The sequence below is a fragment of the Vibrio sp. 1F263 genome, assembly GCF_041439035.1.
Classification (GTDB): Bacteria; Pseudomonadota; Gammaproteobacteria; order Enterobacterales; family Vibrionaceae; genus Vibrio; species Vibrio tasmaniensis_A.
Window position 1 is genome coordinate 57,672 of the sequence record NZ_JBGONI010000001.1, and the last position, 57,671, is coordinate 115,342.

A 57,671-nucleotide genomic window follows, 5' to 3' on the forward strand; every position below is an offset into this window, starting at 1 on the left:
GAAAATACATCATTATTACTGCCCGATCTGGCTCAGTTTCCGGCTCAAAAAGGCAATCACCAAATCTCGATGTTTTAACCTCTCACTTATAAGTAACTTCGAACCTTGAGCTAAATCTCAGTTTTCGTGACAGTGGCGCTTTTTTTACGTAAAATACGTCCCCTTTTATTTGGTACGAATTTTGTGCCAATTACGCTGACTGTCGAGAGAAAATGCCATGAGCAACACAGACAATATCTTTTCCGCTCCTATTGATAAAATTGGAGACTTCACCTTTGATGCAAGGGTTGCTGAAGTATTTCCGGATATGATTCAACGTTCGGTGCCTGGCTATAGCAATATCATCTCTGCAATCGGCATGCTGGCTGAGCGCTTTGTAAAGCCACATTCAAATATTTATGACCTTGGATGCTCGCTTGGTGCGGCAACACTTTCTATGCGTCGTCACATTCAGCAAGAAGGCTGCACGATTTTCGCGATCGATAATTCAGAAGCCATGGTTGAGCGCTGCAAATTGCACGTTAATGCTTACCGCAGTGACACGCCGGTAGAAGTGATTGAAGCCGACATCCGTGAAGTCGAAATCAAAGACGCTTCAGTTGTAGTACTTAACTTTACGCTGCAATTTCTTTCTCCGGACGATCGATACGCTCTGCTTGAGAAAATTCACGCTGGCTTGCGCCCAGGCGGGATCTTAATCCTGTCAGAAAAATACGTATTCGAAGATGAAAGCTCAAATGAACTGCTTATCGACCTGCACCATGATTTCAAACGTGCTAACGGGTACAGCGAGCTGGAAGTAAGCCAGAAGCGCAGCGCAATTGAAAACGTGATGCGCCCAGATTCGATCCCTGTTCACAGAGAGCGATTTGATAAGATTGGCTTCTCAAGCAGCGAAGTCTGGTTCCAATGTTTTAACTTTGGTTCAATGTTCGCGATTAAATAGCGCACATACCCAGTCAGCTAGTACTAAAACGTCATCCTCAAGAGCGAGGAACGAGCGAGTTGGGGATCTCTATCAAGTACGATAAACCGAGACTCCCTATCATGTTCGTCCCTCACTGTAGGGAATGACAAATTTAATTTCTATTTTAGGGTTTATTGACCCTATTAACTCAGTGAAAAACTATGTTTAATTTTGCCAATTTTTATCAACTCATTGCCCAAGACACTCGCCTTCAGCCGTGGCTTAATGTTCTTCCTCAACAGCTGACGGATTGGCAAAATGCAGAACACGGCGACTTCGACCGTTGGTTACGTGCACTGAATAAAATCCCGCAAGGTGTACCTGATCAAGTTGATCTGAAAAACTCAGTGACGATTGGCAGCTCTACACCGTTCCACACGGGTGAACTTAAAAAGTTAGAAAGCTTACTGAAGACTTTCCACCCTTGGAGAAAAGGCCCTTACACAGTTCACGACATTCACATCGATACAGAATGGCGCAGTGACTGGAAATGGGATCGTGTGCTTCCACATATCTCTCCATTGAAAAACCGTTCGGTTCTCGATGTAGGTTGTGGCAACGGCTACCACATGTGGCGCATGCTAGGTGAAGGTGCTCGCTTAACGGTGGGTATCGACCCTTCTCACTTATTCTTGGTTCAGTTTGAAGCCATTCGTAAATTGATGGGCGACGACCAACGTGCTCACCTATTACCTCTAGGTATTGAGCAACTGCCAAAACTGGAAGCTTACGACACTGTATTCAGCATGGGCGTGCTTTACCACCGCCGTTCACCACTTGATCATTTGATTCAACTAAAAGACCAATTGGTATCTGGTGGCGAACTGGTACTTGAAACGTTAGTGATTGAAGGTGACGAAAACGCTGTTCTTGTGCCTGTAGATCGCTACGCGCAAATGAGAAACGTTTACTTCTTCCCATCTGCACGCGCACTGAAACGCTGGCTTGAACAGGTAGGCTTTGAAGACGTGCGTATCGTTGATGAAAATGTTACAACGATTGGCGAACAACGCACAACGGAGTGGATGACACACAACTCTCTACCGGATTACTTAGACCCTAATGATCCAAGTAAAACCGTAGAAGGTCACCCAGCACCAAGGCGTGCGATTCTAGTAGCGACAAAACCTTAAGCTCTGTTACACAAAACCATAAGCTCTGTCGTCATACAGCCACCGTTATTTATATGTGGGAATTTTGATAAAAAAGAGAACTAATTGTACAAAAGTTGCGCTCATGTTTAATAAGTGAGCGCCCTTAAGTGACAATAATTTTCGTAGCGCTCACATTGCGATTCAATATGACCAGACTCTTACAATAGGATGCTTCACGCATCCTTTTTTGTGGGATAAACTTCTAAATAGTCTGAACTATTCTCTAATTTCCAAAGGTTTTTATATGTTTAAGCGATTATCGCCTATCGTGGCGGTTGGTTTGCTCTCTGGTTGCACCCTCACGAGCGGTGCTACCTACCATCAAGAAACTCTCGACGCTATTTCCCGCTCAGAGACAAACATCGCAAACAAGGTTCAAAATCTTGAACTGCAGCTAAGTAATCAAAGTGATTATATTGAAAGCTTGGAAGACGAAATTACCACTCTTTCTAGTCAATTAGATGTTCACCTGACCAGTATGGAACACAGGGTCATTGAAGAGCTAAAAGAAGCCGAGCCTGTTGCCGTTGCAGCTGCACCTACCGCTCCTACATCACAGCCGACTATTCTAGGCGGTATTGAAAAAGTATCGATCGACTCTATCAAACAAAGCTTCGATGCTCGTGTTGATACTGGCGCAACCACCTCTTCTTTAAATGCCGTCGACATCAAAGAATTCGAACGCAACGGTAAAGATTGGGTTAAGTTCCATTTGGCAGATAAAGCACAAGCAAAAGAAGACCAAAAATGGATCGAAGCGCCCGTTGTACGTTATGTGAAAATCCGTCAATCGACGAATGATCAAACAGAACGTCGAGCTGTGATCGAATTATGGGTAAAAGTCGGAAAAATCCATGAAAAAGCGCAATTTACATTGGCGGATCGCTCTCAAATGAGTCACCCTGTATTACTAGGGCGCGAATTTATCAAAGACATAGCGCTAGTAGATGTAAGTAAAAAGTACGTACAAACGGAAGTTAAATAACAATAGTAGGGTAAGCTATGACGTCAAGAATTCCATTTTATATTTCTATATTCCTGCTCATCGTGGCAGGTATAACTCTGAGTATGTTCAGACATACAACCTACGGTGTACCCTGGACTCCAGGCGAAACTAATCAGGTTTGGGACATTGAAGCTCGTATCGAATTCAATGCAGTGGGCAAAGAAGCAAAAGTTTCACTAGCCGCACCTCACACACAGTCTAACTTTACACTTATCGGCGAGTCAGCTTCATCACCAGGCTACGGCATTTCATACTTGAATACAGATTCAGGTCGCCGTGCTGAGTGGTCAATTCGTCACGCAGATGGTCCGCAGACTATCTACTACAAGACACAGTTCTTAGTCGATAGCCAAGCGAACGTTACCTCAACACCTCCAGAAGGTGATGTGGCTCAACCAAGCTTTGATGGTCCTGAAGAAGCCGCGGCCCTTGCTTTGATTGACAGAGCAACCAAGCGCTCAGCAGACAACATCACCTTTACTCGTGAGTTAATCAAAACGCTTAACGATCCAGACAGCCAAAACTCAGCGCTGATTCTGAATAACATGACCAAAGTGGAAGCGACACACAAGCTACTTTCTGCCGCTAAAATCCACAACAAAGTCGTCGGTGTTATTGAACTGGAAGACGGACGTCGTCGCCAATCAATCCAACACATGAACCAAATTTGGGATAATAACCAGTGGGTTCTATTCTCTCCTGAATCTAGCGAGCAGCAAGTTCAACCAAACCTGCTAATTTGGGATGAATCAAATGTATCTCTATTAGATGTTGTGGGTGGCCAGAACAGTAAAGTTCACTTCTCTATGATTGCTCAGGAAGTTACTCCAACTGAAGCAACGAACAGTAAAGTATCAGCGGATCAACTGTTAAACCTTTCCATTCATAGTCTGCCGCTAGAAGAGCAAGCGATGTTTAAAACCATCATGCTGATTCCTATCGGTGCTCTGATTGTTGTGTTCCTACGTGTCATCATAGGTCTTAAGACTTCTGGTACGTTCATGCCCGTTCTGATTGCCGTGGCATTCGTTCAAACACAGTTGGTTACCGGTATTGTTGGCTTCCTACTGATTGTCGGTACTGGTCTTGTAATTCGAAGTTACTTATCCAAACTCAACCTATTGCTCGTGGCCAGGATATCCGCTGTAATTATTACGGTAATTATGATTATTTCGATATTTACTGTCGTCGCATTTAAAATCGGACTTACAGAAGGCCTATCAATTACGTTCTTCCCAATGATTATCTTGTCTTGGACTATCGAACGTATGTCTATCCTTTGGGAAGAAGAAGGCGCGAAAGAAGTTGTACTTCAAGGTGGCGGCTCTCTATTTACCGCGGTGCTTGTTTACTTAGGTATGACTAACCCGTTCATTCAGCACTTAACGTTTAACTTTATTGGTTTACAGCTTGTTATTCTAGCGACCATCTTGTTACTAGGTAACTACACAGGCTACCGTCTAACCGAGCTTCGTCGCTTTAAACCGCTAGCGGAGGACTAAGTTATGTTTGATCAATTTACTTCACCGTTTAAGTTGAAAGACAAAGGCATAATGGGAATGAACAAGCGTAACCATAGTTATATTGGCCGCTACAATGATCGTTCCAAGTACCCACTCGTTGATGACAAGCTTAAGACTAAAATCATTGCTGAACAGGCTGGCGCCACCGTGCCAAAGCTTATTGGCGTTATTAGCCACCAAGCTGAAGTAAAAACAATCCACAAGATGGTTAAAGAGTGGCCGGGTTTTGTAATCAAGCCCGCTCAAGGCAGTGGTGGTAAAGGCATCCTTGTTGTGATCTCTCATAAAGATGGCGTTTACACCAAACCATCGGGTTCTACTATCAATGAAGAAGATGTAGAGCGCCATATCAGTAACGCGCTCGCGGGCCTTTTCTCACTGGGTGGCAAGAACGATGTGGCCGTAGTTGAAAACCTCATCAAGTTTGATGAGTGTTTTGAAGGCTTCAGCTACGAAGGTGTGCCAGACGTACGAATCATCGTATTCAAAGGCTACCCTGTGATGGCGATGATGCGTCTGTCCACTTCAGATTCAGATGGTAAAGCTAACTTGCACCAAGGTGCTGTTGGTGTGGGTATAGACATTGCGACAGGTAAAGCGGTTCGAGCGGTTCAGTTCGACCAGCCTGTTACACACCATCCAGATACGGGTAAAGAACTCGCGTTATTACAAGTTCCTCACTGGGAAAAGCTGTTAACTCTAGCATCAAGTGCTTGGGAAATGACGGGCTTAGGCTATATGGGTACTGACATGGTATTAGACCAAGAAGAAGGTCCTATGGTACTAGAACTTAATGCTCGACCTGGTTTAGCTATCCAAATCGCGAACGGCGCGGGGCTACTTCCTAGGCTGCACCATATTGAAAACCTTGGCACGCCTGCAGAATATCCAAAACCAGCGGAGCGTGTTGCTTACGCTGCAAAACAGTTCGGTCACAACTAGTCAAAATTTTGTCACTCAAATTTTAGGCCAAAATTTGGGGTGTTTGGGGTTATCTCCCCTTACATCCCAACCCTTTCTATACGCTTACTTCAGCAACACATTCACACCAAAAATGGATTAAAAGGTACTTATTTGTGCTAATTTCGCCTAGGAAGTAGAAAAATACGCACCATCAAAATCAATTAAAACCCATCGAATTTGTCTAGAAACTCTATTCCCTGTAAATCCTACGCATAAGTATTCACACGGCCAATTTGTAACTGCTTTTCCTTACAAAACGTTCAACAAATAAATTGTAACTCTATGTTAGCATATAGATAATTTAGTCAATAAAATAAGTACCAACTGTTAAGGAAATACACCAATGACCGTCAAAAATAAGATTATGCTGACCATTAGCGGCTTAATCTGTTTAACGATTTTAGTTATATCTACGATTGGATATTTTGAATTTAAGTCTGCCACCACGGATGATTACCGTCATAATTTGTCAACAAAGTCGTTTCTTGTAGCTAAAGCTGTAGAAGGAAGAATGGAAACGTATTTCGGCGCTTTAGAAAGTATTTCATCCAGTATTCATACCGATAGCTCTGGCAATATCACAATCAACCCAATGCTGTTGAAAATGATGACGAACAGTAAGGAATCTCTTGGTGTTCTTAATATTTACATTGGTCTTCCTGATGGCAAAACTTACGACGTTAAAAACCAAGGCATCATTCCCAATTTTAACGCTAAGCAAAAACAGCGCGAATGGTTCAACCTTGGGTTTTCAGGTGCAAAACGCTCTGTAACCAACCCTTATCTTGCAACAACAGGGCATTTAACCATGTCGGTTGTTATTCCTTTTAAAGCCCGAGGCGAAACGAAAGCAATCATCGGCCTTAGTCTTAAAATGAGCGATATTACGGACTACATAAATGAACTGTCTGAAGAGCCAAATTTATTTGTCTCTCGCCAAGATGGTTTCCTTGTTGCCGCTAGCTATGAAGATTTTATCGGTAAAAATATCTACGATCTTCGACCATCATACCGTGAACACGGTAGTAAGATGACCAGTGAGCACTCTTACAATGTTCCAGATAAAGGCGACTTTTATGTCGTTTCGTCTCAAATTGAGTCATTAGGTTGGAATACCTGGGCTTGGGCAAGTTGGGACGACATTGAAGCGCCTTCAAATGCGATGGTGAAAATAAATACTGTAGTTGGTCTAATTTTCGCGGTTATGGCAACCGGAATAACATTCTTATTAGTCACCCGATTAATGTATCGTCCTATTGGCGGAGAGCCACAATACATCGAAGCTCTTGTGAGTCGAATCTCGGCAGGAGACCTGACCAACATCCCTAAATTAAATGGTGACGAAACAGGGATCTATCGTTCAACTCTTGAAATGGCAGGTAACCTCCAAGGCATTATTGGCAATATTGAGCAGTCTTCAAACTCTCTCTCATCACAATCTTCATCTCTTGAGACCTCGTCAAATCAGTTAAGTACCTCATCAGAAGAGCAAATGATGCAGCTAGAGCAAGTTGCAACCGCGATGAATCAGATGACCGCGACTGTTGCGGAAGTGGCTCAAAATGCGATGCAGGCATCATCATCATCCAATGAGGCAAGCCTTTCATCTCAGTCAGGTCTTGAGACTGTGGGCGACATGAACCAGCAAATCAGCTTACTTGTAACGAATATTGAGCAGGTTCAAGATTCGATTCTTGGTGTTGAAAAAGAAACTCAAAATGTAGGTAGCATACTTGATGTTATCCGAGGTATTGCTGAGCAAACAAACTTGCTGGCATTAAACGCAGCAATTGAAGCAGCTCGAGCGGGTGAGCAAGGTCGCGGCTTCGCCGTCGTGGCTGACGAGGTGCGTAACCTCGCTAACAAGACACAAGAAAGCACGAACGAAATACAAACCATGATTTCATCACTTCAAACTCAAGCAAAACAATCTGTTGAGCTTATGGTTGAAAATGCGGAAACAGCTAAAGTAACTCGTGAAAAGTCAGATCAAGCGAGTCAAATGCTGAATACTATTCAGCATGAGATTGGGACAATTCAAGACATGAACAACCAGATTGCAGCGGCAGCGGAAGAACAATCGCAAGTAGCCGTTGAAATCAACGAAAATGTAGTGAATGTAAATGATTTGGCGCGAGCGACTGTCGATGACGTCCAGCAAAATGTTCAAACAGCGCAAAATGTTAATAATGTTTCGGACGAACTGCATCAAACGATAAAGATGTTTAAGATCTAATCTTAGATAAGCTAAACGTACCGACAACCTATACGTTAAAGCCTAAGTATCAAAATCTTCGGCTTAAAAAAAGATAACGTAAGTAAAACCGCCTTCTCTTCTGAGAAGGCGGTTTTTTATATGGTAATAAGTTCAGGCTGAGTCATGCCAATCACAGTCAGTAATTATAAATAGCTCAGGAATACCACCCTCACCCTCACCCTCACCCTCACCCTCACCCTCACCCTCACCCTCACCAAAAGAATACGAGACCCGTGAAGCTGCCAAACAATAAAAGCCCCGAAGTGTATACTTCGAGGCCATTAATTTACGGTAGATAGATTACGCTTCTAAGGGGTTTCGATAAGCTCTTGAACAGGAGATACCAGTTTGTTTTGAGCAAAACCACGCAGACCAACAACGTGTACGTGTTCGTGGTCTTTGAATACCTTACGTACCAGTTTGTAGGTTGTACCTTTCTCTGGACTAATGTTCTCTGGCGCAGCAATCAGAAGTTGCATACCTAAACGGTCACACAGTTCAAACAGCGTAGAGATCGACTTAGAATCCAGACGAGCGGCTTCATCAAGGAACAACAAACGACATGGAACAATGTCTTTACTACGAAGTCGACGAGACTCCTCTTCCCAGCTCTGGATAACCATCAATAGGATTGATTGACCAGTACCGATCGCCTCACCCGTAGACAATGCGCCCGATTCCGCTTGTAACCAACCGTCTGAACCACGGTTAACTTCAACACTTAACTCTAGATAGTTACGGTAATCTAGCAACTCTTCACCAAGAACTTGTGGAGAACGTTGACCCATATCGATATGCGGATTGACACGTTGGAACAACTTCGCCATTGCTTCTGAGAAGGTAAAGCGCGTTGATTCAAACAAGTCTTTGTGTTGCTCTTGTTGAGTCGCTAAGCCTGATAGCAAAATCTCGTGGCTTTCACGGATCTTAACGTTCAGACGCACGCCCTTAACCTGACCAAAGTAGATATTCGACAGACCTTGGTTGAGCATACGAATACGGTTCTGCTCGCGCTGAATCGTTTTCTTGATGATACTTGCTACCGACTCAGAGCTGATCGCTAAGCGGTTTTCACGCTGCGTCAGTTCTTCTGTTAGTCGAGCTAGCTCTACTTCCATCTCTTCGATTGCTTCAACCGGATCATCCGTATGAATGATGTCTTGGCGAATGCGCTCTCGAAGGTGTTGGTAAACCGCAATGTAAAACAGAACCTTACGCTCTGGATGTGCGTTGTCTTCAGAGAGACGCAGCGAATCACGCAGGTCGTCATTGTCGGCTACAGCCAGACGTAGCGCACCCAGTGATTTATCCGACATAGAGCGAAGTTCGCCCGCCGTTAAATAAGCCAGTTCACGTTTGTGCAGACGACGTTCAACATCATTCTCACGAGCTAAACGCAGTACTGAACACCAACCGGCTTTTGCTGCAACAACGAAGGTACGAAGTTCTGTGTACTCTTTCTGAACTTTCTTAAGACGCTTAGCTAGGGCTTTCATCTCAAGTTCTGTTGAGGTAATCGTACGCTCGTATTCACTCTTACGGCTGCGAGATGTGTGTAGACGCTCTTGAAGCTCGTCACGACGACGTACAGCACGCTCTTCAGCGCCTTCATCAGCGTTTACGCCGAACTCTTGCAGCTCTTGTTTGAACTCTTGAACCGTTTCTTGCTTCGCTTGATGTGAGCTCTTCAGTGCCGCCAATACTTGGTTGTATTGATTGATCTGTTCGCGAGCTTGCTTCAAGCCATCACGACCTTTGGTTCTTGCTTGTTCTGCTTGAACCAGTTTCGCTTTTAATTGCTCGCTCAGTTCACTGCTCTTGTTAAGCAAATCAACAGAATCCGCGTAAGCAAAATAGTGACGACGTTCGATTAAGTCAGAAAGAGCAAACACTTTACCTTTTAGAGTTTGTAACGCGCTGTCCGCCTGACGATACTCGGCTTCCAAAGCTTCGAATTGCTCTGGGTCAGCATCGAGTGCAGAAACGATTTGCTCTAATGAAGTAAGCGCTTTGCCATGAGTGTTCAAGTAAGACTTAGCTTCACTTAAACGCTCTAGTTGCGCTTCTAATTCAGCTAAGCGCTCAGCCAATGTTTCGTCTTCTAAAATACGAACCATTGGTGCTAATTTGTCTAGCGCACCCAACGCTTGTTTACTCTGTTGTAGCTGACTACGTTGCTGTTGCTCTTTAGAGTTTAATTCAGCCAAAGAACGTACAATCTGGTTACGCTTGTCACGAATAGACACTAGTGCCTGTTCAGGGTCGGCGTTAAATGCAACGTGTAAGTGCTTAGCAACAAAGCTATTGAATGCTTGGTATAGGCGATTCAGCTTTTGTGCATCAAACGCCGCTTTCGCGTGGTTTTCCACAACAACATCACGCTCTTCACGCAATTTCTCTAAACGTTGTTCACGAGCCGCACGGCCAAACAATGGGATCTCAGGGAAACGAGAATAACGCATTTGGCGATCGTTCAGCTGAACACACACCGCGCCCTCTAACTCATCAGCATTGAATGAGCTGTCATCAAATGCATCGACATCGCCTTCAAGGATGTAAAGGTCATCTGGACAATCATCAAGATCCATCAGCTTCTCTTTAATACCATCAAGATCAGAGACCACAATCGCATGACGAGCAGGACCGTACATCGCACTGAAATACGGTGCATCACCAATGGTAATGTCGTCATATATTTCAGAAAGCAGAACGCCACCAAGCGTATCTGCTAAACCTTTCAAACGAGGATCGTTAGAGCCACCCGGAGAAGCTAAGCGTTCAATCTCTTGCTCAAGTTCAGAACGGCGCGTCGCCAATTGATCTTTCGCTACCGCTTGAGACTTTTCGTCTTCAAGCACTTGCTGCATTTGAGTCATTACTGCTTGGCTATCTTCTAGCTCAGCATCTGTTTGATCTCTTAGGGCTTCAAGTGCGTCGTTCGCCGTGATCCACGCTGGAGCAAGAGACTCAAGTTTTTGAATCTCTTGGTCGTGGTTTTGTTGCACACGACGTTGCTCACTCTTCGCTTCACGCAGCTCTTCTTGAGCGTACTCAAGAGACTCGATCTGCATAGCATGACGTTCGCGTTCTTCATCAAAGATCGCTTCATCCGTGAGTAACACGTTGTGTTGCTTTTGGTATTCAGTCGCAAGCTCTTTTGCTTGACGCTGCTGCGCCACATCACGAGCCATGTCACGGTGCTGAGCACGCCACTGTTGTTCGTTTTCAACAACGTGTTTTGCGTTACGGCCTTTTTCTAACGCTTGCTTAGCACTGTTAGACGCTTCTTTACGCTCAACGTCACCAACGATGTTTTTAACAAGAGCGAGCGCTTTGTCGAACTGCGCAGACGCAGCAGAAGACATGTCTAGTTTGTGCTTAGTCGACAGTAACGTTTGAGTGCTTGATTCTTCTTGTGCTTTTAGCTCAGAAACCAAAGTTAATGCGCTTTCTGCAGTAATAGACTCATCACCAAGTAGCTGCTTAGTTTTCTCTAATGCTTGAACCGCTTGTTGGTATTGAAGCGCACGAGTCTGCTGAACATCCAACGCTTGTTGGTAATCAGCAAGCTGAGTTTTCAGGCTATCCACTTCTTCTTCAGTAATGGTTGCCTGCTCTTCAGCAAGAAGTACTCGCTCTTGAGCTTCTTCAACTACCATCATCTGTTCTTCTAGACGCTCATTCAGCTCTTCTAGATCTTCACTGTAGCGAGCAATTTTCTCTTGCTGACGAAGTGCAGTTTGAACCAATTGAAGATGATCCGAAGCCGCTTGATAATCTTGCTCTAGTGCCGATTCTTGATCGACCAACAGCTCAAGCTCTTCTTGAACGCGGTTCAACAAGTTGTTTTGATCAAGCAAGGTTTCGCGAGAACCAAACAGTTCACCACGGAATTTCATAGTTTGATCAAGCTTGTTGCGACGATCGTTGGCATGGCGCATGTAATCTGCTGCCACGTAGTTCGTAGATTCAGTGATCAAGTGCTTGAACAAATCACGGTCCGACTGAGTCGTTTTGATCGCTTCTAGCGTCATGCGGTTTTCACGCAGTGCTGATTCCATATCTTGGAATGCTTTCTTCACACCGCCATTTTGCGGCAGAAGGTAATCACGCAGAGAACGTGTAATCGCACTTGAGATACCGCCGTAAAGTGATGCTTCAATCAAACGGTAGAACTTAGAACGGTCACTGCTGTTACGCAGTTTCTTAGGAACAACACCGTACTCAAACATCTGTGAGTGGTAATCAACAATAGAAGAGAAAGCTTTAAAGTGCGCCCCTTCATATTGCGCTACCGCTGCTTTCACGTCGTTCAGTTGACACACACGAGCGTGGCTGTCTGAAACGTTCTGAATCAATACATCCGTTGGTTTCACATGGCTTGGAAGGCCTTGGATTACAAACGGTTTGATGTCGACCTTCTTATCACGACCCGCAACTTGCTGCAGTTTTACTGCAAACAATAGGCGTTGATTACGAGAGTTCACAACATCTAGCGCGGCATAACATGCACCCGGCTGAAGCTTACCGTAAAGGCCTTTATCGCGTGATGACTGTGAGCTACCCGCTTCCGTTGTGTTACGGAAATGCAAAAGGCTTTGGTCAGGAATAAGTGCAGTGATGAATGCCGCCATTGTGGTCGACTTACCTGCACCGTTACCGCCAGAAAGCGTTGTAACCAATCCATCAATATCAAAAGTACGCGCAAAGAAGCCGTTCCAGTTGATCATGGTTAATGATTGATACTTACCTCTTTCAATCATGCTTCACCTTCTACTTTTGTTTGTTCGCCATCGTTTGACTCAAGGTCAAAGCCGGCTTGATCGTTAAAAATGTCTTGTTGACCGTTTTCATCTACGTCTAGTTCTGATGCGGCTTCTGCCTGCTCTTCATTTAGCAAGCTGCCTTGGTTTGGCTCTTGTGTATGAACCACGGCTTCACCATCACGGATAAGACGTAACTGAGCTTCTTTCATGTCGTCGCCAACACGAACGTCAGCGCCAAAGCGGAATACCGCTTCGCTGATACGGAACTTGCCGGTTTCACCAATCGTAATCAGCATGCCGATACGGCGTAAACGACGCAAAGAAGTACGTACTTTTTCAAACAGCTTTTCTTTGTCTAAGTCAGAACCAGATGCGCGGTTCGTTGCTAGCTTCATGAGCTTTTTCTCATCCGCTAACGACATCAATTCATCAAACAATTCTTGATTGGTGAAGATACCTTCATGAGCAAGACGTTCTGGGCTTAGGTATAAGAAACACAACACCTTACCAACCAGCATGTCTAGCTCAGACAACACACTACGGCCAATCAGAGACGTAGAACGCGGACGCAGGTAGAAGAAACCCTCCGGCGCTTTTACCAGTTCCGTATTGTAGCGTTGGTAAAAATGCTGAAGTTCCACTTCGAAATCAGAAAGCAACGCGTGGTTGTCTAGATCTTCTGTTGAAACATGCTTACCTGAACGCAGCATGCTATCTAGCGCAGGGAACAACGGGTTCGCTATCGCTTTTACCAGTTTCTCTGGCATGTAATCATCAGTACTTGTTAATGACATTTGCTTGTACCTTTGCACCGAAATCGTTGATTGCCTGCCAATCCGGCTGAATAGCCTGATAGTCAGACGCTGAGTAACCTAAGCGAACGGCTTGGTCGACAACAATTCTGGCTAAATCAAAATGGTGTGTGCGAGGGTGCGCTGCGAGGTAATCACGCAGCACAAGGCCAAGATCAATTGGCGCACCTTGCTGTTTGTGAGCTTTCAACATATCTGCGATTCGTTCTGAAAGTAGATCGTTCACTTGCTCAAATTCTTCGTATTCTACGTCGATTGGGGCTTGCCCCATCACTTCGTCATCACGGAGCACAAGTGCTTCATCGCGAAGATCCGTGAGTTTTTCTGCGTCTGCGTAGGTCAATAACCAAGGCGCATCAAAGTAGTCAGTGACTGACTGACGCAAGCGTTGGCTAAAGGCTCGGTTTTTATCCATATCGATCGCGGTACGGATAAATTTATGCACGTGGCGATCGTAGCCGATCCACAAATCAATCGCTTGTTGGCCCCAACTGGTGATTCGGTCTAGCTTCATTTGCAAACCAAATAGGGTTTCACCTACAAACTCGAGCTCATCGTCACCATAAACAATTTCTTGAATATCAAGAATCTGGGTTTGCAGTTCATCACCCGCCGCTTGCAAGGTGTCTTGCAACTCTTTTAGCGTGGCTGAGGTTTCCGATAGCAAAGACTCACAGTTGTTGATTGCTTCTCGCCAATCTTTATTTAAAAGATCCGCAATTTGCTGCTTGACGGTTTGTTGCTGTTCATCCATAACCCGCTGGTTGAGATCGATCTGATCAAAAATTTCGCCAACAGAATACTTGAGCACGCCGTACACATTCCTTCTCCAATGTCCCGGAGTTCCACCTTTCTGGGCAGCTTCAATGGCTTTTGCCATCTCATCGGCAACCATAGAAAGCTGGATAGACAGTTTTAATTTAGAAAACTGGCGGTGACGTAAGTAATAATCTGAGATACCAATCGCCAATGGCGATAAGCGATAAATGCTTGCACCATCTGTGATTTCGCTGGTAAAGCGGCTGATCAGCTTCTGTTTAACCAACTCATTGATAGCGTTGTTGGCACGAAACGCGGACGCTTCGCCAGTATCTTCAAACAGTCGAGTGACAATAGTGAATGCATCGTGCAGTTCACCCTCGCCCAACTCTTCATCGAACCTTTCATTGCTTAGTACGGCGATAGCAATCAAAAATGCTAAGCGCTCTGGTGGCAAGTTTAATGAAAAATCATGCTGCTTGACCCAGCCCACCAACTCATCAATTGGCTGCTCTTCGGCAGTTTGAGTCATTTCACTCATTGTGGTTCCTGTTACTGTTGTTCGTCATATCGAACGTATTAGATATGACGCCTATTTCTTTATGACGCGGCTTCTTACGATGGCATAGCGCATGTTGTGGCTTCTTTTACCACATTCACCGCTGTTATTGCGCAGGTTTTTGAGCCCAAACGTGAATATAACGGCCTAGCGACAGATATGGCTCTTGGCGACATAGCTGTTTCTCTAGTTCCAACACATCTTCAAATTGGTAATCGCCCATGTACTCCATATTACCTATGTAGTCACTGAAAGAGCGAATGCCTGATTTACCACAGATATCTAGACCAGCGTCTTCTATCCATTGATAAACCTCTTCAGGCTTCAAGCCTTTTTGTGGTTGCAGCTTAAACCTTTTTCGATGTGGCATCCCATTCAATACATGAGGAATGTTGCCACAAATCACATTTTTCAGGACTAAACCATGGTGGTTGTAAAACATTATCGAGGCAATACCACCGGGTTTTACTTGTTCCAACAATAAATCAAGTGCCTGTTTAAGGTCTGCTAACCATTCCATTACGGCATGAAACATCACAAAATCGACTTTCTCTTCGAGATGCTCTGCCACTTTTTGTACCGGAGAATGAATAAATCGATATTGCTCGAGCAAACCCGCTTCGCTGATACTTTCTTCTGCGAGCTTCAACATTTCAGAAGAGAGGTCGCACAAAGAAACGTTGTGGCCTAGTGTCGCAATTTTTTGTGACATCTGTGCAAGCCCACCACCGGCATCAAGCACATGCAACGGCGAAGCTGATTGCTCAAACTTGCTCAAAGCTTGTTCTAAATCTTCCCATACGATGCACTGACGGATCTCTCCTTTGTCAGAGCCGTATATATTTTTTGCAAATTTGTGGGCAATATCGTCGAAATTACGGTCTTCAGTCACGGCTACTTGAGTTATTATGTCCTATCGTGCCTGCTATTCTGTCACAGGAATTTCAGGAATAAAGAGGCGATGTCTCTTTTTACTACTAAGTGATGTTTTTTCGGACTATTCGGATATGTTTGAGCTGAAAAAAGTAGTGTCTTCGTTACTGATGCCACTGCCAGCAATGTTAATTCTCGCTTTTCTGGGTTTAGCCCTAGTGATGTTTACTGCAAAAAGGAAGACAGGTTGCCTAATTACCCTTTCAGCCCTCTGTGGTATTTTCCTAATCGCTTTCCAGCCTGTTTCTAGTCAACTTTTAATGCCAATGGAAAGGCAACACACCGCTTTTTTACCTATCGATGATACCGTCGATTACATTATGGTTCTTGGAAGTGGTCACGTTGTTGATGACCAAATCCCACCAACCTCAGAGCTTAGCCGCACCGGTCTGATGCGCTTAAGTGAAGGGATTCGTATCTTACGTCTTTACCCTGGAGCTAAACTCATTTTGTCTGGTTATGGTGCAGGCACTGAGGTGAGCAACGCAAAAATGATGGCTAAAGTAGCGCTAGCACTCGGCGTCGCGAAACCCGATATCATTCTGCTTGAAACTGCGAAAGATACGTGGGAAGAAGCTCGCCAAGCCGCTGCATTCGTTAAGAATAAGAAAATGGTGCTCGTGACATCAGCTAGCCATATGACTCGCGCCCTTAATGAATTCAATGCCGCGGGCATGAAACCATTACCAGCACCAACCAACTACCTTGCACAAGAAGGGATTGTTGAACCATGGAATAAGTATATGCCTAAGGCTATCTATCTCGAGCAGACTGAGCGCTATTGGCATGAGACGATGGGATTAGTTTGGCAAAGCTTGCGAGATTGGCTAGACACAAGTAATGACCCTGTCGAGAGCACTACTCCGACGGTAAACAATTAAAAAGTTCAGTAACAAAAAAAACCGAGGCATCATCGATGTCTCGGTTTTTTTACGTTCAAGTATCGTTACTGAAACCAGCTTTCCACGGAAAATTAGTCACCAGCAAACATGTAACCTTCACCGTGAACCGTCACAAAAATTTGTGGGTTCTTAGGGTCAAACTCCATTTTTGCACGCATACGACGGATTAACACGTCGATAGTGCGGTCATTCGGCGCGTCTACTCGATGGCTGATCATATTCAAAATACGTTCACGGCTTAATACTTGGTTAGGGTAAGAAGAGAGTGCAACCAATAGTTCATATTCAGCTTTGGTCAATTTCACCGGCTCGCTGTTCTTGCTTAGCGCACGGCGAGGTATATCAAACGTCCATTCACCAAAACGAACCACAGATTCGTCTTCTGTTTGTTCTACCGCAACCGCTGCCGTTTTACGAGCAGCCGAAATACGCCACAAGAGGTTTTTAACTCGAACCAACAACTCGCGAAGTTCGAAGGGTTTAGTAACGTAATCGTCTGCGCCCATTTCAAGGCCAACGATCTTGTCAATGCTATCCGTGCGTCCAGTAACTAAAATTATTCCAATGTCTGATTGACTGCGTAATTCGCGAGTTAGCATCAATCCATCTTCGCCTGGCAAGTTGATGTCTAACATAATGAGGTCAACGTTATTTTCTTCTAACATTTTTCTCATTTGAGCCCCGCTTTCAGCTTCGCTCACTGTGTAACCTTCATTCTGGAAATATCCAACCAGTTTACTTCGGGTTACCACATCATCTTCTACGACTAATACGTGATAGCTCATCTACACCACTTTTCTTATTTAATAGTTTCAGTGACCATTCTATTCATAACTCGTAACAATTCTAGTACTACAGAAGATAAAAGCCAGAAACATGATTTTTTTTTGATACAAGACAATCTTAAACCTTGCTATTTGTCGCCCATCGCAATTCAATATAGGCATTACTACTAACGAGTAACTTTGCGTTTCGCAAATAACCTTGTTATTCAGCCTTGGTGTGCCTATACATAAATCACTCGACGATGCTAGGTATACACACACCACAAGACTAAATCAGGATCTAAGAAATGAAAGATACGAAAGCATTCAACGAACAACGAGCAGAAATATACTGGTGGCTATCAAGCTTGTTCGCTAAAGAGCTCACTCAAGAAGAACTCGATCACTACCACTCTGTTGAAATTCGTTCTTTCCTAACTGGTTTAGGTGAAAATGAAACACTAAAGCCGGCGATTGATAGCTTAGTGGATGCGCTAAACCGTCTACAAACACGTGAAGATGCTCAATTAGAATTGTCTGCTGACTTCTGTGACTTATTCTTAAAGACTGATAAACATGGCGCACTTCCTTACGCTTCTATGTATATCGGCCAAACTGGCCTATTGAACGATAAGCCAGCAAAAGATATGGAAGAGATCATGGCTAAACACAACTTAGTGGTTAACCAAGACCTAAAAGAGCCAGCTGACCACATTGCTATCGAACTCGATTTCCTAGGTAATCTAATCATTCGTTCGAACGAAACTGAACTAGAAGAAGAACTAGAGAAATCCTTTGCTGTTCAACAGCAATTTATCGAACAGCAACTGCTTACTTGGGTACCAAAGTTCAACGTTAAATGTCATGACATTGACACATTCGGTTTCTACGCATCAGTCTCATCCCTGCTATTGGCATTCTGTAAATTAGACACTCAATACCTAGCTGGCGAATAAGCTTTTTTTGACGACTCGATAAATAAATTCAATAGAATTGTGACCATTCACCCGGATTTCTGGGTGAATTTTATTGCGAGTAATTTCTAGTCAGTCTAAAATTGTGACCGCAAACGATAAAATATGAAACATTCACGAAATGCTACACTTATTGAAGTTCAGAGCATTTCGGTGTTAAGACAAGCCGCTCAATAGCGGTTTTTTGTTTTTTAGCACTTTAGTACCCAAAGAGCCCTACAAATTTAAGCTCTTAGTTAGGTAGCTTAACGGCTACTTCATTCCGTACTTTGGGAAAGTAGCTTCTAATAGGATAAAAACATGGCCACTATAAAAGATGTCGCACGCTTAGCCGGCGTATCAACAACAACCGTTTCTCACGTAATCAACAAAACTCGCTTTGTTGCTGAAGCGACTCAAGAAAAAGTAAACAAAGCCGTAGACGAACTGAACTATGCGCCAAGTGCCGTTGCTCGTAGTTTGAAGTGCAATACAACCCGCACCATCGGTATGCTAGTGACTCAATCAACTAACCTATTTTTCTCTGAAGTTATCGATGGTGTTGAGAGCTACTGCTACCGTCAAGGTTACACTTTGATCTTGTGCAATACGGGCGGTATCTACGAAAAGCAACGTGACTACATTCGAATGCTTGCAGAGAAACGTGTAGATGGCATCTTAGTTATGTGTTCTGACCTGACTGAAGAACTAAGAGAGATGTTAGACCGTCACGCAGACATCCCTAAAGTTATCATGGACTGGGGCCCTGAAAGCTCTCAGGCTGATAAGATCATCGATAACTCTGAAGAAGGTGGCTACCTAGCAACCAAATACCTCATTGAGCGCGGTCACTCCAAGATTGCATGTTTAAGTGGCCACTTAGACAAAGCAGCGTGTGTTGAACGCATCTCAGGTTACAAGCGCGCACTCAATGAAGCGAAGATTACTGCCGATGAAAATATGATCATCGAAGGCAACTTTGAATGTGACACAGCTGTGATTGCTGCTGACCAAATCATTGAGATGAAAGATCGCCCTACCGCAGTATTCTGTTTTAACGACACGATGGCATTAGGACTGATGAGTCGATTACAAGAAAAAGGCATTCGTATTCCTGAAGATATCTCAGTGATCGGTTACGACAACATAGAATTGGCTGAATACTTCTCTCCACCGTTAACGACGGTTCACCAACCTAAGCGCCGTGTTGGTAAAAATGCATTCGAAATACTACTAGAGCGTATAAAAGACAAAGACCACGAGAAACGCGTCTTCGAAATGCACCCTGAAATTGTTGAGCGAAGTACAGTTAAAACGTTAAATTAATTGATGTAATGAGTTTAGTTTAATCAAGCGCACCTTTAGGTGCGTTTTTTTCCTCAACAAACAAAGTGCACTTGCATGCATAATTCAAAGGTCATTAATTGAAGCAACATCACATTTTGAAATAAGAAGTGTGAGCCTAATTCAACAAAAACTTTATTCTAATAACCCAGTCACGCACAGGGCAAACCACTTGAAAAAGTGGGACGCAAAGCTTCCGGCCTAAACCACTCGTTGGTATGGTAGCGGGGTTACCGATGGCAAAATGCAGTAACTACTAATACTTTAGTAATTTACAGCCTATTGACAATTTAATTGCAACATTTTGCTAATCTCTCGGACCTGCTTATTTGGTGGCGTAGTTCAAATACACCGAGATAAATAACATGGATAAACCGATACTAAAGGACTCAATGAAATTATTTGAGCCCCTAGGAAAAATTAAGTCACGCTCAATGTTTGGTGGATTCGGGCTTTTTGCTGATGACACTATGTTTGCCCTGGTTGTGAATGACCAGTTGCATATACGAGCTGACAAATGCACAACGCAACAATTCGAACAACAAGGATTTCAACCGTACGTCTACAAAAAACGTGGTTTTCCTGTCGTTACTAAATATTTCGCTTTACCTGAAGGCTTATGGCAAGACCAAGAGAAAATCTTGCAGCTTGCGACTACGTCTCTAGGTTTTGCTAAAGAAGAGAAAGCTGAACAATCTTCTGCTAAACCAACTCGACTCAAAGATCTGCCTAACCTTCGACTCGCCACCGAGCGGATGTTGAAAAAGGCAGGGATCGATTCTGTAGAACGTTTATATGAATCTGGCTCTGTAAACGCATTTAACGCCATCAAAGAATCGCACGCGTCTTCTGTCAGTATTGAACTGTTATGGGCCCTAGAAGGCGCGATCAATGGTACACATTGGTCTGTTATACCGCAGCAACGTCGTGAAGAGCTTATCAATCACGTCAATTAACATTGTCAGTGCAAACTATCTAGATAACTAAGCCGCATTTTTGCGGCTTTTTTTATATCTGGTGAAAGTTATTCTATGCTTTGCCTGTCTATCTATACTAATGGTTTACATTGAAAAACTAATGGTATGCATTGAAAATTTAGAGGAAGTATCAATGAGTAAAAAAATGATATTGGGTATTGTGTTGGTCATAACCATCGTCTTGTTAGGCGTCAATTTCGGCCAGTACTTAACGCTTGAAAATGCAAAAGCCCAGCAAGCTGTGTTGAATGACTACATCGAGAGCAATTTCATTGCCGCTGCCGCTATCTACTTTGTCGCGTATGTCATGATTACGGCTTTCTCAATTCCTGGCGCCGCCGTTGTTACACTGTTAGGCGCTGCGCTGTTTGGGTTTTGGAACAGTTTACTACTGGTGTCTTTCGCGAGCGCTATTGGTGCAACCCTCGCCTTCTTAAGTAGCCGTTACTTGTTACGTGACTGGATCCAAACCAAGTTTGGCGACAAGTTAGCTACCATAAATAAGGGCGTTGAAAAAGACGGTGCATTTTACTTATTCTCGCTACGTCTAATTCCTGTTTTCCCGTTTTTCCTTATCAATCTATTGATGGGTCTAACACCGATGTCGGTGAGTCGTTACTATATTACTAGCCAAATCGGTATGTTGCCGGGTACCGCCGTTTTCTTGAATGCCGGAACTCAACTCGCAGAAATTGATTCACTTTCGGGCATCGTGTCTCCCTCAGTACTGTTGTCATTTGCCTTACTGGGTGTATTCCCAATTATTGCTAAATGGTTAATGAACAAATTTCGCTCAGCACCTGTCGCTGAGTAACGTATATAGCTAAATAACTAAGTAACTAAGTAACTAAGTAGCTAAATAGCTAAATAGCTAAATAACGCATGCAGCCAAATAAGGTTCTATTTCAATGAAAATCTTCAGTGCATCGAATCCGACAGAAGCTCATATCATCTGTGGATTGTTAGAAAGTGAGAATATTGCGTGTGAAGTCCGTGGTGAGGGTTTGTTTGGTTTAAAAGGTGAAATCCCATTTACCGAAGATACAGACCCTTACGTATGGTTATATGAGCCAGAACTCGCTAGTAAAGCCCGCACGATCGTCAATGACTACCAAAAACAGCAAGATTCGATCATCTATGAAGAGTGGCGTTGTGGTGAGTGTCATGAAATCAATGAAGCACAATTCGGGTCTTGTTGGCAGTGCGGCGCTGCTTCGCCTGAATAGCAAAGTTTCAGTTATTACAGACACGATTCGGTCAAATACCTCCTCCAAATAAAAACGGGAAGCTAAATTAGCTTCCCGTTTTTATTTTAATTCTATTGGATCATCGAGCCTGATAACCAACCCAGAGAATCACTGAATTTGCTTTTGGATAAAAGCGATAGATTGTTGATTGAATTCTTCAGGATTTTCTACATTACATACATGCCCACAGTTGGCAATTTCTACCAACTCGCTCGACTCGTGCGCTTCGACCATTTCTTTAACGGGTTTGATGAACATGTAATCGCGCTCGCCCATCAAATACAAAGTCGGAATCGGCAACTCCCTGTCTTTAAAGTATTTCATCAATGGGTTCACATCAGCCGTGAGGATAAACCAGCGCTTGAACTCTTTTTGGCACAGCTTTTTCGCTTCGCGGATAAACAGGTGACGTGATTCTTTCTGACTTTTTTGCGGCATCACAACATAAGCAAAAAGGCTGTATAGCCACATATAAGGAATGATGTGCTTACTCAGGTTTCCTAATTTGATTAAGACTTGAGATCGAGTGTTGAGTTTAGTGACAGCACCACCAAGCACCATCGAACGTACTCTGCTTGCCGCCAGTTCGGCCACGTTACGAACGATAATTGTACCCAAAGACATACCAACAAAGTGTGCGGATCGGATTTTTAGATGATCTAACACTTTAAGAATATCGAGCGTTACTGATTTGAACGTATAACGGTTCGAAATCAGATCTTTAAGTATGTTGTCTGATTTACCGTGCCCTCTCAAGTCAATGAGAAGCAAGTTGAAATGCTGTTTATACGCTTTGATCTGCTTAAACCAAATGGAGGAACTGCCCCCTGCGCCATGCACAAACACAACCCACTCATCACTCGTAGGGTGAGTAAATGTTTTATGAAATAATAAACTCTCAGACATACCTATCGCTTAATTTATTTATTTATTTATGGAGCTAAGCCTCATCACAAGGCGATGACTAAGGGTATCACGCAATTAAGAATTTTAAGTGATAATAGTGTCAAACCCAACACTAGTCATGTGAATACCTGACCACCTTTTCTACCTGACTAAAATGAGTTTGCAAGCTTTGTCTTTGAAAACGTGATGTGATCTGACCAGAAAAAAAAAGGCACTCTTTCAGCAGAGCGCCTTCTTTTATTATGAACAGTTGTTATTCAACAACTGTATTTTAAAGCTAAGTCAACAAGTTAAAATGCAGAATGGTACATCGCAAGATATTCTTCTGCCGCATCTTCCCAACTAAAATCTTGTTGCATCGCGTAAAGTTGAACGCGCTTAATTTCAGATGGATTTTGAGCATAAAGTAGTAATGAGCGATGTAATACCGCTAGTAATGCTTGCGGTGTTGGTTCTTCAAAAGCAAAGCCTGTTGCTATCTCGGGATCCTGATCGTAATCATTCACACTGTCCTTTAAACCACCAACAGAGCGCACAATAGGCAAAGTGCCGTAAGCCATGCTGTAGATTTGGTTCAAGCCACAAGGCTCAAATTCAGAAGGCATCAAGAAAAAATCAGAGCCCGCTTCAACCAAATGCGCTAGTTCATTATTGTAGGCTTCTACGAATGAGAACTTGTCTGAATGAAGTGCTGATAACTCTTTCAATTGACTCGCCAAAACCGGATCACCAGTACCGACAATCACGATCTGCAATTCGTTTTTCAAGAACTGCTCGATGACAGGCAGTAAGTAATGAACGCCTTTTTGGTTGGTCAAACGACAAACCATGCCATAAACCGCACAATCGGTAACGGGTAAACCAACATCTTGTTGCAGTTTTTGCTTACAAGCAGATTTTCCACGAGTCATGCTGTGTTTCGTTGCTTTGAATTTACGAGGAAGGGAAGCGTCTGTTTCCGGGTTCCAAGCTCCATAATCACAACCGTTGAGAATACCAAATAAGTCGGCCGAACGATGTTGGAACTCTGCTGCCATGCCATGGCTACCTAACTCCGTTTTCAGCTCTTCCGCATACGTTGGGCTTACTGCATTGACCTTATCGGCACACATCACCCCTGCTTTTAGCATGGTGACATGCGTGTCACTTACAGATGCTTCAGGCACATTGTAACTGTGCATCTCTGGCAGACATTGCAGTTCATCGTATGCGAACACCCCTTTGAAAACTGCATTGTGAATCGAGATAACACTGCGCGTATTTTCAAAGAATTCGTGTTGTTGATAACGTGATTTAAGCAAGAAAGGCACAAAGCCTGTGTGCCAGTCATTTGCATGAATGATATCAGGTTGGAACGCGAGCTTAGGAAGCATATCCAAACAAGCCGTACTGAAGAACGAAAAGCGCTCTCCGTTATCAGCATACGCTTGATTGTTCTCTGCGTACATTTCAGGACGGTCAAAATACTTGTCACATTCAATAGCGAAGATTTGAACACCTTCGACACTCAACTTTTTGACTTGATAAGCAGTATGAGGCCAATAATCGAGCTCGGTCGACAAAATCACTTCAGCTGAATCAATGTTTGGAATGTTTCTATAAGCAGGGATGGTCACTCGAACATCTTGTTCGAGTGTTTGTAACGCTTTTGGCAGTGCCTTGGCTACATCAGCCAAGCCACCACTTTTAATCAAGCCTTCAACTTCAGACGCTACAAAAAGTACCGAGAGAGTCTTAGTAACCAACTCGAGCTCCTTTGGAAATAACTACTACACCATCGTCAGAGACATGGTAATGCTTTTTATCTTCTTTCAGATTTACGCCAATCTGTGTTCCAGGTGCGATATCTGCATCTTTATCGACGATGACACGACGAAGTACGCAACCTTCACCCACTTTCACATCACCGAGTAAGATACTCTCACTAATATCACACGCTGATGCGATATTACTGCGGAAACCCAATACACACTTCTCAATGCGAGAGCCACGTACATAGCTGCCGTTACACACTAAGCTATCGATGATCTGAACACGGCCGTTTGCCGAATCAGTAAACGTAGCCGGCGGTAGTGGCGGATAGTATGTATGTAGTGGCCACTTGCGGTTGTATAGCGAGAATGGCGCATCTTTCTCAAGAAGATCCATATGAGCTTGCCAGTACGCGTCAATCGTACCTACATCGCGCCAATAAACTTCTTCTTTCTCACCAGTAATACGGTTAGTACTGAAGTCATAAACAAACACATCACCACGCGGAACCATGTTTGGAATGATGTCTTTTCCGAAATCATGTGTCGAGTCTTCTTTATCTGCATCTTCAACAAGTTCTGCGAACAACTCGTTAGCTTCAAATACGTAGTTACCCATAGACACAAGCGCAGACTCCGGGTCACCTGGAATTGGTTTCGGGTTAGCCGGTTTCTCTTCAAAACCAATCATACGTCCTTCAGCATCCACTTCGATAACGCCGAATTCAGATGCTTCAGCAAGCGGCATACGCAATGCAGAAACGGTTAAAGCCGCTTTCTTCTCTTTATGGAAATCAAGCATCTGCTTAATGTCCATTTTGTAAATATGATCTGATCCAAAAATACAAACTTGATCAGGTTCTTCCAACTGCATGAAGCGAAGGTTTTGATAAATAGCATCTGCAGTACCTTCATACCAACGCTTACCTGTACGCATTTGCGCAGGGATTGGGTCGATAAAACGGTCTGTTATACCACTGATATTCCAACCTTTTTTCATGTGATGGAACAGTGATTGTGACTTAAACTGTGTTAATACGTAGATCTTCATTAGATCAGCATTAACGAAGTTATTCAGAGCAAAATCAATTAAGCGGTAACTACCACCGAAAGGAACCGAGGGTTTGCTGCGAGATTCAGTTAAAGGTCTTAAGCGAGAGCCTTCACCACCAGCAAGAATCATTCCTAATACACCAGCCATTTTATTCTCCATATATTTATAGCTTGTCGATGTTAGTGCTCTAAGAGGTATCTTCCTCTGGGGGATGAGCACCAACACTTATTTCGGTACTTAACGAATATCCATTCACATGCAGTGAAAATATCCTAAGCCAAACGTTGTTAAGTGTGCACTATTGTTTGCACTTGGTTTTATATACGTTATCGACTTTCCGGTCGATTTCAATTTTTAATACGCCATTCTGTGTTATGTAAGCCGATTGCTTTCCTAAGACTTAAAGCAGCTCACATTACACTGTTTTTATGAAACATTAAGTTAACACTCGGAATACATCAGGTATACAACTAAAACCTGATCTGTGACTTACAATATTTTAATTAAGTTACAATCACGTTAAGGTTGCATAATTAAAGATTATTATCCATTTCATTTATTTCATGACCTGAATTTAACAAATAGACACAGGTAAGGCCGACGATCGAGAGACAGCATAATTAGTCATATTCAGATCAAAAAAAAGCAGCCTAATGGCTGCTTTTTTCATCAATAAAATGTCAACCCATATCAGATCGGGTCACACATTCAGTTACTTCTCTTTAGGCTTTTTACGTTTATCCGTAACTTCCCACTTACCGTCGATGTACAAAGCGGTCCAACCTGAAGGTTTACCGTCCACTTCGGTACGAACGTAGTTTTCTTTTGTCTTACGACTAAAACGAACTACTGTCGGCTTGCCATCAGGATCAGCAACCGGTGCTGATGCCAGATACTGGAATTTAGGTGAAATACGGTCTTTAAAACGAACCAGCTCTTCCACTAATGGTGCACGTGTTTCACGTGATTTAGGGAAATTACTCGCGGCCATAAACAAACCAGAAGCCCCATCACGAAGTACGAAGTATGCATCTGAATTTTCACATGGGAGTTCAGGGAAATGCACTGGGTCTTCTTTAGGTGGCGCTACTTCGCCATTCTTCAGAATCTTACGAGTGTTCTTACAATCTTCACTCGTACAGTCCATGTATTTACCGAAACGACCATTCTTCAAAACCATGTCAGAACTACATTTGTCACACTCAACAAGCGGACCATCATAGCCTTTCACTTTGAATTCGCCGTGTTCAACCACATAACCTTCACAGTTAGGGTTGTTACCACACACATGCATCTTACGCTTATCATCGATCAGATAAGCATCCATTGCCGTTTCACAAATCGGACAACGCTTTTTCGCTCGAAGTGCTGCGGTTTCAACGTCTTCTTCAAGAACGTTGATAATACCGTCTTCATCACCAAGGTTAATGGTTGTCTTACAGCGCTCTTTTGGTGGAAGTGCATAACCAGAACAACCTAGGAATACGCCAGTCGAAGCTGTACGAATACCCATTTTACGGCTACAAGTTGGACACTCAATATCGGTTTCAACGATATGATTTGGCTTCATGCCACCAGCGTCTTCATCTAAATCGGCTTTTTCCAAATCGCCTGTAAAGTCTTCGAAGAAGTTATCTAGCACGCCTTTCCAGCTTGCTTCGCCTTCTGCAATTTGGTCTAACTTCTGCTCCATACGAGCCGTAAAGTCATAGTTCATTAGGTCATTGAAGCTGCCATCTAGACGGTCAGTAACAATTTCACCCATCTTCTCAGCATAAAAACGACGCTGTTCAACTTTTACATAACCACGGTCTTGAATCGTAGAGATGATTGATGCGTACGTTGAAGGACGACCAATACCACGCTTCTCAAGCTCTTTAACTAGCGCCGCTTCAGTAAAACGGGCTGGCGGCTTAGTGAAGTGCTGTTTAGGGTCTAATGCGATTAGGTCTAGCTTTTCACCAACCTGTACAGCAGGAAGAATAGTATCTTCATTTTTACCCATTGGACGTTGAACGCGAGTCCAACCATCAAATTTAAGAATACGACCTTTCGCTTTTAACGTGTACTCATCCGCTTTAACGCTTACCGTCGTTGAATCGTACTGCGCAGGTGTCATTTGACATGCAACAAATTGATTCCAAATCAGCGAGTAAAGCTTATGTGCGTCTGCGTCTACGCCGTTTAGGTCTTCAGACTTAACATCTACACTTGAAGGACGAATCGCTTCGTGAGCCTCTTGTGCGCCCTCTTTGCTGCCGTATACAAGCGCTTTCGGTGGAAGATATTGTGCACCAAACTCAGAACCAATGTATTCACGTGCGGCTTCTACAGCTTCTGAACTCAAGTTGGTCGAGTCAGTACGCATATAAGTGATGTAACCCGCTTCATACAAACGTTGAGCCAACATCATGGTTTTCTTTACGCCGTAACCAAGACGTGTGCTCGCCGCTTGTTGCAGAGTCGACGTGATGTAAGGTGCAGACGGCTTACTCTTAGTTGGGCGGTCTTCACGTTTACATACTTCGTATTGCGCTTTTTCTAAAACGCTTACTGCAGCTTGTGTTTGCGCTTCATTATCAGGTTTAAACGCAACACCGTCTTTTTGAGCGACTTGCAGTCTGAAATCTGTTTTCTCTGCCGTTTTGGTATCAGCATGCACATCCCAGAACTCTTCAGGGATAAAAGCGTTGATCTCGCGCTCACGTTCAACCAGTAGTTTTACAGCTACAGATTGAACACGGCCAGCGGATAGGCCTCGTGCTACTTTTTTCCAAAGCAGTGGTGACACCATAAAGCCAACAACACGGTCCATAAAACGTCGTGCTTGTTGTGCGTTTACGCCGTCGATATTTAGCTCGCCTGGAGTTTCGAAAGCTTGCTGAATAGCATTTTTAGTGATTTCGTTAAAAACCACTCGTTTGTATCGCGTTTCATCACCACCGATGATCTCACGAAGGTGCCATGCGATAGCCTCTCCTTCGCGGTCCAAATCGGTTGCGAGATAAACATGGTCTGCGTTCTCAGCCAGTTTTTGCAATTCAGCAACGACTTTTTCTTTGCCCGGTAAGATTTGGTAATTCGCTTCCCACTCTTGATAAGGGTTGATACCCATCTTTTTAATAAGCGCTTTGCGATCTTTTTCTTTCTTGATACGAGCTTTATCTTCTGGGCTCATACCCTTGGTTGAAACTGCAGCAGCCTTTTGACCTGTACTTTGACCCGCCGTTGGTAAATCACGAACGTGACCTACACTCGACTTAACGACAAAGTCTTTGCCAAGATATTTATTGATAGTTTTAGCCTTGGCTGGCGACTCCACTATAACGAGCGATTTACCCATATTGACTCTAACGTCCTTAATCACGATGCTTCAACACCAACAATTTTACTTGTGGGCTTTTACGCATGATATTCTAAATTCATTGCTTCTTTTTTTACTATTGTGCGAGATTACTAGAAGATCAACCGCTTTTTTCAAAATTGGATCTGATCGCTCGACAATTCGACGACTCATAGAGAAAAGAGTCACAATACAAAGAAGCTATAAAGTACTCACTAAGAATACTTGCAAGAGCCTATTCATCAGGCATTACGTCTAAACGCGCTCATACTAAGCTTGTCGGCGAATCTAACGCGAGCCCCATTCAATTATTTTTGTCATAAATCACAAAATAAATTGTGGATGTTTGAAAAGACTCTCTTAATCGGTTGTGAAATCATTGAATTTCTAGTTCGACACCATAAACTCAACGTTATATTCAGTTATCAGAGATAAACTCATGACAAAGAAAGTAATAGCAGAATTTGATTTACTGCTTATCGCAAACCAAATTATCCAATCACATGATGACTACATTGAAGGCATGCGCGCAAACAGCGTAGTAGAAAAAGACGATGTACTCATTTTCAAAGGTGAATACTTCTTAGACAACAACGGAATGCCGACAGAAAATACAACCGCGGTATTTAACATGTTTAAGTACTTGGCGCATCACCTTTCGAAAGAATTTACAATTCAGCAATAATTAAAAAGCTTGCCATCTAGGCAAGCTTTTTTGTTCCTGGACCTTTATATACTTATCATTTTTATAGACTTAGTATTTTTATAGACTCAGCATTTTCAGCTTATCGAAGTAGTCAGGGAATGTCTTGGATGTACAACCTGGATCATTGATCGTCACCGGGGTGTCACTCAAAGCAACCAATGAGAAACACATCGCCATGCGGTGATCATCGTAAGTATCAATCGCCGCGTGCGTCAGTTCAGCCACAGGGTTAACAATGATGTAGTCTTCACCCTCTTCCACCTCAGCGCCTACTTTACGTAGTTCTGTTGCCATTGCCGCTAAGCGATCCGTCTCTTTCACACGCCAGTTGTAAACATTGCGGATTACGGTTGTTCCTTTAGCAAACAGAGCCGTTGTCGCAATTGTCATCGCCGCATCTGGAATATGGTTATAGTCCATATCAATGCCTTTTAGCTCACCACAACGAGAGATAACGTAGTCATCACCCCACTCGATTTCAGCACCCATTTTCTCAAGTGCATCAGCGAATTGGATATCACCTTGGATACTGTTTTTGCCAATACCTGTCACTTTAATCTCGCCACCTTTGATAGCAGCGGCTGCAAGGAAATATGACGCAGATGATGCATCACCTTCAACCAAGAAATCACCGGGTGCTGTGTAAAATTGCCCAGTTGGAATCACAAATTCTTGGTAGTCATTGTTGATAACATCCACACCAAATTGCTTCATGATATGCAGCGTAATATCGATGTAAGGCTTAGAAACCAATTCACCCTCGATTTTGATGGTCACTTCGCCTTCAGCTAAAGGTGCAGCCATCAAAAATGCCGTCAAGAATTGACTAGAGATAGAACCGTCGATAGAAACCGTACCACTCTTCAGACCGGTACCTGTGATCTTCAATGGTGGATAGTTTTCGTTTTCTAAGTATTCAACGTCGGCACCGGCTTCTCTCAGTGCAGTCACTAAGTGACCAATTGGACGCTCTTTCATACGTGGTTCACCAGTAAGAACGTATTCACCGCGACCTAAACAAAGTGCAGCAGCCAATGGACGCATTGCTGTACCCGCGTTACCTAAGAAAAGCTCTAGGGCTTTGTCACTTGAAAATGCACCACCAACACCTGTCACTTCACAAACTGTTTTGTCTGCAGACAACTGATAATCAACACCTAACTGTGTCAATGCATTCAACATATGACGAATGTCATCACTGTCTAGTAAGTTTGTTAGGCGAGTTGTTCCCGTTGAAAGTGCAGCCAAAAGAAGCGCACGATTAGAAACACTTTTTGAGCCAGGTAGGTTAACTTCCCCGCTCACTTTCTGAATTGGTTGTAACGTAAGGCTTTCCATTAGTTCTTATAGTCCTTGTACCACCCGAAGTCACTGGCGCGTATTTATTTTCGGGTGATGAATAATTCTTCGTACTTGCAGACTAACGAACTTTTCCAACGAACTCCAGAGCTAATCCCCTCGATAAAGGCGATTAATTAGCCAACCAAACACATTTACATACTAGTACGCTAGATCAACTCGAACGCCATCTGAAAAATAGAGAATCCGCACATCATCACCTCTATTGAACAACATCGAATTGTCAACGTCTTGAATGATGTTAACCAGATTGTCATCCTTGGTTTTAACCAATAATTCAACAAGTTTATATTCCACCCGATATTGCGTATTGCCGCGATTACGAGCGATCCCCGCCCCCGCTACAGCACCAACCGCCGTTGCGACTTCTTTACCTGTGCCGCCACCAAACTGATTACCAACCAAACCACCAATTGCCGCACCCAACAAGGTTTCCCAACCATTCGCTTTCGACTCTACGATCTCCTGTTGGGTAATGTACCTGACCGTATCAACCTCACCGTAAACGACCTCATTCACTGGTCTGGCTTGGTTTCTGTTGTAAGCTGCATTTGCCAACATGGGCAAAACAAGTAAAATCCAAAGCAACTTCTTCATGGTAAAACTCCTAAAGACCTCTTGGTCAGTGATTAATCTGTAATGCGGTACTTATGACTATATACCTAACCGAACTTGATACTACCAGTATAGAGTTTCCTTCGCCCTTCGACGCGCTTGATGAACCCAACGGTCTACTCGCGTTCGGTGGTGATTTGTCACCCATACGAATTCTGAACGCTTATAGCCAAGGTATATTTCCATGGTATGGCCCAGGAGAGCCTATACTTTGGTGGAGCCCTGCACCGCGAGCGGTATTTAATCCTAAGACATTCGAACCATCAAAAAGTCTTAAAAAATTTCAAAGAAAGCATAATTACCGTGTCAGCATCAACCAAGCGACGGACAGAATAATTGGTTATTGCTCTTCACTGAGACCCGAAGAGGAAACTTGGTTAAACAATGACATGCAAGCAGCCTACCGTGAACTCGCTTCATTAGGGTTCTGCCACTCTGTTGAGGTTTGGCAAGATGACGAGCTGATTGGCGGGCTTTATGGGTTACAAAGAGGCCAAGTCTTTTGCGGTGAATCGATGTTCAGCCTGAAGACTAATGCCTCTAAAATTGCGCTATGGTACTTTTGTGAGCACTTTACACAATTCGGCGGACAACTCATTGATTGCCAAGTCATGAACCCACACTTGGAATCCTTGGGCGCTATCGAGGTTGATAGGGATGAATTCCTGAGTTCTCTTCGATTACTCAAAGAAACGTCCGTTAACGATGCATGTTTTAAAAAACAATGGCTAAAGGAAATGCCTTAATGAATCCAGATTTACAACAAATCAGAATTGGATTAACAGACAATCACGCTTGCAGTTACTTACCCCATCTCGAAGAAAGAGTGGCAGTCACGCTTGATGAACACATGCACACCGCAGATAACTATGAAGTTCTACTTGCGAATGGATTTCGCCGCAGTGGAACAACCATTTATAAACCACATTGCGATAATTGCTCATCGTGCCAAGCGATTCGACTGTCAATTCCCGAGGTCAAGTTTTCCAAGAGCCAACGACGAATACTCAACAAGGCCAAAGCGCTGCGTTGGGAGCTGAAAGATGAAATGGATGACAACTGGTTTGACTTGTATAGCCGCTATATAACCGCTCGCCACCGTTCGGGAACCATGTATCCACCGAAGAAAGAAGAGTTTCTGCATTTCTCTAAAAATGAATGGCTTGCTACAAAGTTCATGCACATCTATGATGAGGGGCAGTTAGTCGGCATTGCCGTTACAGACATCATGTCTCACTGTACGAGCGCGTTTTATACCTTCTTCGACCCTGATATCGACATTTCCATGGGAACTCTTGGCGTTCTATTCCAGATCCAACATGCCCAGAAAGAACAAAAACAATGGTTATATTTGGGTTATCAAATCGATGAATGCCCTGCGATGAACTATAAAGTACGATTTCAACGTCATCAAAGGCTAGTAAATCAGCGGTGGCGAGGGTAGAATACGCGACAACTTTACATATTTTGATTTTAACGGCACAATCAAGCCGTTGAAAACCGCCAAATTTCGAAAGAGGATTAGATGGCTAAAGAAGACGTAATCGAGATGCAAGGCACTGTCCTTGATACTCTACCAAACACAATGTTCCGTGTTGAGCTTGAAAACGGTCACGTAGTGACAGCACACATCTCTGGTAAAATGCGTAAGAACTACATCCGTATTCTTACTGGTGATAAAGTAACTGTTGAGATGACTCCATACGACCTTTCTAAAGGCCGCATCGTCTTCCGTGCTCGTTAATTTTTAATTACCGAATACGATAAGAAGCGGAGCCCTCAAGGCTCCGTTTTTTATCGCCTGAACTTTTTACCACTCCAACAACACCAACCTCGCATCTAGCATCTAGCATCTAGCATCTAGCATCTAGCATCTAGCATCTAGCATCTAGCAAGCATAAAAAAACGCACAACCGAAGTCATGCGTTTAATATCGTGATTAACTGTACTCAGTGCTCTTTATAAGCCGTTAGTGTTTAAGGAGTATGCCTAATGCATAACCTCTTCTTTCGCACCAACATAGATGAAATCCAGTTCGTCTTTTTTCAGAGATACTTTAACCGTACCGCCGTCAACCAAGCTCCCGAACAGCAACTCATTAGCAAGAGGCTTTTTAAGCTTCTCTTGAATCACACGTCCCATCGGACGAGCGCCCATGGTCTTGTCATAGCCTCTTTCAGCTAACCAATGACGAGCGTCCTCAGAAACCTCTAAAGATACACCACGAGCGTCCAGTTGGACCTGAAGCTCAACAATGAACTTATCAACAACTTGACTGATCACACTTGGATCAAGGCTGTTGAACCAGATGATATTATCAAGACGGTTACGGAACTCTGGTGTAAATACCTTCTTGATTTCACTCATTGCGTCTGGCGCATGATCTTGTTGGATCAAACCGATCGATTTCTTCTCGGTTTCTGCGACACCAGCGTTGGTCGTCATCACTAGGATCACATTGCGGAAATCTGCTTTGCGACCGTTGTTGTCGGTTAGCGTGCCGTTGTCCATCACCTGTAATAACAAGTTAAAGATATCTGGGTGTGCCTTCTCGATCTCATCAAGTAACACAACAGAGTGCGGATTCTTGATTACTGCATCAGTGAGTAGACCACCTTGATCATAACCAACATAACCTGGAGGAGCACCGATCAAGCGGCTTACCGAGTGACGCTCACCGTACTCAGACATATCAAAGCGCAGAAGCTCAATACCCATCAATTTAGACAGTTGAACAGTCACCTCTGTTTTACCGACACCAGTAGGGCCAGCAAACAAGAATGAACCAACAGGTTTATTGTCTGCTCCCAACCCTGCACGAGTTAGCTTGATCGCTTCGCTCAATACATCGATCGCTGGGTCTTGTCCGAATACCAACATTTTCATGCGGTCATCCAGTTTCTGCAGCGTGTCTTTGTCTGAAGATGATACTGACTTTTCAGGAATACGAGCCATTTTCGCAACCATCGACTCGATATCAGCCACGCTCACTGTCTTCTTACGACGACTTGCTGGTGCCAAACGACTACGAGCACCCGCTTCATCGATAACGTCAATCGCCTTATCTGGAAGGTGACGTTCATTAATATACTTAGCAGACAACTCCACAGCGGCACGTAACGCTTTGTTGGTGTAACGTACTTCGTGGTGAGCTTCGTATTTTGGCTTCAAGCCAATCAGAATTTTGGTTGTATCATCTAGCGATGGTTCAACAATATCAATTTTCTGGAAGCGACGAGATAAAGCACGCTCCTTCTCAAAAATACTGCTGTACTCTTGGTAAGTGGTTGAGCCAATACAACGTAATTTACCGCTGCTTAATAGCGGTTTAATTAGGTTTGCCGCATCCACCTGACCACCCGATGCTGCACCCGCACCAATAATGGTATGGATCTCATCGATGAACAGGATAGCGTCTTCTTCTTTCTCGAGTTGCTTCAGAATCGCTTTAAAGCGCTTCTCAAAGTCACCACGATATTTCGTTCCCGCAAGCAATGAACCAATATCCAAAGAGTAAATCACGCTACTCTGAATGATTTCAGGGACTTGGCCTTCAACGATGCGCCATGCAAGACCTTCAGCGATAGCAGTTTTACCCACACCCGCCTCTCCCACTAATAGAGGGTTGTTCTTACGACGACGACACAGAACTTGAACGGTACGTTCTAGCTCTTTGTCACGACCGATTAGTGGGTCAATGTTACCTTGCTTCGCTACTTCGTTAAGGTTGGTCGCAAAATTTTCTAGACGATCTTCTGAGTTAGCTTCTTCGGCATTCTCTGCACCACCAAATGAATCAGGAGATGAACCGCTATCGCCTTCATTGCTGCCTTTGGTAATACCGTGTGAAATAAAATTCACTATGTCTAAGCGGCTGATGTCGTTTTTCTTAAGAAGATACGCCGCGTGAGATTCTTGCTCACTAAAAATAGCCACAAGTACATTTGCACCTGTTACTTCGCTGCGACCTGAAGATTGAACATGAAAAACAGCGCGCTGAAGTACTCGTTGAAAGCTCAGCGTGGGCTGGGTTTCACGAGTCTCGTCGCTTTCAGGGATAAGTGGGGTCGTTTGATCGATAAAAATATCGAGCTCATTGCGAAGAGCATCGAGATCAGCCTGACAAGCTTGGAGCGCTTCCTTGGCCGCATCATTTTCTAATAATGCTAGTAGGAGGTGTTCGACAGTCATGAATTCATGTCGCTTGTCTCGCGCACGAGAAAATGCGCCATTTAAACTCGTCTCTAATTCTTTATTTAGCATAAGTACCTCCTAAGGGAACAACAGTGTTGTTCGAGCAATTTACACTTGCTCCATTGTACATAGTAGCGGATGCTCATTTTCCTTTGAGTACATCGTTACCTGCGCTACCTTTGTTTCCGCTATTTCAGCACTGTATGTGCCGCAAATAGCTTTACCTTCATAATGAACCTTGAGCATCACTTCCGTTGCTTTTTCGATATCTAGTGAGAAAAATCGCTCTAGGATCTCGATTACAAAGTCCATGGGCGTGTAGTCATCGTTATGTAATACAACGTTATACATTGCCGGTGGCTTTACTTTCGTTCTCTCTTTCTCCAGTAAATCTGAGCCTGGAGATGCCCATTCAAAGTTTCTGCTCATATTAGCTTTGCTAAGGGTTATTTTTCGGAAGTCGTGAATGTTTAGTTAACTCAAATTTACCACATTCACGCATTACGGTGTACTAAGAAACTGCACCAAGAAACAGTACCAAAAAATATTCCTCTATACTGAGCCTAATCCACCATTTCCATCGCTGCAAATAAAAGATCTCGATTAACAGGATTAACATATGTGATTGATTAAAAAGACACCACAACTATTGATGGTGACGATAAGATCGTCGTTAAGTTACTATTTAGTTAATAGTATGCAGCCAATCTCGAATGTGATTTGTTATTAAAATTGATCATTTTTATACCAATTTGCTATTGACTGTACTCAATCATTAGCTACATTGGAGCTAAAAGGTTTTTCTGATACAACTTCGTAACACGATTCTAAACCTAGTAATAAGCGTTAAAAATTTATAATAAGGAATAATTACGCAGGGTAGCGTTAATTTCCGTAAGCAATGTATGAGATTCAAGCTATCAGCTGAAATTGTTTAGTTGATAGGAATAATATCAATCGAACTTACATTGATTTGATATAACAACGTTAGTAACAAAATGCATGAGGGATGTATAGCATGGCTACAGGTACAGTAAAATGGTTTAACAATGCCAAAGGGTTTGGTTTTATTTGTCCAGAAGGTGAAGATGGCGATATTTTCGCGCACTACTCCACAATACAAATGGAAGGTTATCGAACCTTAAAGGCAGGTCAACAGGTCGATTATGAAGTAGAAAGTGGACCTAAAGGCTCCCATGCTAGCTCCGTTGTTCCTGTAGAAGGCAGCGCCGTAAAATAGGCGATTGACAAACATGTAGACCTCTATCAGTCTTAATAAACGACTGTCAGGTAAGCAGAACATTGAAACCGCTCATTTCATACCTGTAATACAGGCTTAAATGGGCGGTTTTTCGATCTGAGAGCTAAAAGCTATTCACCAGTACAAATCGTCCGAGAGATCCCTTTAGCAGGTCTGGGTCTAGGTCTAGGTCTAGGTCTAGGTCTAGGTCTAGGTCTAGGTCTAGGAAGCATTATGAATAAAAAAAGACGCTTTAACGTTATCGTTAAAGCGTCTTTCGTTTTGACTTTATCTGTGACTTAACTGCCAGACCAAGCAACTCGTTAGTAAATCATGTTCATGACTTACTAACGATGAGTCCAATCACTATGCGTCAATAAATGCGTTTAGCGTTGAGCTTGGGCGCATTAGTGATGAAACCAATGCATCATCAAGTAGGTAATAACCACCTAAGTCGCCAGCTGGACCTTGAGCGTTATTCAGCTCAGCAACAATAGCTTCTTCACTTTCAGCCAATTGAGTTGCAACACCTGCGAACTCAGCAGCAAGGTCAGCATCAACCGTTTGCTCAGCCAGCGCTTTCGCCCAGTATGCTGCAAGATAGTAGTGGCTACCACGGTTATCAAGCTCACCCACTCGACGTGAAGGAGACTTGTTGTTATCTAGGAATTCACCCGTCGCTTTATCAAGCGCGTCAGCGAGAACTTGTGCCTTAGCATTCCCCGTTACTACGCTTAGGTGCTCTAGAGATGCCGCTAGTGCCAAGAACTCACCAAGAGAATCCCAACGCAGATGGTTTTCTTTCTCTACTTGTTGAACGTGCTTAGGAGCAGAGCCGCCAGCACCTGTTTCAAACAGGCCGCCACCGTTCATAAGTGGAACAATCGATAGCATTTTAGCTGACGTACCAAGCTCTAGAATCGGGAACAAATCCGTTAGGTAATCACGTAATACGTTACCTGTAACCGAAATAGTATCTAGGCCTTCTTTGATACGAACCAGTGAATACTGAGTTGCTTCTAAAGGAGCAAGGATCTTAATTTCAAGACCATCGGTATCATATTCAGGAAGGTAAGCGTCAACTTTCTTAATAAGCTGAGCATCATGCGCACGAGACGCGTCTAGCCAGAATACTGCAGGAACACCCGAAGCACGAGCACGAGTTACCGCTAGCTTAACCCAGTCTTGAATTGGTGCATCTTTAACCTGACACATACGGAAGATATCGCCTTCCTCTACGTCTTGCTCTAGAAGCACAACGCCTGAAGCGTCAACAACTTGAACCTGACCAGCAGCTTCAAGGATAAAAGTCTTATCGTGAGAACCGTACTCTTCGGCTTTTTGAGCCATCAAGCCAACGTTTGGTACACTACCCATTGTTGTTGGATCGAAAGCACCATTCTCTTTGCAGAAATCAATAACTGCTTGGTAGATGCTTGCGTAGCTGCGATCAGGGATCATAGCTTTCGTGTCTTTTTGCTTACCTTCTGGATCCCACATTTGACCTGAAGAACGCAGCATTGCAGGCATAGATGCATCAACAATGATGTCGCTTGGAACGTGCAGGTTAGTAATGCCGCGATCCGAATCAACCATCGCTAGTGGTGGTTGAGTCTCGTATACCGCTTGTAGGTCAGCTTCAATCGCTTCTTTCTGCTCTTGAGGAAGCGCAGCAATTTTTGCGTAGACATCGCCGATGCCGTTGTTTACATCAACACCAAGCTCTTCAAACAGTTGACCGTGCTTAGCGAATACGTCTTTGTAGTAAACCTTAACTGCATGACCAAAGATCACAGGGTCAGATACTTTCATCATCGTCGCTTTCATGTGAAGAGAAAGCAGTACACCTTGCTCTTTAGCTGATGCAATCTCTTTCTCGAAGAACGCAACCAAAGCAGCTTTGTTCATCACTGACGCATCAATGATCTCTTTATCTTGCAATGCAAAAGCGGGCTTCAGAGTTTTCTTCGCACCATCTTTACCAACGAATTCAATGCTAACTTCTGTAGCACCTTCAATTGTTACTGACTTTTCGCTGCCGAAGAAGTCTTTGTCGTCCATACTTGAAACGTGCGACTTAGAATCCGCAGACCAAGCACCCATTGAGTGTGGGTTCTTCTTCGCGTAGTTTTTAACAGAAAGTGGAGCGCGGCGATCCGAGTTACCTTCACGTAACACAGGGTTTACAGCACTGCCTTTGATTTTATCGTAAGTCGCTTTAACGGCTTTCTCTTCGTCAGTGTTTGCTTCTTCTGGGTAATTAGGAAGTGCGTAACCTTTTGACTGAAGCTCTTTGATTGTTGCTTGAAGTTGAGGAACAGATGCAGAGATGTTTGGAAGCTTGATGATGTTCGCTTCTGGTGTCTTAGCCAATTCACCAAGTTCTGCTAATGCATCACCAATACGTTGCTCTTCGTTCAGGTAGTCAGGGAAGTTGGCAATAATGCGCCCTGCAAGTGAAATGTCGCGAGTATCAACGTTAATACCAGAAGAAGCCGTAAAAGATTGAATGATAGGCAGCAGAGAGTAAGTTGCTAGCGCCGGAGCTTCGTCAGTAATGGTATAGATGATCGTTGGTTTTTCAGTAGGCATGAAATTTCCCTATAGTTCTTACAAGCTCACTTAAAGCAGTGAGAGTGTTATAAATTGACCAGTAAGCCACTCTGAGAGTGAAAACTGCTTACTCGATAGTCGTACTCTATCTTATTTTTCATGCAATCTTGATGACAGCATGAGCCAAATCCGTGAGTGCATTGTTTTAATAAAAGAGCCAGTTATAATAAAACACGAAGGTATAATTAAACAAATCAGGCTTAAGAGTCCATCAACTTGTTCTATTTTGTGTCTTTTAGGCGCGCAAATGATAGCTCAATTCCGTTTCTATGAAAACTTTTCAGCACACTTCGTTTACATTTTTGCAAGGTAGTTAACATGTCTACTCGCTCACGCAGCGCATCTCGTTCAGACAAACCGGCTCGTTCTGGTACCACATTAAAACAAAGCGGTAATAGACAGAATCAACACAGTGGCAAAAATGACACTGGCAGTTCACACAAAAAACCGCACTCCAGCAAACACCGATATAAAGGCAAACCTACCAACGCAAAGCCTAAGGTAGCACCCGAAGATCGCAAAGTAATTCTGTTCAATAAGCCTTTTGATACTCTCAGCCAGTTCACTGATGGCGAAGGTAGAAAAACGCTAGCGGATTTTATTCCCGTAAAAGATGTTTATGCTGCAGGTCGACTTGATCGTGATAGCGAAGGGTTAATGGTCTTGACCAATGATGGCATCTTTCAAGCTAAGTTGACTCAGCCGAACTCAAAATCGCCCAAGACTTACTGGGTACAGGTTGAAGGCGCGCCTTCTGAGAAAGATTTAGATAAATTGAGAAAAGGTGTTGAACTAAAAGATGGCATGACATTGCCTGCAGAAGTAGAAGTGATGCAAGAACCTCAGGTTTGGGAAAGAACTCCTCCTGTGCGCTTCAGAGCGGCGATACCAACAACATGGTTAGCGATTACCATCATCGAAGGACGTAACCGTCAGGTAAGACGAATGACGGCAAACATAGGCTTCCCTACCCTGCGTCTAATCCGCTACTCAATGGGCAATATGAACGTGGGTCAACTTCAGCCAGGTGAATGGAAAGAGATTTAGCTCTTACTGATACAGAAAAAGTATCGATACAGAAAAAGTACCTATATAGCAAAAGCGAGACTCTTATTAGTCTCGCTTTTTTGTAGATGAAGATTGATTACTCTTGGTCAATCATCCACTTACGGAATTCTTTGCGTTCTTGCTTAGAAGCTTTGATATACCAAGCCTGCAATTGCTCAACATTATGTGTGTCAGCCAGTTTCACTGGTTTCTGAGTTTTGCTACTTGTTTGTGCGGCCGTATCGTTTACCACAGAAGCTAAAACCACAGCTTCCGCTGGTTTATCAAGTAACACACCATCTTTGAAATATACTGCCTTACTTTCATTGTGCTCAGCCAGTCGAGACTCTAGCCCGCCAAGCGGCGCAAAACCGGGCTTACGTTTAATAACATCTTGTTGATATTTAATGGCGACTTCATCCTGCAAAACGACCCATGATGGATTCACAGCTTCAAAGATTTTCTCAGCTTCCATATAGCTACGTACTTTTGGAGACTTAATTTCAACCTCTTCACCAGTAACATCAAAATTCAAAACATAAGGGGCCGAAGAGTAAACGCCGCTGTTACCAAATTTTTTATCAAAGCGAACTAAAACCTGGTTAAAACCTTCATTAATCTGGTTTTCGCTGATTTTATTTTGAGCAGCTTGGCCATTAATGTACAGAATTGATACGCCTTTCTGAGGCGTTAGGGTTGCCGCACTTACACTGCCAATAACGCTTGTAAGCAAGCCCAAAGCTAACATTACTTTCTTCATCATATCTCTCTTTCAAATCGAATAAACTGCTCTTTATCCTAACAAAAAAGCCACCCTAAGGTGGCTTTTTTTCTAAGGCTAAATGACTAGGTCAATTAGAATGATGCTTCAACACCAAGAGCTAAACCAGTCTTTGAATTTTTAACATCAGAGCCACCCACTTCTGCGTACACTTTAGTGTTAGGCGCAACAGCGTAAGTTGAGTTTACAAACCAAACATCTGCGTCCTTAGCGTTATCATCATGGTCACCGATTGAGTAACCAGTGTTGAAGCCCCAAAGACCCATAGTGTAACCAGCAGCAAATGCGATTGTTGAAGTGTCATCGTTAGCTTTATCAGACGTTACACCGTAGTATGCTGTAGATAGGTAAACGTTCTCGATACCAGAGAATACTAGCTCAGCACCGTAACCTTGGTGATCCATATTCGCCTTGTCAGCGTCCAGGTTAGCAACGAAAGCAGAAAGGTCGATATCAGTAAAACGGTAACCAACACGAACGTCGTAATATGTGTTGTTTGTCGCTGCAGTATCTTTCTTCGTATCGTTATCAACTTTATCTTGAACGTAACCTAATGTCGCGTACAGGTCGCCATTGTCGTAATCGTAACGAATAGCTTCGTCAGCACACTCATTTGTTGCTGCGTCTAAAAGTGTTGCAATACCAAACGCTTCATCTTTACCGATACCTAGGTCATCGACAGCTGTACATGTACGACCAAACTTGATAGAGCCCATAGTATTGTGGTATGCCGCAACATAAGCATCGCCGCTTTGAGCTTTCTTTGAGTTGGTAGACGGAGAACCGTCAAATTCCCAGTAAGCGCCAACTTTCCACTCATCATTAACCATGTATTTAATGTCAAAACCGAAATCAGCGTCTTCGATTCTTTGTTCCATTGAACTAGTCGTTAGAGAGTTCTTGTAAACAACTTCGATGTCGCCTTTCAGGTTTACCGTTACACCATCTTGGTTGTAAAGTTCGATTGCTGCGTTTGCAGAACCAGCTGCTGTCATAACTGCTAGAGCTAATAGAGTCTTTTTCATAATAAATCCACTGCCTTTTCTAAGAATGGGAGATCCTTGCCCGGTTCCCTTTTATTTTTTATGACTGGTCATTACTACTCTTTGGTAGTTAATCACCGCCACTAAATTTCGTGGTCTAGATTGCAAAAGATTATCCTGCGTGTCAAATAAACTAAAAGCAAACCTAAAAAAAACAAAAACACATAAAAATCATAGGTTTACATTTTTTTTCATTATTTTACGAGCAACTTACCCTTAAATTTAAAGGGAAATATAATAGCCCAAATAAAGAACAATTCAGTATAATGCTCCACTCACTTAGGTTTAAATCGCCATTCACAGAACTTAACGCCTGCATCGTGCGATTTTTTAATATATATATTTCGTAACATAAATAAAATCGTTAAGTTCCTGAAGGTTCAGTTTTTTTTTGTGAACGAGATCTACCTTTGATTCAAAAGCAAGCTATTTTGCGGTAAATGTACCGACTAGTGATATGTGCTACTATCCTCGCTCCGTTACGTAGGTCACAGTATGCTAACTACTAAAATTCAAAATTCTATACGCACCAGTTATCAAAACCTCCAAGATCAGTTGGATAACTTTGTACCTCGACGTGCTCAAAATTACCTTGTTGCAGAAATAGCGAAGACACTTTGTGGTCAATATCACAAAAGTAATCGCATGATTGTTGCTGAAGCTGGTACCGGGATCGGGAAGTCACTGGCTTATTTAATGGCAACAATTCCTGTCGCCGTGCTCAATAATCGAAAAATCGTCATTTCAACAGCGACCGTTGCGCTACAAGAACAGCTCGTCAATAAAGATCTCCCTCTATATAGACGACTTACTGATAGAGAGTTTTCTTTCATCTTAGCGAAAGGAAGGCAGCGTTATTGTTGTACAGAGAAGTTGGCCGCTGCGTGTGGGGTTGATGGTGGTCAAATGGCCATGTTCGAGTCCAAACCAAAAAAGAAAGACATCGAACAACTCCAAACCATGTACCGCAGCCTCACCCAAGGTAAATGGGATGGCGACCGTGATTCGTGGCCAAAACCTATCGACAACATGATTTGGCAGATGATCGTCAGTGATAAGCACAGCTGTAACAACAGTATGCCTACGCACAGAGACTGCCCTTTCCAAAAAGCGCGCTCAGAGCTAGATAAAGCAGACGTGATTATCGCCAATCACAGTTTAGTGATGGCTGATGCGGACCTAGGCGGCGGTGTGATACTGCCAGAGCCAGAAAATAGCATCTATATATTTGATGAAGCTCACCACTTGCCACACGTAGCGAGAGATCACTCCTCTGCTGCCGCAAGCTTAAAAGGTGCTGCCTCTTGGTTAGAGCGTTTGAATCAATCGATCACTAAGCTTTCGGGGCTAGCAGACGAAAAGCGTGTTCATAGATTTAGAAATGAGTTGCAAGACTCAGTACAACAACTGATCCCGACTCTGACTCAGATGAGCAAACAGTTTGACGCTAGCCACTTCGAAGATGGCTTGTATCGCTTCGAGCATGGCGACTTACCTGAATGGTTAGAAAGTGAATCGAAAGATCTCAAACAATTAACGCAAAAGGCGAGCCAAGCCGTAGCAAAAATTGCAGACTTGATTGCAGAGCGAGTTAAAGACGGAGAGCTTTCAGCAAAGCTTGCAGAGCCTGCGCTTGCAGAAATTGGCTTTTATATACAAAGAACAGAAAACCTTGCTCAAGTTTGGCGATTAATGGCTGAGCCTAAGAGAGAAAAAGGGGCGCCTTTAGCTCGTTGGCTTGAATTAAGCAAAGAAAGCGAGGGGGACTTTGTTGTTAATGTCTCACCATTAGAAGTCGGTTGGCAACTGGACCAACAGATTTGGAGTCGTTGTGTTGGTGCAGTGTTAGTATCTGCGACCATGAGAGCACTCAACTCTTTCAGCTTTTTTTGTCATCAATCAGGTATCAGCCAAAAAGCAGAAGATGGCGTACAATTTCTTGCTTTGGCATCGCCGTTTGATTATCAGAACCAAGCTGAATTAGTGGTACCTGCAATGAAGTACGAACCACAAGCACCTCAGTTTACCGAATATCTTATTGAAATTTTGCCTAAGGTAATAGAAGACAACAAAGCCAATCTCATTCTATTCTCTTCTTATTGGCAAATGAACCAAGTGGCCGAAGCTTTGGCAACAGATTTCGTTAAAAATTCGTGGGCGTTACAGGTTCAGGGGGATACCTCACGAACTGAAATCCTAAAAAAACATAAAAAGCTCATAGACCAAGGTAAAACCAGCGTTCTTTTTGGAACGGGTAGCTTTTCTGAAGGTCTTGATCTGCCTGGCGAGCTGCTTGAAAACCTTGTTATTACCAAGATTCCTTTTGGTGTTCCTACCTCACCTGTAGAGCGGGCACATTCAGAATATATTGAATCTCGTGGCGGTAATCCTTTTATGCAGATTACTGTTCCAGAAGCGAGTAAAAAGCTTATTCAATCTGTGGGTAGATTGCTGCGTAAAGAACGAGATTCTGGTAAAGTCACGATCCTTGATAGACGCATAGTCACGAAGCGATACGGAAAGTCCCTACTCGATTCGCTACCGCCTTTTAAAAGAACAATAAAATACTAATTTTCCTACCCTCGTGGTAGTTATGGGCCTGCCATCGCTAGGCCCTTGCATTCACAACCCAGCATGACTAATCCCTCGATTCTTCATGTGGCTGCCCGAACAGCCGATAACGAGAACACTAGCTATTTATGGAAATGATTGAGCCAACCATGTTGGTCATACTTGCCTTGGTTGCATTTGCTGCAGGCTTTATTGATGCTGTCGCCGGTGGCGGAGGAATGTTAACTGTACCAGCTTTGCTATCGCTTGGTTTACCACCACACATTGCACTCGGTACTAATAAGCTGGCCGCAACATTCGCCTCATCAACAGCCGCTTTTACTTACTATCGCAAGAAGCTGTTCAAACCTGAATGTTGGGTCAATGCTTTCATATCTACTTTAATAGGTGCAACAATCGGCACCCTGACTGTTGATGCCATAAGCACAGAGTGGTTAGAGAAGGTATTACCGCTAGTCATTCTTGCAGCAGCGGTCTATACCATTTTTCATAAGACTCCAGATGTGAGCCATAATGTGTCTCCTAAACCGTGCCCGGTACTCAAGAGAAAGCAAAAGTACCAAGGATTCATTCTCGGCTTTTATGATGGTGTTGCAGGCCCAGGAACCGGCGCTTTTTGGACTGTGAGCTCGATGGCGCTTTATCGTCTCAATATCTTACTTGCTTCAGGTCTATCTAAAGCCATGAACTTTACCAGTAACTTTACGTCTTTGGTTACCTTCGCAATTCTTGGTCATATTGATTGGGTTCTTGGTTTAACTATGGGTCTTTGTTTGATGGCTGGAGCATTTGTTGGGGCACATTCTGCTATTCGTTTCGGTGCTACATTTATACGACCTGTTTTTGTTACTGTTGTAAGCGTACTTGCGATTAAGCTGGCTTACGAAGCGTGGTTTGTAACCTTATAGCCCAGTCGCCCAAGGTAAGTAAAATGAATCATTTCTCTAAATTAAAAAGCGTCATTGATACCTTAATTGGCCATTGCTCGCAGGTTGATAAATCTCGAGGGGCTTATCATCAAGCCTTGTTCGATAGAACCTTGTTTAAGTGCAGCTCTTCTATTTTACTGCCCTACGCACTCGAAACTCAGGCAACGTACAACACTATTGTTCGAGAACAAGCGACAAACCAACTTACTGCTTCTCGGGCCAACTACCTGACAGAAAAACTCACTAATCAGATAGCTGCAATCCAAAGAGAACTAGCCAACCATGATTTAAGGTTAGATCGAAAAAGTAAGTCAGGAAAAAACCTTAACGACCTATACAACGAATTCGCTCAGCACCAGGATTGGCAAAAGCGACTGGTCGATTTAGTACGAGTACGCAAGTTAGCGTTTGATTCTGCGCCTCGCCACAGTAAGAAAAAAGCGGACGAGGCTTGGCAATTAGCAAAAGAACGATTAGAACGCTGCGAAGACTCAATGAAAAATATTGAGAGACTGATTAACTTAGAGAACCCCAAGCGAAATGAACACTGATAACCCATCATCACCACTGGATAACGCCCCAGAAGAAGTTAAGTTAGCTGTCGACCTGATCTATCTGCTCGAAAGCAACGAAATCGACCCAAAGGTTGCGTTAGAAGCAATTAAGATTGTCCAACAAGATTTACAAGCCAAACTAACATCTAGCATCTAGCATCTAGCATCTAGCATCTAGCATCTAGCATCTAGCATCTAGCATAAAAACATACAGGATTCACATGTACCAACTTAGCTTTTCTATGCCCGAGTTTCTTGAAAACTACTGGCATAAAAAACCAACCATCTTGAAAGGTGGCTTCCAAAACTTCGTCGACCCAATTTCGCCGGAAGAACTTGCTGGTTTATCGATGGAAGAAGAAGTGGATTCTCGCTTTGTCTCTAACCTCAACAACCAATGGACAGCAGAACATGGTCCATTCTCAGAAGAGAAATTTGGCGAACTCACTGAAACACATTGGCAATTGATCGTTCAAGCGGCTAACCACTGGCATCAAGGTGCCAATAAGCTGACTGAAGCGTTCCAAGCTTTACCAAACTGGTTATTCGACGACCTAATGATCTGCTACTCAGCACCAGAAGGCGGCGTAGGCCCCCATATTGATCAATATGACGTATTCATCATTCAAGGCCAAGGTAAACGTCAGTGGAAGGTTGGCGCGAAAGATGTTGGCCAATACAAAGAGACAGTCCAAGCTTCTGCACTTCGTCAAATCGAAGGTTTTGAACCGATCATTGATGAAACTTTAGAGCCGGGCGATATCCTTTATATCCCACCGGGTTTCCCGCATGAAGGCAACACGTTAGAGCCGTCAATGAGTTACTCTATTGGCTATCGCTCCCCTAAAGAACAAGAGCTAATCAGCAACTTCGCCGATTTTGTACTTGCTCATGATATGGGTGACGTTCATCTTCACGATCCAGAATTCAAAACGCAAGATGGTTACGGCAAGATTCGTTCATCGGATTTAAGCAATCTAACTGACATGTTGAAATCTGCACTAGAGCAACCTGAAACCATCAGCGAATTCATGGGGTGTTTGCTAAGCCAATCACGCCACCAGCTTGATATCGTCGCTCCTGAGCCATTATGGACAGAAGAAGAGATCGCTCAGCACTTAGAGTCAGAAGGCGAGATTTGTCGAGTATCGGGCTTAAAAGCGCTCTACCATGAGAATGAAAGCAACACAGCTTACATCAATGGGGAAGTCGTTAAAGTTGAACAGACTGATTCTTCGCTACTAAACGTACTGTGTGATGATTCGGTAATTAACTCAACAACTAATCTTTCTCCTTCAGGTGTAACCGTCGTGACGGAATTGGTGAATAAAGGTTACTGGTTTATCGAAGACTAACTTCGTTCATCGGTTTCGCGGATATCACCAAGCCCTAGAGCGTTAGAGCCAAAAAACAATAAAAGGGACAAATGAAATCTTCATTTGTCCCTTTTTCTATTCAATTGTTAACTAAGCTTAAAAGCTATACAGTGAACAACTAGACTAAACCTTGAACTGGTTAACCAGTTTCTGCTGCTGTTGGGACAGTTGGTCAATTTCGCTACCCACTTGTTCAGAAGCTGCGGCTTGATCCAAGATCTTCGCACTCAAATCACGGATATTAACGACACTTTGGTTCACTTCACCGGAAACCGATTGTTGCTCTTCTGCCGCTCTCACGATCTGGTTGTTCATATCACTGATCGCTTCTATAGAAGTAAAGATCGAACCCAGATCTTCGACCGCTTTTTGAACATGTAATGCCGTGTCGTTAGCGAGAATATTACCTTCTTGTATCGCTTCAACGACATCTTGAGTGCCCGCGTGGACTTTGTCGATCACCGCTCTGATTTCACCAACCGATGACTGTGTGCGGCTTGCGAGATTTCTTACCTCATCAGCAACGACGGCAAAACCTCGACCTTGCTCACCTGCACGAGCCGCTTCAATCGCGGCATTCAATGCCAGTAAGTTGGTTTGCTCAGAGATCCCTTCAATCACACTTAAGATCTCAGTGATGTTACCGTTATTTTTAGCCAACTCTTCAACAATAGGCACGGCGCTCGACATACGATCCACCAGCTTTCTCATTTCACCGGCAGAAAGTTCGATAACCTGTTGGCCTTGCTGAGCAGAACGATTCGCTTCACAAGCGGCATCAACGGCTATTTCAGCATTTTGTACCACTAAGCCCGAAGTCTGAGTCATCTCTTCTGCCGCGGTCGCCACAAGATCCACTTCTTTAAACTGAGACTCACTACTTTCACGAGTACTTGATGCAGAGGCCTTCGCCTGGCTTGTCGTGCTCGCCACTTGCTCAGTGGTCTGAATCACCTCTTTAATAGTGTGTTGAAGCTTGTCTAAGAACAGGTTAAACCCTTGTGACAACTGACCAATTTCGTCTTGAGATTTCACTTCCAAGCGTTGCGTTAAATCACCTTCACCAGAAGCAATATCGTTCAGTCTCTCAACTACCTGTCGAATAGGCTTAACAATGGACAGTGAAGCAAAAGCGATGATCGCTAGACCGAAAAGAATAAAGCTAATACCCGCAATCACTTCAGTCTTAATACCTTCACTTAGCTTAGTACTAATAATGGCATCCAATTGATTCGCGTCAGCAACCACACTCTCTCTTGGAATCTCAAACAGCACACCCCAAGTTTGATTGGCGGCAACAACAGGTGCAAATGCGAGTAACCACTCACCATTCTCACTCCATTGAGTCGTGACTTCACCACCAAAGATAAAGTCCGTCATTAGATCGCTACTTGTATTGTTGCTTTGAAAACTCGAACCAACCGCAATACTTTGATCATCAGAAGCGATAACGGAACCATCTAAACTCACGACGTAAACCGCGCCTGCACCTTCAAACAAGCTTTGATCCGATTGAGTGACAACATTGGTCAAACCATCGAGCCTTAAGTCGATGCCCAAGAAACCAATCGCTACATCATCAACGATGATAGGCACCGAAATCGAAGACGTAAGCAGTTCTTGACCACCGCTACTCACAACTCTTGGCGTACTAATACACGTTTGGCCAGATGACAAAGGACAGAAAAAGCGTTCGCTATTGCTGTTATCACTCAATGTTGATTCTGATAACACGTTTGGAAGAACGTTCTCGCCATTATCTGCGACCTTCCAATAAGGAGCAAAACGCCCTCTTTCATTCGAGCCGACATAATCCGCATCGACATAATTCGCATCTTCAGCATCAAGTAAATCGGGCTTGAAGACTAGGTAAGCTCCTTGAATAGAATCAAAGTTCAAAACAGAACGACGAACCATTTCATCTAACGCAGTACGAAGCTCTTCACTTGGGGTAAAGTTTTCGTCTGCGTTGTTCTTTAGAAACTGAGCACTAGAAGCCAACATTTCTGCTCGATAAATAGCTTCATCGACATAACGTTGAGTTTCCTGAGCATTAAGCTGAGAAACGGATGCCAACAACTGTTGAGTTTTGTTAATCACCGATTCTGAGCTTTGAGATTTTATGACCTGTTGATTGCTCGTCGCGTTGTAGATCGAGAAACCAATGAGAGACAGTGACGTAATGATTAAACAACAACCTGCTAAGAGGGTTATTTTCCACTGTACTGATAGAGAGCGCATTTAATATCCTTATTTAAGCCAAAAGACTTCCATAACCGTAACCATCACATTAGTAACAAACTGCTATGCACAATGTGAATGAGTTAGACGAATAGCTTAGCGGATAATTACAGCACAAATTACGTGCATATAAAACGAAAGTTTATAGAAATGTTAATAAATCGTGTGCTTTGTCTGTTATTGCTTTGATTTCAAGAGCTTTCAGCTTGTCAGACTTAGGCTTCTTTGTGCCTACGCTTCCGGTCATGAATAACGCAAATTGATTCAGAGTAATGCAACATTTCAAGGAAGCCAATGACTCCTTATTATTTTATAACCTCAATAAATTCGGATTAGTTTTTATAATCCAAGCTATAGATTTTTATCTTGATCAACTTCACACTTTTTGGTTGCTAAGTAGACGCTCAATCTCTAATATCTCGCGCCTAGATTCCCAGGTTACTTTACTTATTTGGCTCTCCTTAATGGAACGCCAAGGCTTTTTACGTCCTAATTTTTGGAGAGATACGCAAATGTCCGCCACGTTTCCATTAGCGAAACTTACCTTTTTAATCGCTATTCTGACTGCCGTGGGTCAAATGACTCAAACGATGTACGTGCCTTCTATCGGTCATATGGCGGGTGAGTTCTTGGTTTCAGCATCTTCGCTTCAAGCTGTGATGGCGTGCTACCTGATCCCTTATGGTCTGTCGCAATTTGCATACGGTCCACTTTCTGATCGCCTAGGTCGCAAACCAATCATCGTTGTCGGTTTGATCATCTACATCATCGGTACTTTGGTGGCATTGTTTGCTCACGAATATGAATGGTTCTTAGCAGGTAGCTTTATACAAGGTTTGGGCATCGGTTGTGGTGGTGCGATGTCTCGTACATTGACTCGCGACTGTTTTGAAGGCGCAGAACTGCACCGCGCAAACAGCTTAATTAGCATGTGTGTGATTTTCTCACCATTGATGGCTCCTGTATTAGGTGGGTACTTAACAGAAGCTTTCGGTTGGCGTTCTAGCTACTTGTTCCTGGCGCTGTTTGGTATCGCAGTGGTGATCACCATGATGACGAGCATGATGGAAACTCTGCCAAAAGAACGACGCAAACATGAATCGGTTGCCAACAGCTACAAATTCGTTCTATCTGACAAACGTTTCCAAGGTTTCTTATTGGTATTGGTCGCAACATTTGCAGGTGTAGCGGTATTTGAAGCTGCGGCAGGTGTATTGCTTGGCGGGGTACTTGGCTTGCCAGCAACCACAGTAAGCTTGTTGTTTGTATTACCCATTCCAGGTTACTTAGTCGGGGCTGGCCTATCCAGTTACATCGCACAACGTAGCAGTGAGCGCCGCGCTCTGAATGTTGGACTAGTTGCTATCTTGGTAGGGTCTACCGTGGTGTTGATACCAGGTCTATTTAGTCAAACAACAGCATTAACTTTGATTGGCGGTGCTACGATTTACTTTTTGGGCGCTGGTATCTTATTTCCGGCGGCAACAACAGGGGCGCTTTCGCCATTCCCGTACCACGCAGGTACTGGAGGTGCGATTTTGGGTGGTATGCAAAACCTAGGTGCTGGCATCGCAACACTATTGGCCTCGTTCTTCCCAGCTCAAGACCAACTGCCGCTCGGTTGCTTGATGATTGCAATGTCATTCATCGCCATGCTTGGTTTACGTTGGGTTAATCGTAAACCTGACCATTCAAACGAAATGCCATTGGCTATCTAAAGTAAACTCTACCTCAGCTCAAACAACGAAGAGGGACATACTGAAAAGTGTGTCCCTTTTTCATTGCACGTTTTCCCCCAGCTCACATCTACCATCGATTCCATTAAACATTACTTTGATTTATTGAATACAATAACAGACACTTACGCTGAAAGTACCAATCCAGAATCCCATTATAAATAACATCACTGGAAGAAAACTAACCACTAAAGGATGCTGGCATTAAAACGAGTAAGGTACACAATAGGATATACAGATGCGTTTCGCTTTAACCACATTAGCCGTATCGGCCGCACTTGTCGCCGGATGCAGCAACCAAGGAATAACAACCATGGACCACAACTCTCCATCGCAACTCATCGCACATCAAACCCAAGCTCCCGTAGCTAAGAAAGTCCCTCATGCAATGACGATTCATGGTGATACCCGAATCGATGATTATTACTGGATGCGTGATGATGAGCGCCAAGACCCAGAGATCTTGCAGCATCTTGAGCAAGAGAACCAGTACGCAGAAGCCGTGCTGAAACACACTGAAGCATCACAAGAACAGTTATTTGAAGAGATCAAAGGCCGAATCGCAAAAGACGACCATTCGGTTCCAGTTCGCAAAGGCAGCTACTACTACTCGAATGAAGTCACAGGTGACAACGAATACCCAGTTCACTTGCGTGAAAATGACTTTTTAGGTACAGACAAGCAAGTCATCTTAGATGTTAACGAACTAGCAAAAGACCATGAATTTTTCAGTATTGGTGGCTTAACGATCAGCCCAAGCGAAAACTTGTTGGCCTATGGCGAAGACACGCTGAGCCGCCGTATTTACACCATCAAGATTAAAGACCTCACGACAGGTGAATACCTAAAAGATGAAATTGAAGGTGCTTCGAGCGCTATTGCATGGCGAAACGACAACCAAGCCTTTTACTACATCAAAAAAGATCCACAAACATTACTTGGTTATCAAGTTTACCGTCACGTTTTGGGCACACCTCAGACAAGCGATGAGTTAATCTACGAAGAAACCGACAGCGCTTACTACACCTCTTTGAGCAAAAGCAAAGATGGTGAACAGGTCTACATTTGGCACTCGAGTACAGAAACTAGCGGTGTTTCAGTCATAGATGCCAACAATCCAAACGCTAAAGCTGAAGCTTTCTACCCACGAGAAACGGGTATCGAGTACAGCATCGCTAAGCTAGGTGATTGGTACTACATCTACACCAATTACCAAGCGGTCAACTTCCGTTTAATGAAAGTCACTGCTGAAGAGATGCATGACCGCTCTAAGTGGGTCGATGTCATTCCTGCTGACGAGAATACTCAGCTTGTTGACTTCGAGCTGTTTGATGACCATCTGGTTTACGAGCAACGTGCGAATGGCTTGTCTACAGTGAAAGTTCGTCAACTCTCAACAGGGAAAGAGTTCCCACTTGAATTTAACGACACTGCTTTTGCTGCTTACCTAACAAGTAACTATGAATTAGATAACTCAAAAGTTCGCGTCTATTACAGCAGCTTAACCACGCCAGGTACTTACTATGATTTCGACCTAAGTTCAGGAGAATCCGAAGTCATGAAACAAACACCTGTATTGGGTGATTTCGAAGCGGATAACTACCAATCAGAGCGAATTATGGTAACGGCTCGCGATGGTAAGCAAGTACCTGTCTCTCTGGTTTATCGCAAAGACTTATTCAAGAAGGACGGCACTAACCCAATCTACCAATACGGCTATGGCTCTTACGGCCACACGATCGAACCAACCTTTGGCTCGGCTCGTCTCAGCTTACTAGATCGCGGATTCGTTTATGCGATCGCACATATTCGAGGTTCAGAGATGCTTGGGCGCCCTTGGTATGAGGACGGCAAAAAGCTAACCAAGCAAAACACGTTCAACGACTTTATCGATGTAACCAAAGGGCTGGTTGAAGAAGGCTACGGCGCACAAGATAAAGTGTTCGCCGTTGGTGGTTCTGCTGGCGGTCTATTGATGGGCGCAATCATCAACCAAGCACCAGAACTGTACCGTGGCATCGGAGCACATGTTCCGTTTGTAGACGTTGTCACAACCATGCTTGACGAATCGATTCCTCTCACCACCAACGAGTATGACGAATGGGGCAACCCGAACGAGCAAACCTATTACGATTACATGCTAGGTTACTCACCATATGACAATGTGAAGGCTCAAAGCTACCCGAACATCTTGGTAACAACAGGCCTGCATGACTCACAAGTACAATACTTTGAACCCATGAAGTGGGTGGCCAAGCTGCGTGAGATGAAAACAGACAACAACGTGCTGCTGTTCAAAACCGATATGGAAGCAGGTCACGGCGGGGCTTCCGGTCGATTTAAACGATTAAAAGAAGACGCACTTGAATACGCGTTCTTTTTAGACTTGCTAAAGACTCAGTAGATTCTGCGCAAAAGTGAGTATTCACACCATTTTGTCGCCATTTAGGGGCGACAAAATGGCGACAGAAATTATTAAGCATGCTTAAATACGATTAATCATGAAACCCACCAAATCAGCAAGCCCTTGAAAAGCAAGCAATCACAAGGGTTTACGAGAGGTATAAAAACAAATGAAAGTAATCAGCTTCAACATCAATGGCCTTAGAGCCCGTCTTCATCAGCTTCAAGCTATTATCGATAAGCACCAACCTGATGTGATTGGTCTACAAGAGATCAAAGTGCACGATGAAGCCTTCCCGCTAGCCGATGTTGAAGCTATGGGTTACAAGGTCTACTTCCACGGTCAAAAGGCTCACTACGGTGTGGCTATGCTTTGTAAGCAAGAGCCAATTTCGGTACAAAAAGGCTTTCCTACAGACAATGAAGACCATCAAAAGCGTATGATCATGGCGACGTTTGAAGATGACAACGGTGAGAAGGTCACTGTACTAAATGGTTACTTCCCTCAAGGCGACAACATTAAGCATGAAACCAAATACCCGTACAAGCGCCAGTTCTACAAAGACTTAATGACGTACCTGAACGATTACCACAACAAAGATGAACAAGTGATCGTAATGGGCGACATTAATATCAGCCCTACCGATATTGATATCGGCATTGGTGAACCTAATGCGAAACGTTGGTTGAAAACCGGTAAATGTTCTTTCCAACCAGAAGAACGCGAATGGTTGAAAACATTGATGGATTGGGGCTTTGTGGACAGCTTCCGTTTACTACACCCTGAAGTGAACGATCAATACTCATGGTTTGATTACCGCTCAAAAGGCTTCGTGGACAACCGCGGCCTGCGCATTGATGTGGTACTTGCGACTCAGAAGCTTGTTGACAAGTGTACTGAAGCGGGCATCGACTACGAACTACGCGGCATCGAAAAACCGTCAGATCACGCGCCAATTTGGTCGACGTTTAAGTAGTTACTTTTAGGTAACAGAACTTAGCCATATCAAGTAGCTGGTAAATCGTGTTCACTAGGCTAACCAGAAGCGAATAACGAAAGAGAGGAGTTAATATCTCCTCTCTTTTTTCTTCGTGACTCTATCTGCCATATACCTAATTAAGCGGCCAAGCGGTCGTGCCGTCAACATCTAACGGCGTCTTAGCAAATTCATCTAAGCAATAGCCTTGATTAGACGATGCAAAATATGTCAAAGGCATGTTACTTAGACTAAGAGCTGTGACTTGTTGCTTCGCTTTATCACTGAAACTGAATCCCCACATATCTAAGTATTGCTTCATATCCCTTTCTGCTACGTAGCTTAATGCGATAAGCAACCAGTCATTGTTGGTGATGCCTTCGGCTTCTTGTTTGGTGTAATCAGAAAAACCAATAGAGCCTTTACCGTTGTTCCAAAGAGTATCACTGGCTTTCAAGCGATTAAACTCGCGTTCAATCAAGTGTAAGCGCCCTAGTAAATGCCAACCTGAATTCAATACACCTTGCTGCTCAGTCAACATCATCATTTGAATGAACATACGAGCCCCCCAACTCCAACCCGTTTGATTTTGAGCCGCCATAAAAGCGTTTGGATCTGGTTGAGTTCGGCTCTGCTGTAAAAGTTGATACTGCCCTTTAAAGTCTAGGCTTTGGCAAGACGATACCTTTGCCGTATCTTTGTAATACTTTGATTTACTGAAATACGAATAGTAGTTGGTTGTTGAGTGGCCTTCCCACCCAGAGAATCTAAAACGTCCTCTTTCCAATCCATGACCAAGCTCGTGCAAATCACCATGCCCTAGAGGATGAAAAGACCAATAAGCATCGTAAGGGTTTCCTGAACAACCGTAACCACAAGTCGCTTGATCGGCATTCATGTGCTTTACAATATCAATGTTCGCAATTTCCCAGCCCTTTGCCTCTCCGTATTGGTGTATTTCAGCAATTTCATCAATTCCTGGCCCTTTGAAACCCGCAAGTGCATGAGGAAGGTTGTGTACGTAACGCTCTGTGGCGAGAGCCATATCATGCGGCTGTGCCCAATCAGAAGCTCCGATAGACTCTTTCATCTTGTCTAGTTTAGAGTGAACTTCAAATCCGGGAGTCACCAACTCAGCCCAGTCAAAGTTACCTTCTTCGAGCTGCGCGACAAAGCTATCGTTGTCCGCTTGACTTCGCCAAACAGGGTGTTGGGCAACATTTTCAAAACGCAGCTCTACATCGATATCGTTGGTATCAAAATGAACTTGTAATGTCCCGCCATAGGCAGAGGTCAGGTATATCGTTTCTCCATGTTTTACGGGGTAAGTTACCGAAGTCAAAAACTTCGGCCTTGCATAGCCGTCTTTACCCGAAAACTCATGAGTCGCACCGCTACGTAGTGTGTTAAGGGCAATCGACGTTGCCACTTTGTTATTATCTAATCGCGTCACTTTGATCGTCTTACCCGGTAAGGCATATACACCCGCCGCACGGAAGTTTTTCTTTGACTCTAAAGTAATAATCTTGGTGATGAGAGGGACATTCTTAAAGTTCTTGGTGCTGAAGTTCCCTAAACTCGGCTGTGCTGCGTTATGTTGTCGAGTGTTGTATGTCGCGTAATCACTGTAATACGACCGAAGAAAGTCGATTCTATCTGTTACGTCTTTACCCATTGGGTACTTAACGTCTTGTCGGTAGCGATCAGCAAGTAGCAGTAACAGCTTTTCATATTCGTAGTTCTTGGATGCAAAGAGATCAATTTTTTTGCTATCAAGCGTCGTTAGGTGTGAACGAATACTGTTCGCGGCCTTATAGAACTCTTCATCCATGTTGGACTCATCTGGGCAAGATTTGTCATCACATAAATTCAAGTCAACAGTGAAACTATCGAGTTTCAGGCGCTGTAAAAGTGCTTGTTGTTTGACGATATTATCTGGCATTCGATCAATCAGTTGCGTTGAATCCCAATTTGACAGCCCTAGCCTGCGCCAATAGTTATCACCAACATACGTCATATGCATTTCTGCAAATAGTGCGTTGCCTAAGTCCGTCATACCGCCATCAAGATGCAAATACAGTACGGGAATCTTTTTGTTGAACGCCAAACGTAACCCCGTCATTACATCGTTAATTTCGTCACCATCATTTAACTTTTGAGACAAAATCAATAAATCAGGGTTGTTCGTTTCAATACATTGGCTTAATTTGCTGCCGTCACAGGCGTTGTCATCATTGATAACCATCGAAGGATTGATGTTGCTCGTTAGCCAGTTTCGCGTTGCTTTGTCATCAGGAAAATAATAAGACTGCTCCATCTGAGCCAAGACAACATTCTTAGGTGAAC

At 43.6% G+C, this 57,671-nt stretch carries 45 protein-coding genes and 1 riboswitch (2 of these 46 cut by a window edge); of the genes, 27 read left to right on the top strand and 18 right to left on the bottom strand.

Features of this window, described 5'->3' with window-relative positions:
* From ACED25_RS00270 to ACED25_RS00300, 7 genes are all read left to right on the top strand, one after another.
* On the top strand, positions 1-78 hold the 3' portion of the coding sequence (locus ACED25_RS00270) for a DUF72 domain-containing protein (RefSeq protein ID WP_371694397.1). Its footprint begins 828 nt before the window's first position; the window shows 78 of its 906 coding nt (coding positions 829-906); its start codon lies beyond the left edge, outside the window; its stop codon occupies positions 76-78.
* A gap of 139 nt (positions 79-217) precedes the next feature.
* Positions 218-946, top strand: a complete 729-nt coding sequence (gene cmoA / locus ACED25_RS00275; RefSeq protein ID WP_017062083.1) for a carboxy-S-adenosyl-L-methionine synthase CmoA — start codon at positions 218-220, stop codon at positions 944-946.
* A gap of 182 nt (positions 947-1,128) precedes the next feature.
* Entirely contained in the window at positions 1,129-2,100 is a 972-nt protein-coding gene (gene cmoB, locus ACED25_RS00280; protein WP_009846365.1) for a tRNA 5-methoxyuridine(34)/uridine 5-oxyacetic acid(34) synthase CmoB, read from the top strand.
* 265 nt (positions 2,101-2,365) lie between these two features.
* Complete coding sequence (locus ACED25_RS00285; RefSeq protein WP_009846364.1) at positions 2,366-3,106, top strand: ATP-dependent zinc protease; 741 nt, start codon at positions 2,366-2,368, stop codon at positions 3,104-3,106.
* Positions 3,107-3,123: 17 nt separating this feature from the next.
* Positions 3,124-4,629 (top strand): inactive transglutaminase family protein, encoded by a 1,506-nt coding sequence (locus ACED25_RS00290; RefSeq protein ID WP_009846363.1) that lies wholly within the window; start codon positions 3,124-3,126, stop codon positions 4,627-4,629.
* Between the two features lie 3 nt (positions 4,630-4,632).
* Positions 4,633-5,592 (top strand): alpha-L-glutamate ligase-like protein, encoded by a 960-nt coding sequence (locus ACED25_RS00295; RefSeq protein WP_012603623.1) that lies wholly within the window; start codon positions 4,633-4,635, stop codon positions 5,590-5,592.
* A 364-nt stretch (positions 5,593-5,956) separates the two neighbouring features.
* Entirely contained in the window at positions 5,957-7,849 is a 1,893-nt protein-coding gene (locus ACED25_RS00300) for a methyl-accepting chemotaxis protein (protein WP_371694398.1), read from the top strand.
* A gap of 329 nt (positions 7,850-8,178) precedes the next feature.
* Here the strand turns inward: ACED25_RS00300 and mukB are convergent, their stop codons facing one another.
* From mukB to cmoM, 4 genes are all read right to left on the bottom strand, one after another.
* Positions 8,179-12,633, bottom strand: coding sequence for a chromosome partition protein MukB (mukB, locus tag ACED25_RS00305; protein WP_371694399.1), 4,455 nt, complete (start codon positions 12,631-12,633; stop codon positions 8,179-8,181).
* Positions 12,630-13,430 carry a chromosome partition protein MukE gene (gene mukE / locus ACED25_RS00310; protein WP_102548639.1) on the bottom strand — a complete coding sequence of 267 codons (801 nt, stop codon included), beginning with the start codon at positions 13,428-13,430 and terminating at the stop codon, positions 12,630-12,632. The genes mukB and mukE overlap by 4 nt, the downstream gene beginning before the upstream one ends.
* Positions 13,411-14,748, bottom strand: coding sequence for a chromosome partition protein MukF (gene mukF / locus ACED25_RS00315; protein WP_371694400.1), 1,338 nt, complete (start codon positions 14,746-14,748; stop codon positions 13,411-13,413). The genes mukE and mukF overlap by 20 nt, the downstream gene beginning before the upstream one ends.
* 124 nt (positions 14,749-14,872) lie before the next feature.
* Positions 14,873-15,658, bottom strand: a complete 786-nt coding sequence (cmoM, locus tag ACED25_RS00320) for a tRNA uridine 5-oxyacetic acid(34) methyltransferase CmoM (RefSeq protein ID WP_371694401.1) — start codon at positions 15,656-15,658, stop codon at positions 14,873-14,875.
* Positions 15,659-15,773: 115 nt separating this feature from the next.
* On the opposite strand from cmoM, the gene elyC reads away from it, so the two are divergent.
* Positions 15,774-16,580, top strand: coding sequence for an envelope biogenesis factor ElyC (elyC, locus tag ACED25_RS00325; protein ID WP_032500870.1), 807 nt, complete (start codon positions 15,774-15,776; stop codon positions 16,578-16,580).
* Positions 16,581-16,672: 92 nt separating this feature from the next.
* On the opposite strand, the gene torR is transcribed toward elyC, so the two are convergent.
* Positions 16,673-17,386, bottom strand: coding sequence for a two-component system response regulator TorR (torR, locus tag ACED25_RS00330; protein ID WP_009846355.1), 714 nt, complete (start codon positions 17,384-17,386; stop codon positions 16,673-16,675).
* A 287-nt stretch (positions 17,387-17,673) separates the two neighbouring features.
* Here torR and torD point away from each other — a divergent pair, with 287 nt between their 5' ends.
* From torD to ACED25_RS00355, 5 genes are all read left to right on the top strand, one after another.
* Positions 17,674-18,321: a molecular chaperone TorD gene (gene torD / locus ACED25_RS00335; protein ID WP_012603615.1), complete on the top strand. Its 648-nt coding sequence runs from the start codon at positions 17,674-17,676 to the stop codon at positions 18,319-18,321.
* A 318-nt stretch (positions 18,322-18,639) separates the two neighbouring features.
* Positions 18,640-19,644 (top strand): HTH-type transcriptional repressor PurR, encoded by a 1,005-nt coding sequence (gene purR / locus ACED25_RS00340; RefSeq protein WP_017099945.1) that lies wholly within the window; start codon positions 18,640-18,642, stop codon positions 19,642-19,644.
* Between the two features lie 170 nt (positions 19,645-19,814).
* A riboswitch (cyclic di-GMP riboswitch) is annotated at positions 19,815-19,900 on the top strand.
* Positions 19,901-20,027: 127 nt separating this feature from the next.
* Complete coding sequence (locus ACED25_RS00345; RefSeq protein ID WP_009846352.1) at positions 20,028-20,618, top strand: TfoX/Sxy family DNA transformation protein; 591 nt, start codon at positions 20,028-20,030, stop codon at positions 20,616-20,618.
* A gap of 154 nt (positions 20,619-20,772) precedes the next feature.
* Entirely contained in the window at positions 20,773-21,453 is a 681-nt protein-coding gene (locus ACED25_RS00350) for a TVP38/TMEM64 family protein (protein WP_009846351.1), read from the top strand.
* A gap of 94 nt (positions 21,454-21,547) precedes the next feature.
* The gene (locus tag ACED25_RS00355; protein ID WP_009846350.1) at positions 21,548-21,865 is read left to right on the top strand and encodes a DUF2007 domain-containing protein; all 318 of its coding nucleotides are present in this window, start codon (positions 21,548-21,550) and stop codon (positions 21,863-21,865) included.
* Between the two features lie 129 nt (positions 21,866-21,994).
* On the opposite strand, the gene ACED25_RS00360 is transcribed toward ACED25_RS00355, so the two are convergent.
* From ACED25_RS00360 to topA, 4 genes are all read right to left on the bottom strand, one after another.
* A complete protein-coding gene (locus tag ACED25_RS00360; protein ID WP_009846349.1) occupies positions 21,995-22,792 on the bottom strand; it encodes an alpha/beta fold hydrolase in 798 nt (265 codons plus the stop codon).
* 290 nt (positions 22,793-23,082) lie between these two features.
* Positions 23,083-24,537, bottom strand: coding sequence for a glycogen synthase GlgA (gene glgA, locus ACED25_RS00365; RefSeq protein WP_135383951.1), 1,455 nt, complete (start codon positions 24,535-24,537; stop codon positions 23,083-23,085).
* On the bottom strand, positions 24,527-25,756 hold the full coding sequence (gene glgC, locus ACED25_RS00370; protein ID WP_080518005.1) for a glucose-1-phosphate adenylyltransferase: 1,230 nt from the start codon (positions 25,754-25,756) through the stop codon (positions 24,527-24,529). Before glgC ends, glgA begins: the two co-directional genes overlap by 11 nt.
* A 553-nt stretch (positions 25,757-26,309) precedes the next feature.
* A complete protein-coding gene (gene topA, locus ACED25_RS00375) occupies positions 26,310-28,940 on the bottom strand; it encodes a type I DNA topoisomerase (RefSeq protein WP_012603610.1) in 2,631 nt (876 codons plus the stop codon).
* A gap of 439 nt (positions 28,941-29,379) precedes the next feature.
* On the opposite strand from topA, the gene ACED25_RS00380 reads away from it, so the two are divergent.
* On the top strand, positions 29,380-29,625 hold the full coding sequence (locus ACED25_RS00380; protein WP_009846345.1) for a YciN family protein: 246 nt from the start codon (positions 29,380-29,382) through the stop codon (positions 29,623-29,625).
* Positions 29,626-29,703: 78 nt separating this feature from the next.
* On the opposite strand, the gene aroA is transcribed toward ACED25_RS00380, so the two are convergent.
* A complete protein-coding gene (gene aroA, locus ACED25_RS00385; protein WP_371694402.1) occupies positions 29,704-30,984 on the bottom strand; it encodes a 3-phosphoshikimate 1-carboxyvinyltransferase in 1,281 nt (426 codons plus the stop codon).
* 162 nt (positions 30,985-31,146) lie between these two features.
* Positions 31,147-31,602 (bottom strand): glycine zipper 2TM domain-containing protein, encoded by a 456-nt coding sequence (locus tag ACED25_RS00390; RefSeq protein WP_012603608.1) that lies wholly within the window; start codon positions 31,600-31,602, stop codon positions 31,147-31,149.
* Positions 31,603-31,655: 53 nt separating this feature from the next.
* Here ACED25_RS00390 and aat point away from each other — a divergent pair, with 53 nt between their 5' ends.
* From aat to infA, 3 genes are all read left to right on the top strand, one after another.
* A complete protein-coding gene (gene aat, locus ACED25_RS00395) occupies positions 31,656-32,366 on the top strand; it encodes a leucyl/phenylalanyl-tRNA--protein transferase (RefSeq protein WP_017099938.1) in 711 nt (236 codons plus the stop codon).
* Complete coding sequence (locus ACED25_RS00400; RefSeq protein WP_029223914.1) at positions 32,366-33,064, top strand: arginyltransferase; 699 nt, start codon at positions 32,366-32,368, stop codon at positions 33,062-33,064. Before aat ends, ACED25_RS00400 begins: the two co-directional genes overlap by 1 nt.
* A gap of 81 nt (positions 33,065-33,145) precedes the next feature.
* A complete protein-coding gene (gene infA / locus ACED25_RS00405; protein ID WP_001040192.1) occupies positions 33,146-33,364 on the top strand; it encodes a translation initiation factor IF-1 in 219 nt (72 codons plus the stop codon).
* A gap of 245 nt (positions 33,365-33,609) precedes the next feature.
* On the opposite strand, the gene clpA is transcribed toward infA, so the two are convergent.
* Entirely contained in the window at positions 33,610-35,883 is a 2,274-nt protein-coding gene (gene clpA / locus ACED25_RS00410) for an ATP-dependent Clp protease ATP-binding subunit ClpA (RefSeq protein WP_012603605.1), read from the bottom strand.
* 39 nt (positions 35,884-35,922) lie between these two features.
* Positions 35,923-36,243, bottom strand: a complete 321-nt coding sequence (clpS, locus tag ACED25_RS00415; RefSeq protein ID WP_009846337.1) for an ATP-dependent Clp protease adapter ClpS — start codon at positions 36,241-36,243, stop codon at positions 35,923-35,925.
* Between the two features lie 589 nt (positions 36,244-36,832).
* On the opposite strand from clpS, the gene cspD reads away from it, so the two are divergent.
* Complete coding sequence (gene cspD, locus ACED25_RS00420) at positions 36,833-37,054, top strand: cold shock domain-containing protein CspD (RefSeq protein ID WP_009846336.1); 222 nt, start codon at positions 36,833-36,835, stop codon at positions 37,052-37,054.
* A 366-nt stretch (positions 37,055-37,420) separates the two neighbouring features.
* Here cspD and ACED25_RS00425 read toward each other — a convergent pair whose 3' ends face one another.
* On the bottom strand, positions 37,421-39,646 hold the full coding sequence (locus ACED25_RS00425; RefSeq protein WP_009846335.1) for an NADP-dependent isocitrate dehydrogenase: 2,226 nt from the start codon (positions 39,644-39,646) through the stop codon (positions 37,421-37,423).
* Positions 39,647-39,985: 339 nt separating this feature from the next.
* Here ACED25_RS00425 and ACED25_RS00430 point away from each other — a divergent pair, with 339 nt between their 5' ends.
* Complete coding sequence (locus ACED25_RS00430; protein WP_371694403.1) at positions 39,986-40,714, top strand: pseudouridine synthase; 729 nt, start codon at positions 39,986-39,988, stop codon at positions 40,712-40,714.
* 97 nt (positions 40,715-40,811) lie between these two features.
* On the opposite strand, the gene ACED25_RS00435 is transcribed toward ACED25_RS00430, so the two are convergent.
* Positions 40,812-41,474: a DUF2057 domain-containing protein gene (locus tag ACED25_RS00435; RefSeq protein ID WP_102248922.1), complete on the bottom strand. Its 663-nt coding sequence runs from the start codon at positions 41,472-41,474 to the stop codon at positions 40,812-40,814.
* Between the two features lie 95 nt (positions 41,475-41,569).
* Complete coding sequence (locus ACED25_RS00440) at positions 41,570-42,520, bottom strand: porin (RefSeq protein ID WP_102248923.1); 951 nt, start codon at positions 42,518-42,520, stop codon at positions 41,570-41,572.
* A gap of 513 nt (positions 42,521-43,033) precedes the next feature.
* Here ACED25_RS00440 and dinG point away from each other — a divergent pair.
* From dinG to ACED25_RS00465, 5 genes are all read left to right on the top strand, one after another.
* Complete coding sequence (dinG, locus tag ACED25_RS00445) at positions 43,034-45,109, top strand: ATP-dependent DNA helicase DinG (protein WP_371694404.1); 2,076 nt, start codon at positions 43,034-43,036, stop codon at positions 45,107-45,109.
* 128 nt (positions 45,110-45,237) lie between these two features.
* Positions 45,238-46,017 (top strand): TSUP family transporter, encoded by a 780-nt coding sequence (locus tag ACED25_RS00450; RefSeq protein ID WP_009846330.1) that lies wholly within the window; start codon positions 45,238-45,240, stop codon positions 46,015-46,017.
* A gap of 23 nt (positions 46,018-46,040) precedes the next feature.
* Positions 46,041-46,589, top strand: coding sequence for a primosomal replication protein (locus ACED25_RS00455; RefSeq protein ID WP_371694405.1), 549 nt, complete (start codon positions 46,041-46,043; stop codon positions 46,587-46,589).
* Entirely contained in the window at positions 46,579-46,749 is a 171-nt protein-coding gene (gene rsmS, locus ACED25_RS00460; RefSeq protein ID WP_371694406.1) for a pleiotropic regulatory protein RsmS, read from the top strand. Before ACED25_RS00455 ends, rsmS begins: the two co-directional genes overlap by 11 nt.
* Before the next feature lie 64 nt (positions 46,750-46,813).
* Positions 46,814-47,947 (top strand): JmjC domain-containing protein, encoded by a 1,134-nt coding sequence (locus ACED25_RS00465; RefSeq protein WP_371694407.1) that lies wholly within the window; start codon positions 46,814-46,816, stop codon positions 47,945-47,947.
* Positions 47,948-48,091: 144 nt separating this feature from the next.
* Here ACED25_RS00465 and ACED25_RS00470 read toward each other — a convergent pair whose 3' ends face one another.
* Positions 48,092-50,209: a methyl-accepting chemotaxis protein gene (locus tag ACED25_RS00470; RefSeq protein ID WP_017097702.1), complete on the bottom strand. Its 2,118-nt coding sequence runs from the start codon at positions 50,207-50,209 to the stop codon at positions 48,092-48,094.
* Positions 50,210-50,721: 512 nt separating this feature from the next.
* Here ACED25_RS00470 and emrD point away from each other — a divergent pair.
* The 3 genes from emrD to xthA all read left to right on the top strand — a co-directional run bounded on the left by emrD (position 50,722) and on the right by xthA (position 55,325).
* A complete protein-coding gene (gene emrD, locus ACED25_RS00475) occupies positions 50,722-51,927 on the top strand; it encodes a multidrug efflux MFS transporter EmrD (protein WP_009846325.1) in 1,206 nt (401 codons plus the stop codon).
* A 331-nt stretch (positions 51,928-52,258) separates the two neighbouring features.
* The gene (locus ACED25_RS00480; protein WP_371694458.1) at positions 52,259-54,349 is read left to right on the top strand and encodes a S9 family peptidase; all 2,091 of its coding nucleotides are present in this window, start codon (positions 52,259-52,261) and stop codon (positions 54,347-54,349) included.
* 169 nt (positions 54,350-54,518) lie between these two features.
* Positions 54,519-55,325 carry an exodeoxyribonuclease III gene (gene xthA / locus ACED25_RS00485; RefSeq protein ID WP_371694408.1) on the top strand — a complete coding sequence of 269 codons (807 nt, stop codon included), beginning with the start codon at positions 54,519-54,521 and terminating at the stop codon, positions 55,323-55,325.
* Between the two features lie 136 nt (positions 55,326-55,461).
* Here xthA and ACED25_RS00490 read toward each other — a convergent pair whose 3' ends face one another.
* Positions 55,462-57,671: the 3' portion of an ImpA family metalloprotease gene (locus tag ACED25_RS00490; RefSeq protein WP_065678767.1), read on the bottom strand. Its footprint extends 526 nt past the window's final position; only the last 2,210 of its 2,736 coding nucleotides appear in the window; its start codon lies beyond the right edge, outside the window — the gene reads right to left on this strand; it ends in the stop codon at positions 55,462-55,464.

Coding starts and splice junctions, on each gene's coding strand:
- cmoA (WP_017062083.1), top strand. CDS start 218: ATGAGCAACACAGACAATATCTTTTCCGCTCCTATTGATAAAATTGGA.
- cmoB (WP_009846365.1), top strand. CDS start 1,129: ATGTTTAATTTTGCCAATTTTTATCAACTCATTGCCCAAGACACTCGC.
- ACED25_RS00285 (WP_009846364.1), top strand. CDS start 2,366: ATGTTTAAGCGATTATCGCCTATCGTGGCGGTTGGTTTGCTCTCTGGT.
- ACED25_RS00290 (WP_009846363.1), top strand. CDS start 3,124: ATGACGTCAAGAATTCCATTTTATATTTCTATATTCCTGCTCATCGTG.
- ACED25_RS00295 (WP_012603623.1), top strand. CDS start 4,633: ATGTTTGATCAATTTACTTCACCGTTTAAGTTGAAAGACAAAGGCATA.
- ACED25_RS00300 (WP_371694398.1), top strand. CDS start 5,957: ATGACCGTCAAAAATAAGATTATGCTGACCATTAGCGGCTTAATCTGT.
- mukB (WP_371694399.1), bottom strand. CDS start 12,633: ATGATTGAAAGAGGTAAGTATCAATCATTAACCATGATCAACTGGAAC.
- mukE (WP_102548639.1), bottom strand. CDS start 13,430: ATGTCATTAACAAGTACTGATGATTACATGCCAGAGAAACTGGTAAAA.
- mukF (WP_371694400.1), bottom strand. CDS start 14,748: ATGAGTGAAATGACTCAAACTGCCGAAGAGCAGCCAATTGATGAGTTG.
- elyC (WP_032500870.1), top strand. CDS start 15,774: ATGTTTGAGCTGAAAAAAGTAGTGTCTTCGTTACTGATGCCACTGCCA.
- torR (WP_009846355.1), bottom strand. CDS start 17,386: ATGAGCTATCACGTATTAGTCGTAGAAGATGATGTGGTAACCCGAAGT.
- torD (WP_012603615.1), top strand. CDS start 17,674: ATGAAAGATACGAAAGCATTCAACGAACAACGAGCAGAAATATACTGG.
- purR (WP_017099945.1), top strand. CDS start 18,640: ATGGCCACTATAAAAGATGTCGCACGCTTAGCCGGCGTATCAACAACA.
- ACED25_RS00345 (WP_009846352.1), top strand. CDS start 20,028: ATGGATAAACCGATACTAAAGGACTCAATGAAATTATTTGAGCCCCTA.
- ACED25_RS00350 (WP_009846351.1), top strand. CDS start 20,773: ATGAGTAAAAAAATGATATTGGGTATTGTGTTGGTCATAACCATCGTC.
- ACED25_RS00355 (WP_009846350.1), top strand. CDS start 21,548: ATGAAAATCTTCAGTGCATCGAATCCGACAGAAGCTCATATCATCTGT.
- ACED25_RS00360 (WP_009846349.1), bottom strand. CDS start 22,792: ATGTCTGAGAGTTTATTATTTCATAAAACATTTACTCACCCTACGAGT.
- glgC (WP_080518005.1), bottom strand. CDS start 25,756: ATGGAGAATAAAATGGCTGGTGTATTAGGAATGATTCTTGCTGGTGGT.
- topA (WP_012603610.1), bottom strand. CDS start 28,940: ATGGGTAAATCGCTCGTTATAGTGGAGTCGCCAGCCAAGGCTAAAACT.
- ACED25_RS00380 (WP_009846345.1), top strand. CDS start 29,380: ATGACAAAGAAAGTAATAGCAGAATTTGATTTACTGCTTATCGCAAAC.
- aroA (WP_371694402.1), bottom strand. CDS start 30,984: ATGGAAAGCCTTACGTTACAACCAATTCAGAAAGTGAGCGGGGAAGTT.
- ACED25_RS00390 (WP_012603608.1), bottom strand. CDS start 31,602: ATGAAGAAGTTGCTTTGGATTTTACTTGTTTTGCCCATGTTGGCAAAT.
- aat (WP_017099938.1), top strand. CDS start 31,656: ATGACTATATACCTAACCGAACTTGATACTACCAGTATAGAGTTTCCT.
- ACED25_RS00400 (WP_029223914.1), top strand. CDS start 32,366: ATGAATCCAGATTTACAACAAATCAGAATTGGATTAACAGACAATCAC.
- infA (WP_001040192.1), top strand. CDS start 33,146: ATGGCTAAAGAAGACGTAATCGAGATGCAAGGCACTGTCCTTGATACT.
- clpA (WP_012603605.1), bottom strand. CDS start 35,883: ATGCTAAATAAAGAATTAGAGACGAGTTTAAATGGCGCATTTTCTCGT.
- clpS (WP_009846337.1), bottom strand. CDS start 36,243: ATGAGCAGAAACTTTGAATGGGCATCTCCAGGCTCAGATTTACTGGAG.
- cspD (WP_009846336.1), top strand. CDS start 36,833: ATGGCTACAGGTACAGTAAAATGGTTTAACAATGCCAAAGGGTTTGGT.
- ACED25_RS00425 (WP_009846335.1), bottom strand. CDS start 39,646: ATGCCTACTGAAAAACCAACGATCATCTATACCATTACTGACGAAGCT.
- ACED25_RS00430 (WP_371694403.1), top strand. CDS start 39,986: ATGTCTACTCGCTCACGCAGCGCATCTCGTTCAGACAAACCGGCTCGT.
- ACED25_RS00435 (WP_102248922.1), bottom strand. CDS start 41,474: ATGAAGAAAGTAATGTTAGCTTTGGGCTTGCTTACAAGCGTTATTGGC.
- ACED25_RS00440 (WP_102248923.1), bottom strand. CDS start 42,520: ATGAAAAAGACTCTATTAGCTCTAGCAGTTATGACAGCAGCTGGTTCT.
- dinG (WP_371694404.1), top strand. CDS start 43,034: ATGCTAACTACTAAAATTCAAAATTCTATACGCACCAGTTATCAAAAC.
- ACED25_RS00450 (WP_009846330.1), top strand. CDS start 45,238: ATGGAAATGATTGAGCCAACCATGTTGGTCATACTTGCCTTGGTTGCA.
- ACED25_RS00455 (WP_371694405.1), top strand. CDS start 46,041: ATGAATCATTTCTCTAAATTAAAAAGCGTCATTGATACCTTAATTGGC.
- rsmS (WP_371694406.1), top strand. CDS start 46,579: ATGAACACTGATAACCCATCATCACCACTGGATAACGCCCCAGAAGAA.
- ACED25_RS00465 (WP_371694407.1), top strand. CDS start 46,814: ATGTACCAACTTAGCTTTTCTATGCCCGAGTTTCTTGAAAACTACTGG.
- ACED25_RS00470 (WP_017097702.1), bottom strand. CDS start 50,209: ATGCGCTCTCTATCAGTACAGTGGAAAATAACCCTCTTAGCAGGTTGT.
- emrD (WP_009846325.1), top strand. CDS start 50,722: ATGTCCGCCACGTTTCCATTAGCGAAACTTACCTTTTTAATCGCTATT.
- ACED25_RS00480 (WP_371694458.1), top strand. CDS start 52,259: ATGGACCACAACTCTCCATCGCAACTCATCGCACATCAAACCCAAGCT.
- xthA (WP_371694408.1), top strand. CDS start 54,519: ATGAAAGTAATCAGCTTCAACATCAATGGCCTTAGAGCCCGTCTTCAT.